This is a genomic window from Opitutus sp. (assembly GCA_024998815.1).
Classification (GTDB): Bacteria; Verrucomicrobiota; Verrucomicrobiia; order Opitutales; family Opitutaceae; genus Rariglobus.
Genome location: JACEUQ010000002.1, coordinates 918,530 through 976,200, shown reverse-complemented (window position 1 = coordinate 976,200; position 57,671 = coordinate 918,530). Strand labels below are relative to the sequence as shown.

Genomic DNA, 57,671 nt, shown 5'->3' with positions numbered 1-57,671 from the left:
TTGCAAGCAACTGGTGCCCCTGCTGATCCAGAATATCGCCAACACGGGCCTGGTGCCGGCGAGCGCGAACGTCGACGACGGCTACTCCAGCGCCGAAGGGCTGGCGCAGGCATACGAGCTGAAGGTGGCCAAGGTGAGCATCTCCGGCGCCAAGGGGCGCGCCTTGCTCGGCGAGGAACTGTGGAACCACCAGGATTATATCACGCTTCGCGCCGAGCGCAGCGCGATCGAGTCGCTGATGTTTACGCTCAAGTTCAACCACGGGTTCGGCCGGCCGGGTCGTCGCGGGTTGGCGGCGGTGCGCAGCGAACTGACCCTGAAGATCCTCGCGCACAACTTTGACCGGATGATTTTGGTGCGCGCCAGAAGGTCTCAGGAAAAGCCGCTGCCCTTGGCGGCCTGAGTCGCTTCGCTCGTCGCGGCTAACCCAAATCGGTTCAATTAGTTCGGTGTAAAAGCCCCGGAGCGAACCGCCGTGGACTTCGCCGTTGGAAAAGCGACCTTAGTGATGGGGCCGGGGCTGTTTTTAGGCCGCCGCCCCTTCGTGAACACGTAAATCGAGTCCGTTCAGGGCTGTTTGCGTCCCCAGTGGCCGGCCGGGGCGGGAATACGCCCGTTGCGAAAGGCTTTTCGAGGAGGCTCTAGTTCATATGGGAGCGTTGGATATTCAATGTTGGATGTTGAACGTTGTTCGAATCTCATTGCCTGAATGTTTCCCATAAATAGCCCGATCCGTTATTCCATCAGTCGATAATTAAGGTAAAGGGTAAAACATGACCCCTTCTGCCTCGCCTTTATCTTGCCCAATATTTAACAACTTGACGCATTAGGAACTGAGTCCAACCTTAATTTAACATGGCTACCCTCCTTCCTCTTGATAAGATGACCCGTATTCAAAAGGTTAGAGCAATGAATGAACTCTGGACGGATCTTACCTGCGATTCTGATAGCTTACCCAGTCCAGCATGGCATGCAGTTGAACTCAAAAAAAGAAAAGCCAAAGCAGCCGCAGGTCAGGTGGTGTGGACTGACTGGATTGTCGCTAAAGAGCGCCTGCGCCAAAAACTCAATGCGCATTAATTTAAGTGATGATGCCGAAAGGGATCTTGAACGCGGCTATCTTTTTTATGAAAAACAGAGCGATGGGCTCGGTGATTATTTTTTAGACACTCTTAATTCCGAGATCGATTCTCTGTTATTGTATGCTGGTGTTCATCGCCGGGTTCATGGACTCCATAGATTGTTAGTGAAAAGCTTTCCGTTTGCTGTTTATTATGAAGCAAGTGGTGAACTTGTCTCCGTTTCGGCTGTTTTAGATTGTCGAAGTAACCCACGTAAAATTCGCCCGATATTAAGGAAACGTAAGAAAAAAAATGATTTTTAAGTCTTATGGTTTTGCTGAAGTCGGAGTATCGCCTTCCCCATTCGTGTCATTCCGTGTCTTTCGTGGGCAATAATCAGTTGGGTGCTCTTAGCTCATATAGGAACGTTGGATGTTCAATGTTGGATGTTGAACGTTACGCCGAATGCCTTTGCCTCTAATGTATCCATGTAACGGCCCGACCCCTTTTTTAGGCGGGCCCGACCCCTTTTTCAGATTCGCCTGTCCCACTTTGTATGAACTCACCAACCATTAAGTCCAAGCGCGTTAAGTCCACTACGCCCGCCCGTAAAGCCGGCGCACCTCGATTGGTTAGTAAACAACCGGCATCATCCGGGTTTGCGCCTAAACTCCGTGGTATAATTAAAGCTGATCCCTTACTTTCAACCAAAGAAGGTTTCGGTGAGTAAACCACGTTACATTCTGGATACCGGCCCGTTGATTGCCTACGCGAATAGTCGGGATGTGCACCATGCCTGGGCGTGTGGAGTCTTAGATGCAATTGGAGAAGCTCCCATCGTCCCCGAAATAGTCATAGCGGAAGCCTGCTGGGTGCTGCGTTCATCCAAAGCAACCATCAACGAACTTATGACGTTAACCCAGAGTGGCGCAGTTCGGCTCGTTCCCGTTTTGGGTCCATCCAATCCAAAGATTTTAGAATGGATGATGAAATATTGGCCGCGAATGGATTTGGCCGATGCCTGCGTACTAAGTTTAGCAGAACGAAACCCCTATGCTCGAATTATCACTACCGACTTGAGGGACTTTGGAGTATATCGGATTAATGGTAAACCATTGACTCTTATAGCTCCTCCTTTACCCGTTTGAACCGTGCCGAGCCCTAAGTTCGATTAAACGAGAAGATTCTGCGATTAGTAATGCTCTACACGTTTGGGGCAATGTATCCATGTAACGGCCCAACCCCTTTTTCTGTCACCGCAACCGAAAACCGTGGGAAGTGACGGGGCGAAGCTGGGTCTGCACGTTTAAAATCAACAAACAACGCCCTCTTCCTTGTTCTGTTTCCGACTTCGCGATCCTTCGCGTACTTCGCGGTTAAACAGGCTCGGTTCCGGCTTTTCGTGTCATTTCGTACCTTTCGTGGGCAACAATCAGCTGGGAGCTAAGAGCTATTAGCTAAGAACTCATATGAGAACGTTGGATGTTCAATGTTGGATGTTGAGCGTTTGCTCGGGTGTCTTCCTCATTCATGTATCCATGTAACGTCCCGCCCCCTTTTTTAGTGTCCGATTACTTTATATATCATCCTATTCTTCCGTGTATTCCGTGTGTTCGGTGAGTTAACAGTAGCGAGTAGTGCGTAGTGAGTAGCGGGTAGTCGGATTTATTCCGTTATTAGTGATAATCAGTGCCCATTAGTGGTTAAAATGATCGAATCCGTCTTTCGTGTCATTTCGGGTCTTTCGTGGGCAAAATTCCCTGGTTTGTGACTTTCATGAAACGCCGGTTCATTTTTACTTGAACTACGTGGTTTACCCATCACAACCCACCTCCACACCACCTAAACCCGTGGGAAGTGACGGGGCGAAGCTGGGCCTGCACATTTAAAATCAATAAACAACGCTCGATCACTTATAAATCAGCTATTTGGGATAGCCCCCTTAATTACATGAATACTCTTTTTGATCGAATTACAACCGACCCTGAAATCTGTCATGGGAAACCCTGCATCCGCGGGTTGCGCTATCCCGTTGAAACCGTGCTCGAGTGGTTGGCATCAGGAATGAGCTCGGCCGAAATTCTCGCTGATTATAACGACTTGAATGAAGCTGATATTCATGCGGCATTGGCTTATGCGAGTGCACTCGCACGCACACGCTCAACGATTGCCCTTGCCTCGTGAGATTTTTGATTGATGCGCATCTGCCGCGCCGTTTGGCCTTTGCTTTACGCGCTGAGGCTCATGACGCGGTACACACGCTGGAACTCCCCCATGGCAATGCCACTACAGATGCATTCATTGCAACGTGGGCAGATACCCATGATGCAATTGTAATCTCTAAGGATAGTGATTTTTACCAGGCGCGAGCATTGACCGGAACACCTCGTAAGTTGTGTTTAATTCAAACCGGTAATTGCAGAAATGATGAACTGATTGTGCTCGTCATGTCGAATCTGGCAACGATTACAGATGCTTTTAATCGTTCTGCCTGTGTTGAACTCGGCCGTACCTTGTTGGTCATCCACCCATAAAACCTGCCCGTTTTAGATTTCGTGTTTTTGTGTAGGCAAAATTCAGCGTAGTACGACCTGAACGTTGCTCCAAGAAAAACTGACAAAACACGGCCAGGCCCCTTTGGGATTACCTCCGCTTCCGTGGAGTCCGTGTGTTCCGTGGGCACTAAACAGTAGTGGGTAAGAGCTGGGAGCTAGGAGCTAAGAGCTGGGAGCTAGTGCTTAATTGCGTAGATTAATGATAGTATTTCTGAGTTGGCTTCCCTTGACCTCGCGCTTGCGCCACTTGAACGGCTTGGCATTGGGCAGGTAGGCGGCGACGAAAGCGTCAATGGCCTGACTAAGTTCGGCGACGCTTCTGAAGTTCGCGCCCCGTAGCGCCTTCCTTGTTAGTATGCCGAACCAGATTTCAACTTGATTGAGCCAACTCGCCGAGGTTGGGGTAAAGTGGAAGTGGACATTGGGGTGCCGAGCGAGCCAAGCGTCGCACTTTTTGTGGGTGCAATAATTATCCAAAATCACGTGGAGTTCTCTCTCGGGCGGGTGATCCGCCACCACTTGGTCCATGAACAGCAGGAACTCCTCCCGGCGCTTAAGGGTGGTTTTCTGCGTCTTGATCAAGCCCGTGGCCACATCAAGGGCAGCGAACAAGTTGAGTGTACCGTGGCGCTTGTAGGTGCTTTTGAGTCCCTGGACGATTTTACCATTGTCGGTCTCCACGTAACCGGTGGCGCGCTCTAGGGCTTGGATGCCAGGCTTTTCATCCACACTTATCACCAATGCCTTTTCCGGTGGGCTCAGGTAGAGCCCGACGATATCGGCTGCCTTGGCTGCGAACTGCTTGTCAGTGCTCACGCACCACGAGCGCTGGCGCTGCAGGCAAATGCCCTCCTTGCGCAGCACTCGCCAGACCGCGTGCACCGAGCCGCCGAGCACACGGGCCACCGCTGGACCATCCCAGCGCGCCTGCCCCGGAGGGGGTGGCCCTTCCAATAAAGCCAGCACCCGATCTCGAAAGTCCTCACCGTAGGTGCGCTTCGCGCCCGGCCGTGCCGCATCATCCAGCCCCTTCATGCCAAGCAGCACAAAGCGATCCCTCCACTTTATTACGGTGTTCGGCCTGGTGTTGCAGCGGCGCGCCACCTCTTGCACCTGCTCGCCACTCACGCACCCAAGGATCATCCGGGCGCGCTCAACTCGCTGCCTCGACTCAATCCGGCTGGTTGCCCGTTTTTCTAGGGATTGCTGATCCCCCTCGCTACAAGTGATTCGCACGGCTTTTCGTCCCATCTACAAAGCGGATACAATATCACTTATTATTGCAAGTAAGCACTAGAAGCTGTCAGCTAAGACCGCGTAGCTCATATGAGAACGTTGTATGTTGAACGTTTTTCCGAATGCCATTGCCGTCATTGTATCCATGTAACGTCCCGACCCCTTTTTCTGAAGTCCAGCAAAAGGAGTCAGCGCTCCAGCAACAGAACGAAGCGCTCCAGCAAAAGGACTCAGCCCTGCAAAAGGCGCTGGCTTTGCTGATTAGTGCAGGGGTTTCAGAAACAGTAGCCCGCCAGCAACTCGGGCTCAGCTAAAATTTCAACCTGTAGTCTTTGCCGCCTTTGTATCCATGTAACGTCTCGACCCCTTTTTCTGTTTCCGCTTTTCGTGAGTAAAAAGTCAGGGGCTCCTCTTGAACGTTGGATGTTCAATGTTGGATGTTGAACGTTACGCCGAATGCCTTTCACTTCAATGTATCCATGTAACGTCCCGACCCCTTTTTTAGTGTCCGTAAAGCTCCTCATTATTGGGTTAGTCGCACTAAATAATAGAGTGGGTTAAAATAGTCTACCATCAACCCAGCCAACAAAACAACACCCTGATCCGAATGGCAATAAGTTAGGCCCGACCGCCCCAACGGGGCACTCTACCAAAGCCTAGGGCAACGCCCTAGGAATCATGGGTTAAAGTGAACAAGTCCTGAAGGGGCGATCTAACCAGGTCTGACGATAATACCCCTTAACTAAGTGCCATTCCGGACTGACCCTTTACGCCTGACCTCCGTTGAAATTCAATAAGTTGAGGCCTGACCCCTTAGGCCTGACTTTTTTCAGTGACCTCAGAGCTCATATGTTAGCGGTGGATGTTGAATGTTGGATGTTGAGCGTTTGATCGGGTGTCTTCCTCATTCATGTATCCATGTAACGTCCCGACCCCTTTTTTAGTGTGTTCCTGAAACGCCGGTTCATTTTTCCTTGAACTCAGCCGTTCATCCTCCACAACCCTCCTCCACGCCACCGAAATGAGTGGGACGTGACGGGGCGAAGCTGGGTCGATTCATTTAAAATCAACAAACAACGCCCCGACCCGAATGGCACTGAGTTAGGCCCGACCGCCCCAAAGGGGCACTCTACCACAACCTAGGGCAACGCCCTAGGAATCATGAGGTAAAGTGCACAAGCCCTGAAGGGGCGATCTAACCAGGTCTGACGATAATACCCCTTAACTAAGTGCCATTCCGGACTGACCCTTTACGCCTGACCTCCGTTGAAATTCAATAAGTTGAGGCCTGACCCCTTAGGCCTGACTTTTTTCAGTGACCTCAGAGCTCATATGTTAGCGGTGGATGTTGAATGTTGGATGTTGGATGTTGAGCGTTTGATCGGGTGTCTTCCTCATTCATGTATCCATGTAACGTCCCGACCCCTTTTTTAGTGTGTGTGGGAAGTGACGGGGCGAAGCTGGGTCTGCACGTTTAAGAGCTAAGAGCTAAGAGCTAGGAGCTAAGAGCTAGGAGCTAATAGCTGGGAGCTCATGGCACATCCGAAGTGGCCTGGGCGTCTCGCCCATCGTGTTTGAGCTAAATTGCTAACATCAATTCAAGGAGCGCCTTACCAGCATTCCGCTTAACGGAGTCGGATCAATATCGGATGTTAAGGGGTGGGCATTAAACTAACAAAAAACGGCCAGACCCCTTTGGAATAGACCTAAATAATAGAGTGGGTTAAAATAGTCTACCATCAACCCAGCCAACAAAACAACACCCTGATCCGAATGGCAATAAGTTAGGCCCGACCGCCCCAACGGGGCACTCTACCAAAGCCTAGGGCAACGCCCTAGGAATCATGGGTTAAAGTGAACAAGTCCTGAAGGGGCGATCTAACCAGGTCTGACGATAATACCCCTTAACTAAGTGCCATTCCGGACTGACCCTTTACGCCTGACCTCCGTTGAAATTCAATAAGTTGAGGCCTGACCCCTTAGGCCTGACTTTTTTCAGTGACCTCAGAGCTCATATGTTAGCGGTGGATGTTGAATGTTGGATGTTGGATGTTGAGCGTTTGATCGGGTGTCTTCCTCATTCATGTATCCATGTAACGTCCCGACCCCTTTTTTAGTGTGTTCCTGAAACGCCGGTTCATTTTTCCTTGAACTCAGCCGTTCATCCTCCACAACCCTCCTCCACGCCACCGAAATGAGTGGGACGTGACGGGGCGAAGCTGGGTCGATTCATTTAAAATCAACAAACAACGCCCCGACCCGAATGGCACTGAGTTAGGCCCGACCGCCCCAAAGGGGCACTCTACCACAACCTAGGGCAACGCCCTAGGAATCATGAGGTAAAGTGCACAAGCCCTGAAGGGGCGATCTAACCAAGTCTGACGATAATACCCCTTAACTAAGTGCCATTCCGGACTGACCCTTTACGCCTGACCTCCGTTGAAATTCAATAAGTTGAGGCCTGACCCCTTAGGCCTGACTTTTTTCAGTGACCTCAGAGCTCATATGTTAGCGGTGGATGTTGAATGTTGGATGTTGGATGTTGAGCGTTTGATCGGGTGTCTTCCTCATTCATGTATCCATGTAACGTCCCGACCCCTTTTTTAGTGTGTCATCGGTGGTCAGGTTGTGCGCCCTTCGCCCTCCTGACCACCCCATGTCATCTTAGGCCTGTCCTCCTTAGACCTGAACCCTTTAGCAGTCAGATCCGTTATTCCGTCAGTCGATAATTAAGGTAAAGGGTAAAACATGACCCCTTCTCAATCCCTTCTAAAAATGAAAGCAGTCATCCTCGCCGGCGGTCTCGGTACGCGTATCAGTGAAGAGACCCACCTCAAGCCCAAGCCCATGGTCGAGATCGGCGGGCGACCCATCCTTTGGCATGTTCTCAAATGTTACTCCGCCCATGGCATCAATGATTTCGTGATCTGCGCCGGCTACAAGGGCTATGTCATCAAGGAATACTTCGCTAATTACTTCCTGCACATGTCCGACGTCACCTTTGATATGAAGGATAATCGCATGGAGGTTCACCAGCGCCGCTCCGAGCCTTGGCGCGTCACCATCGTTGACACCGGTGACAGCACCATGACCGGCGGCCGCCTCAAGCGCGTGCGTGAATATCTCGGCAACGAACCCTTTTGTTTCACCTATGGTGACGGGGTGGGGGACGTAAACATCACTGAATCGATTGCCTTCCACCAACGTGAGGGCCGCAAGGCCACCCTCACCGGTGTGCAACCCCCCGGTCGTTTCGGTGCCTTGGATATTGTCGGCAACCAAGTTAAAAGCTTCCAAGAAAAACCCGACGGCGACGGGAGTTGGATCAATGGGGGCTTTTTTGTGCTCGAACCCTCAGTGATCGATCTGGTGATCGATGATAAAACCATCTGGGAACGCCAGCCCCTCGAATCCCTCGCCCAATCCGACCAACTCAGTATTTATAAACACCGCGGTTTCTGGCAGCCGATGGACACCCTGCGCGACAAGCAGCACCTCGAAGAGCTCTGGGCTTCCGGCAAGGCTCCGTGGAAAACCTGGAAGTAACCGGTCCCCATGTCCTTCGCTTCAATTTACCACGGTAAGCGCGTACTGGTCACCGGCCACACCGGGTTCAAAGGCGCCTGGCTAGCCGAGTGGTTACTCTCCCTCGGTGCTGAGGTTACCGGCTTTGCCCTGCCTCCACCCACCACTCCCTCGCTGTTCGACCAGCTCTCCTTAAAAAACCGCCTTCGCCACATCCAGGGCGACATCCGCGACTTGTCCGCCGTACGCACCGCCGTCGCGGCCTGCCAGCCCGACTTCGTGTTCCACCTCGCCGCGCAACCCCTGGTGCGCCTCTCCTATTCTACGCCGGTCGAAACCTACGCGACCAACGTCATGGGCACCGTTAACGTGCTCGAGGCCGTCCGCCTGGCCGCCGATCCCGCCCGTCCCTGTGTCGTCGTGTCCATCACCACCGACAAGTGCTACGAAAACAAAGAGTGGGTCCACAGCTACCGCGAAGAAGACCCCATGGGTGGCTATGACCCCTACAGCTCCTCCAAGGGTGCCGCCGAACTGGTGATCGCCTCCTACCGCCGCTCGTTTTTTTCGGCCCCCGATTCTCCGGTGAAACTCGCCTCGGCCCGCGCCGGCAACGTCATCGGCGGCGGCGATTGGGCCCTCGACCGCATCGTGCCGGATTGCATCCGCGCCCTTGCCAGCGGCGCCATCATTCCCGTCCGCAACAAGGTCGCCACCCGCCCCTGGCAGCACGTCTTGGAGCCGCTCTCCGGTTATCTCTGGCTGGGTGCCTGCCTCCATAGCTCGCAGCTCTCAGCATTCAGCGCCAAACTCCCCAGCGCCTTTAACTTCGGCCCATCCCTCGCCTCCAACCGCACCGTCGCCGAACTGGTGCAAGAAATCCTCAAACACTGGCCCGGACAGTGGTCTGACCAATCCGACCCGCACGCCCTCCACGAGGCCCAGCTGCTCAACCTCGCTACCGACAAGGCCCACCATTTCCTCGGCTGGTCACCCGCTTGGCCCTTTGCCGAAACCATTGCCCAAACCGTGAACTGGTACCGTGAGTCCTCCTCCGCCTCCCTTGATCTTCACGCCCTCACCACGGCCCAGATTGCCGACTACACCGCCACCGCCCACGCGGCCGGAATTCCCTGGGCACGCTGACCGCAATCCAAGCCCCACTCACCAGCCCATTTTATGAGCATCACCGTCATTAAAGAAGGTAACGTCCTACGCATCCTCTCCACCTCCGAGCCGATTCCCGATAACACCCCGCTGGAGTTGTTCACCTGCGGCATCGATCCTTGGCAAGCCGCCCAACTCGAATCGGTCTTCCGCGACGACGAAGACTGGGGGCATTCGCTCGATCACCTCATCGTAAAGGAGTCCAACTAATGGCTCGTGTCCTGCACCCCGGCGAACTGGTCACCCTGCGTTGGCCCTTTACCGACCTCAATCGCGCGAAAAACCGTCCCGCCTTGGTCTTAACCGAGCCGGATTCCCGGGGCGATATCGAGGTCGCCATGATCACCAGCCAACTGGCAGACCCCGCCTCGTTGCTCATTGAGGAAAGCGATTACCTGTCCAGCGACCGCTTGCCTCTGGCCTCAGGGGTGCGCATTGACCGCGTTCTGCTCGTCGCCGCCGATATCGTTCAACGCCTCAGCGTGTCGCTCCGCCCCCAAGTGGTCGCCGCCGTCCGCAAGCGCATCATCCTCAGCGACACCCGCCATTACTCCACCCTCGTCCACACCGGCCAACGACCCGGCGATGACGCCGCCCACGCCCCCTGGGCCCCCGGCCAGACCATCCCCTACGCCGGCCGCGTGTTTAACCAGGATGAAGTCGAGGCCGCCGTCGGCTCCACCCTCGATTTCTGGCTCACCCTCGGGCCCGAGGGCGAAGCCTTTGAACGCGAACTCGCCGCCCTTCTCGGCGTCAAATACAGCCTGTTGGTCAACTCCGGCTCCTCGGCCAACTTGGTCGCTCTGGCCGCCCTCACCACCCACAAGCTCCCCGCCCACAAGCGCATCCAGCCCGGCGACGAGGTCATCACCGTGGCGGCGGGCTTCCCCACCACGGTTTCGCCCATCCTCCAGCTCGGTGCCGTCCCGGTTTTTATCGATAACGACCCGGTCACCGGCAACATCCGCGCCGCACAACTCCAGTCGGCCTACGTCGCGGGCAAAACCAAGGCCGTCATGATCGCCCACGCCCTGGGCAACCCCTTCGACCTCGGAGCCGTGCTGGAATTCTGCAAACAGCACGACCTCTGGTTGATCGAGGACAACTGCGACGCCCTCGGCTGCACCTACTCGCTGCCCGTCGCCCGCGCCAAAGCCCTCGGCCTCGACCACCTGCTCAAACTGGCGGAAGCTAAGAGCTTGGAGCTTGGAGCTGAGAGCTCCCAGCTCAAAATTCCGTTCGTCGCGAACGGGATTTTGACCGCCTACACCGGCTCCTTCGGCGACATCTCCACCCAGTCCTTTTACCCTCCCCACCACCTGACGATGGGCGAGGGTGGGGCGGTGAATATTATCAGCAAACCCCCGCTCAAAACCTATGCGGAAAGTTTCCGCGACTGGGGCCGCGACTGCTGGTGCCCTTCCGGCAAAGACGACACGTGCTGTAAGCGCTTCGGCTGGCAGCTCGGCGAACTCCCCAAGGGCTACGACCACAAGTACATCTACAGCCACCTCGGCTATAACCTAAAACCCCTCGATCCCCAGGCCGCCATCGGTCGCCAGCAGCTCAAAAAGCTGCCCGCCTTCATCGAAGCGCGTAAGCAGAACTGGGAAACCCTGCGCGCCGGCCTGGCCGATCTGGAGGACGTGTTTGACTTCACCCTGCCCACCCACGCCACCCGCTGGCTCCCGCCGAGCGAACGCACGTTCGCAGGAAAGAACTCGGAGCTAATAGCTAATAGCTCCGAGCTCACAGCTCCAAGCTCCCAGCTCCAAGCTCCCGGCTCAGAGCTCCCAGCTCCCAGCTCATTCGCCTGGGATTCTTCCGGTTGCCGCACCGACACCTCTTGGTTCGGTTTCATGCTCCGGGTAAAACCCACCGCACCCTTCAGCCACACCGATTTCGCCCGCCACCTGGACGAGAAAAAAATCGGCAACCGAATGTTTTTTGGCGGCAACCTCCTGCGCCAGCCCGTCTTTGTCCAATTGCGCAAAGACCGCCCGGAAGCACTCCGCGTGGTGTCGGCCGACGGTCGCGCCCTGACGTCCGCCCAGCGTGAACTTGAACTTAAAGCGTCCACCCAACGCGAAGCGGCCTCACCGTTACCCGGTGCCGACGCCATCATGCATGAGGCGATTTTCCTCGGCACCTATCCGGGCCTCACCCCGGCGATGCTCGCCTACGAAATCCAGGTCATCAGCGACTTCGTGACATCCGAAAGATAGGAGCCTACTTATGGGCGATTGAGGGTACAGGCTTCCGGCTGATTTTCGCACATAAATGGTCTTCTGCCATCGGATTAAATCTTCCGACTTTCGGATTATTTCATGCTTATCGGGGCCAAAAAATCTTCGCTTTAGGCACCGCTCTAAATTTCAGTTTAAACAATAACGTAAAGTGAAAATACTACTTACAGGCTACACCGGTTTCATCGGAAGCAAATTGTTGGCTGAGTTATTAATCGCTCATCACCAAGTAGTCTGTCTTGGGCGGCGACCACCTCCGTTAGCCAGGTCATCTCTGTACGAGTACGTCAAATGTGATCTTGCTGACAACAATGGCATGGAGCAGGTGGACTGGGCTGGCCTCGATGTTGTTATTCATTTGGCCTCGGCGGGAGTAAAAGCTGCGCATCGGTTTTGGCCAGAGTGCTTGGCTACAAATATCGTCGGTCAGCAAAACCTTTTGTCTTGGGTTGCCCAATATAAAAACATTAAAAAAATCATTATCGCAGGCACTTTTTACGAAAAAATTGTCTACGAGAATCCGGTTCTCTGGGATAATCCGTATGTTGCAACCAAATGGACCGCATCGGAAAGCTTTAAAGCATGGGCTCAGCATGCCGGATGCATTTCAGTTCTTCTCCACTTTTTCCAAGTCTATGGCCCCGGAGATGAATCGGGTAACGTCTTGAGCTATACTAAAAATTCATTACGCTCTGGGTTGGTTGCCAAACTGGGAGGGGGGAAAAGTCGAAGGGATTGGATTTATTTAGATGATGCCGTGGGAGCCCTCATGGTCGCGCTTACTAACTTATCGGCTGACCCGGGCTTTTCAGCCTACGACGTGGGTTCGGGTGAACTGCATTCGATTCGTGAAACGGTCGAGTTTATGGCAACGCGCATAGGTGCTTCCCCTGATTTGCTTGAATTTGATGCTAAGCGGGATCGGCATGATGCCGGTGTCGAATTAGCCGCGCAACGGTTTTTACCAGGATGGAACCCAGTCTATAATTACAAAGCAGGTTTAACTCAATTTTCTACCACATGAAATTACTGATAACTGGCGGTTGTGGCTTCTTAGGTTCAAACCTAGCAGCATCATATTTGGAGGAAGGCGCAGAAGTCGTCATCATCGACGCCCTCTTGCGCTCGGGCGGCGAGCAGAATCGAGATTGGCTAAAAACTCTGACCAAATCAGAAAATCAGCTTAAGATTTATCACTTTGATTTGGCCGAAAAAGACGCCGTTGAAACGGTGTTTGCGACTCATGCCCCTTTTGACTTTATTTGTCATGTGGGCGGCCAAGTGGCGATGACGACCTCATTGTCGGATCCCCGGCGTGACATGCTCACCAACGTGGTTGGGACCTTTAATGTGTTGGAGGCGATGCGTAAATATTCACCCGATGCGCTTCTGGCTTATTCATCCACCAATAAGGTTTACGGCGACCTCGAACGTTTACGTTACCAAGAATTATCCACTCGGTTTACTTTGCCCGATTACCCGAATGGCCTAGATGAATCACTGACATTAGATTTTGCCAGCCCTTATGGCTGCTCAAAAGGCGCGGCAGACCAGTATGTGCGCGACTGGCATCGCAATTATGGACTAAAGACCGTGGTATTCCGCCATTCTTCAATTTATGGGGGGCGCCAATTCTCCACATTTGATCAAGGTTGGATTGGCTGGTTCTGCGCAAAAGCTTGGGAACAAAAGCTAAACACCCAAGCACCTGCATTTACTATTTCGGGGACGGGTAAACAGGTGCGTGACGTCCTCCATGCCGATGATTTAGTCAGCCTCTATCGCGCAGCATATGAACATAAGAATGAATCGGCCGGGGAAATATTCAATATCGGTGGAGGAATAAACAATAGTTTAAGCTTGCTGGAACTGTTTTCGGTTTTGGAGCAAAAGCTCGGCTTGCAGGTTCCGCTCAATTTCAACCGATTGAGCCGCCGTCAAAGTGACCAAGACTATTTTGTTGCCGATATTAGCAAGGCTGCACGCCTATTAAAATGGCAGCCTGGTGTGACCACAAGTGTGGGCCTTGACCGGATGCTCGCTTGGGTGGGCCGAAATTCTAAATAATGTCCATCGCCTCAAAAGGGACTCCTGCCTGGCAGGTTGCCGCCATGGGGTGGCTCGCACGTTTTGTTTCGCTCTGCACGGGTTTTGGCGTCCTTCGGCTTAATATAAAGGCCCTCGGGCCCGACCGTTTTGCGGCATTGGCCCTACTTTTGGGCATGGGCAGTTGGTTTGCTTTAGCAGATTTAGGTCTTGGAACATGGTTGCAGAATAATATTTCCAAAAGGCGAGCTCAAGGGATTCAAACAGGTGACATTGAACGTGAGACCTTCACGATTATCGCAACCGTGATGTGCCTAGTGGCTTCCGTGGGGTGGTTACTGGCCCCATGGGTTGCCGATTGGTTGTTGGGTGGGTTCGATTTTATTGCCCCTGCTGAGCGCGTCCGGCTATGGCGAATAGCCGTGGTGTTCCAGTTAGGCGGTGCATTGGGGCAAGTTTATACAAAGGTTTTATTTGCGCAAATGCGGGGCGTAGCGGCACATCTCATTGCCATTTCAATTAACTTGATAATGGCTGCGGTTGTGGTGGTCGTTCTTCGGTACCCTCCCGTAGCCCTTTCATCCCTTGTTTTGGCTGCTCTGGTTCCTGCAACCCTAATGGCACTGTTGAATTGGGGACTCTATTTAAATTTCAAATTATCTTGGCCCCGTTTTCATACTTTTCGGTCAAGTTTACATGCTGGATTTTATTTCTTCAGATTTTACTTATTGGGTACCGTGACATTAAACTGTGATTTAATCATTGCCGCACGTTATTTACCACACGCCGAGATGACGAGCTACTCCGTGGCCTTTAGGCTGTTTAATGTGGTGCTCTTACTTTATGGTTCAATTCTAACTGCCATATGGCCGCATTGTTCGGAGGCTTTTGCGTTGAATGACTATAAATCTATAAAAAAATTGCTCAATAAGATGGTCGGAGTCGGGTTGGTGGGAGTCATTTTTTTTACCTTGATTTTAATTTTAGCTAAACCTTATATCTCCCACTTTCTTTCACCTCGTGAGGAGCTTTTATTGCCTCTTTCACTTCTCCTTGCAATGGGAGGCGGGCAGTTGTTACGGGTATGGTGCGATGCCCACGCCGTTGTCTTACAAAGTTGTGATGCCGTGGGCCCCCTTTTTTATTTTAACCTGCTACAGGCCGCAGTAAGTGTTTCAGCACAATTGTTTTTAGTGGATAAGATTGGATTACTTGGCATACCAGTGGGTATTGCATTATCCTTTTTGCTGTCGGTCGGTTGGGGGCTTCCGTTATTGACTCAACGTTTATTGAGACAACCTGCGGTAATTAGCATTTAATTAAATAAACTCAAGAAACATGGAAAATCATCCACTGGTGAGTGTACTCATTCCGGTTTACAACCGCGTCAAACTAGTCGAGGAAGCGATTCGAAGCGCACTGAATCAAACGTACCCGAATATCGAAATAATTGTCAGTGACAATTGCAGTACGGATGGGACTTGGGAGCGACTTCAAGAATTGGCCCGGGAGGATAACCGTTTAATTGTTGTTCGCACCACTCACAACGTGGGCCCCGTGCCCAACTGGCAGCACTGCCTGAATTTCGCCAAAGGTGAATACATTAAGTTTCTCTTTTCGGATGATTGGATGCGCTCTGATTGCTTAGAACTAATGGTGAGTGCCATGAAAATAAATCCGGGAATTAAAATAGTATTTAGTTCCGTGTTGGAATTTAACGGCAAGACTACGTTTCCTTGCGTTGAATTGGCGAAAGGTTCGCAAGCACCTTTAGTGATTAGGCGGACTAAATCTTTGCTTGAAATAATACAATTCAAACTGCCTATTTCGCCCGGAGCCGCTCTGTTTAGGCGGGGTGGGTTATCTATAATATCGGGGTTTGAGGATGAGTACTTGGGTAATCTTGCTAAACGGGGCATTGGGCCTGATTATCTCATGATTTACCAAGCGATCCAAACTGAGGGCTGCATAATTATTCCTGACTTTGTAAATACATTCAGGCGGCATGATGGTTCTCTCAGCGAAGTACACTCCAGTGATTTGTGGTTTGGCTATGTCCGTTTTATTAAATACTCAATAGGTTTAATTAAATACCCTTTTCTTGACGCGGTTTTTATTAGGCTTGTACTTACTTTACGCATTTTATTGTTATGGGTTGCGGTTGTAGTCCGTGGTGTTAAGTCTAAAATTAAAAACTTCTTGAAATTGTGAAAATTGGCATCATCACGCCCAGCTACAACCAGGGCCGTTACCTCGAAGCAACCATCAAGTCGATCATCGAGCAGTCGCGCCCTGTGGATTATTACGCAATTTATGATTCGTGCTCAACAGATGAAACCGCTGAAGTCTTGGCGAAATACAAAAACCATCCCTTGGTGAGTAAAATCGTTATCGAGAAAGATAGAGGGCAGGCGGATGCGCTGAATAGGGGGTTTGCAGAAATGCCTGCCGATATCGACGTTATGGCTTATTTGAACTCGGATGACTTGTTATTGTCGGGTGCACTGAATCAGGTTTTCCAGGCATTTTGTAAAAACCCTGATGTATCAATAATCAGCGGGGAGCGCTACATTATTGGTCGTCGGGGCCGTTTAGTAATGCATCAGCGTATTATTCCAATGGTTGGTAGTGATGCATATTCCGGTATTTCACTTTTCCAGGAAGCGACTTTTTGGAAGTCTAATTTATACCGTAGTGCTGGAGGCTTCATTGATTTGTCGTACCGATTCGCGATGGATTATGATTTATTTCTTAGGATGATGCGAGTTGGGTGGTCTATGCATTATATCAATTCACCACTTGGCGCGTTTCGGGTTCATGAATTGTCTAAAACATCCAGTATGCTTAATAATTTGGGCCTCAAGGAGATTAATGAATTGCGACAAAGGTATGGGTATTCTAAATTGAGTTTTGGGGATTGGGTGGAGGGGGCACGTGGTATTAGGCTAAAGCACTATGGTATTTGGGGTTTGTTTAAGCATAGGCTCCAGGCGTTACTATTACGGTTTTTAGTTTTAAGAGTCTATGCTTAATGGATTGTTTGAATTGACTGTTAGCATAGAGCCTGTCCCGAAAGCATAAAAACCTAGCAGTGAACTATTAGCATAAGTTTAATGATGCCTAAAGAGGGGTAATTCCCTGGTTTTGGTCAAAAAAAAGCCGCTATAATCGGCCATGAAGTCAAAACCCGTATCCGCCACCTCGGCCATTGCCCTGCAACGCTGGTTGCGTCCGGCGCTAACGCCAGTCGGTGCCAATAAAGATTACGCCGAGTTTCGCCAGCAATTGGAAGGACTCGACGCGTTGTTGCGTGGCAGCCACTTGGAGACGATGGCGATGGACTTTGCCAAGGCGGGGGCAGGCCAAGCCAGTGTCGCACAACTACGCCAGCGTATGGAGTTTGCGCTCAAAGCGTTACGCTTTGAAGTGTTGCGGGTGCATTTGGGCAACATATCCTTTCGCGAGCTTTCCCGTAGCATTGCCTCAAGTGATTTACTGGCGGATTTTTGCGGTGTTCGCACGCTTGAGGGAATCAAGGGGGCGTCCAAAAGTGTGCTGGAGCGGGCCTCGAAGTTTTTCACCGCCGAACAGGTGCGCTGGATGGGGCAAGTGTTGGTGGAGATGTGCGGCGAGAAGGATCGCGCCACTGAACTCGGGTTGAGCGCGCCGCTGGACATGGATGTTTGCCTCATCGACGGCACGTGCTTGGAGACCAACATCCACTTCCCGGTGGACTGGGTGCTGTTGCGTGATGTGTCCAAGACTTTGCTCAAGGCCATGATTTTAATCCGCCGCGCTGGACTGCTCCACCGTATGCCTGAAGAGCCGGAGTGCTTTGCCAAGCAGATGAACAAGTTGTGCATGTCAATGACCCACGCAGGCCGCCGCAACGACGCCAAGCGCGCGCGTAAACAGATCCTGCGCAAGATGAAGACGCTGTTACGCACGATCGGAGAACATGCCCGCCGCCACCGCGACCTGTTGGCGCAGAAGTATAGCCAAACCCATTACAGCCAACGCCAAACCAAGCGGATAACCACCCGCATCGACGCTATGCTCGGCCAACTGCCCGCCGTCATCAAGCAGGCCCACGAGCGCATCATCGGCGGACGCCCGGTGCCCAACGACCAAAAGATCCTCAGCGTGCATGAACTTGATGTGAACGTACTGGTTCGCGGCAAAGCAGGGAGCCAAGTCGAGTTTGGCAACTCGTTGCTGTTGAGCGAGGCGCTCTCCGGTTTAATCACCGACTGGCAACTCTACCAGGGCGCGGCTCCGGCAGAATGGTGCCAACTCGAGGAAAGCCTGGCGCGGCAGAACCGCTTTGACCTGAGTGCGCCGATTAGCGCGGTCGGCACCGACCGCGGCTTCGCCACCAAAAAAACTTCCGCAATGCTCAAGCAACAAGACGTTTACGATGCGGTATGCCCGCGTGATCCGCACGCGCTCAAGGAGCGTTTGAGCGAAAAACGCTTCGCCCAATTGCAGCGGCGCCGTTCGGCGACCGAAGCGCGCATTGCGATCCTCAAACAACGCCTCGGCGGACGCTTGCGCTGTAAAGGGTTTGCCAACCGCTACCGTTCGGTGGGTTGGAGTGTACTCGGTCACAACCTCTGGCTGGTGTCACGAATCCTTGCCGAGGAAATAACACTTCCGCTGGCCGCTTAATTCAATTTTCCGGCAAAAATGTGAATAACCCTGGGGCTCGCCCCGGCTTTGCCGTACCTTACTACCGCGCTTGGGGGCGGGAAAAATCGATTCGGGCCGCCGTTTAACGTCGCTGGGGTGATTCGTGCCACCTCGTTCGCCCGCAATCCCAATGGACCTCTGCGCACTTTTTAAAAATCCGGAAATTTGGGGCAGGCTCTAGCATATACTAGACTCATGGATTACGTAATTCAATTACTTGCCGTCATTTCGATGTTCGGTTTGATCGTTTATTTAATGATTCTCGGCGATTGGAGAATTACTACGCCTTTTGGCATTGTTGGATTTGTTGTTTTTATTAACTACGCATACAAGTATGCATGGAATTGGTTTTTCAGTGTCGATCCGTTGTTTGGTCTAAATTGGGGAGATTTATCTATTCCGATAATTGTTTTGGTTTTTTCAATTGGGTTTGCTGCATTTTTTGCCTCATGTACTTATGGTCGTTCAGTGATGAGGCCTTATTGTGTTAAATTGAATTCAGTTCCACGTGAAGTTTACGCGCCAGTGAGTGTTGCTTTGGCACTTGTTTATCTTTATTTGGTGGCCCCTCCTGCATTAATTTTAATTTGTAGGTGGGTGTTGGGGATTTGGCCTTGGGAGGGCCCGGCTCAATTTCGAGGTTTTATTCAGTCGGGTGGTAATATGTATTTGTATATTATTGCTATTTTTTCAATTCAGGCTGGGTTTTTAATTGGTGGGCAATATGTGTTTATCTTAAAGAGGTTTCCGCCATTGTGGGTGTTGTTGGGTTTTCCGTGTGCGATAATATATGCGTTGAATACTGGGTTTAGCTCCACTATAATAACCGCGTGGATGCCACTTGGCTATTTTTTGATGATGAAGAAAAGATGGCGCTTAGAGGTTTTAATACCGATTCTAGTGCCACTGGCCTCCTACTACGCGATGGTGCACTTGATTTACAAGCGCTCTAATGCTGATGGGGCAACATTGAGCATGGTGGATTCAGCTCGCCAGTTGAGTGATATTGGTTTTGGTGACTATGATTTCCTTAATAGGTTAGACTATTTAGAGCAGTATGTCCGTGGTTTTGACCTCGCCACTTCTCTGCCGAGTTGGGATTATGGGTTGAATATGTTGTCAGTTTTTATTCAGTGGATTCCGCGTTATTTTTGGCCTGATAAAATGCTGAATTTTTCCAGTTTAATGACGCGTGAAATTGAGCCTGTGAATTTCTATCAAGGGATTACTGCTAATTTCGGCGGTCTGAATGAGTTCATCATGGCATTTGGTTTATTTGGTGTTGCGTTATTTATTTTTCTCCTGTATGGGGTTTTTTGTTTTGGATTAAAGTATGTGGCGAAGGCTGGTTTCAGTGATCGGTCTCTGATCTTTTATATTTTTTGCTATATACCATACTTAAGTTCGGGCCTAGTTGCTGGTTTCATAAATGACCTAAGTCTTCCTAGTCTAATTATTAGTCTTATTTTGGTTCGGTTTTGTTTTCCGTGTACTGAAGCGAAGCGTTGACTTCATTAAGCAATGTTACTAATTGTTATCCCAACATTGGGTAGGTCAAATTTTTTGGCTGATACATTGAGGTCCATATCGGTCAATTTGGATTCTTGCTATATCGCTATTGTTGGACCTGAATCAGCAAGGTTGCCGGTTTTGGCGACTATTAATCATTGCTCTGATTTGAACCGTTTGGGTTTTTGCATCGAGTTTATTTTAGAACGCGAGTGTGGGAAGGGACTCTATTCTGCTATTAATTTTGCGATCTCATCTGTTTCGGTGAATTGGGTTAATTTAACTTATATCAATGATGATGACTTGCTTGGATACTATTTCAAAACAGTATCCGTTTTGCGGAGGAAATGTAGTAGTGATTCATTTGCCTATGGTAAAGTTAGGATGATTAATGAGGTAGGTGCCAGTTTAGGGTATATTCCAACGATTTCTTCGGCCGTTACGTTCGAAGCTTTGTTGGCTCAAGGCATCAGCCCACTAAATCAACAAGGAATGATTATTCCCCGGGCTTTATGGGAGAAATTGGGCGGGTTTCGCACCGAGTATATGTTGTGTGCCGATTTGGACTTTTGGCTCCGTGCTCATCGACTGGGTTGGCCGTTTAAGTATTATCCGTTGGAGGTGGGCCAGTTTCGCATCCGCGAGGGCCAACTTTCCGGTGACACTCATAAACTGGAGGCCGAGATCGCCGCTGTGTTCGCGCGTGACGCTCCTCGTAAAATCGGTCGGCTGGAGAAGTTTTATGCCCGTTGGCAATTTCGGATCAAAAACCTCCCGATCTACATCAACCGCTTTATCTCGGGCCGGCGTTTACGGGGGATGAAGCTGCTCGCTGGTAAATGACGCTTCCCTACACAACCTTCGTCATCGTCAACGATCAGGCGCACATCTCGGGCGGGGCGCCATTAGTTGCGATCAGCGCCGCACGCGAATTGGCCGAACGCGGTTATCGGGTTGTTTTTTTTGCCGGGGTGGCCCCGATCGCGGAGGAGTTACATCATCCGCAGATCGAGGTTGTTTGCTTGAATCAGCATGAAATACTCTCCGATCCTAGCCGGATACGCGCCGCGGTAACCGGCATCTGGAATCAAGCGGCGCGCAACGCCTTGACTGCCGTGTTGAGGCGTGAGAATCCACAAACCACACTGGTGCATTTCCATGTATGGATGAAATGCCTTTCACCCTCCGTTCTGAGTGTACCGCAGGCAGAGGGTTTGCGTTCGGTGCTCACCCAGCACGATTTTTTTGCGCTTTGTCCGACCGGTGGTTTTTATGATTTCGGTTCCCAGCAAGTGTGTGAACGAAAGCCGCTGTCTCTGGGCTGCGTGTGCGCAAATTGCGATAGCCGCAGCTACCCGCAAAAACTCTGGCGGGTGGCCCGCACGGCGGTGCAAGCATACGGAGCTCAAATTAACCGAGCAATTGACGTTTTTATTAGCGTGTCGACCTTTGCCGACAAAATATTGGCGCGGCATCAGCCGCAACTAAAGCGTAGAGTGGTCGATAACCCCGCTCCGATGGTTCGGTACCCGCGCACCCCTCGCACCACGCCGCGCCCCTTTCTCTTCGTCGGCCGTTTAAGCGAAGAAAAAGGAATATGGCTGATGAAAAAAGCGGCCCAAAAAGCCGGTATACAAGTCCGGTTGGTGGGTGACGGTCCACTGCGCAAACAACTGGAAGCTGATTGGCCCGAGGCCGTGTTTCTCGGTTGGCAGCCCCGCGATGTGGTCCAGGCGGAAATGCGCGAAGCTCAAGCCCTCATTTTCCCCTCACTCTGGTATGAAACTGCGGGGTTAGTTGCTATCGAAGCCGCCGCCAACGGCCTTCCGGTCATCGTCGCCGACACGTGCGCTGCGACCAGCTATGTGCAGCCTGAAAAAACCGGACTTTGGTTCAAAGGTGGCTCGCAGGTGGAGTTGGTTGCCGCATTACTCCGGCTAAAGGACCCCACGTTGGCGGATTCCCTCAGTGCGCAAGGCTATGACTGGTATTGGTCGCAACCGTGGACCATCGCCCGCCATGTTGATGATTTAATCTCCGTATATGCTGACATCCCGCTCCCTACGAATTCTTGAGGTTTCCGAGCCGAATAAGAACGGCGTATTTATTCATGTTCGCGGGTTGCTGAATCACCTCCTTCGTTCCGGGCACTGCTTGACGTATGCGTATTCAAGCACCCGTTCCTCATCACAACTCGACGCCCTCCTGGTTGATTTGCATACAGCCCGGGGGGCGTCGGTTGATTTTGAAATAAGCAATGGACCCTCGCTGCGTGACAGCTTCGCTTGGGTTTGGATATTGTGGCATATTTATGCGGAGCGGCCCGATATCGTGCATGGGCATAGCTCAAAAGCGGGTGCCCTAGTGCGCTTCGCGGCGATGGTCATGCCCACCACGGCGTATATATACACCCCGCACGCTTATTATTCGATGTCGGCGCGACCGGATGGGTGGAGGATGGGTTACTGGTTGATCGAACGGGTGCTGGCCCCTTGGGCGACCACAATTAACATAAGCCGGGATGAACGCCGATTTGCGGTAAACGCGTTGAAGTTAGGGCGGGCCAAGGCGGTAATTGCCCCGAATCCAGTTGAGTTGAATCGGTTTCGACCGGTGAATGCCGAACGCAAGTGGCAGGTAAGGGCGCAATGGAGTATTCCAGCCTCGGCTAATGTTTTCGGGACACTGGCTCGTTTCGGAGAGCAAAAAGACTTGGGCACGTTTTATCGAGCTGCTATTCATTGTGCCAAAAGTGATCCACTTTGTCATTTTATTCATTTAGGTACCGGCAAGGACGCGGATTTTTATCAACAAGAAGTGTGTAAATTCGGAGTAGCAACTCAGTTTACTTTTATTGACTACCTCGCCGATCCGGAGCCGTTTTATGCCTGTTTGGATGCGTTTGTAATCACATCAAAATTTGAGGCCGGGTGGCCGATTGTAATGTTAGAGGCGTTGGCGTTGGGGTTGCCTTTGATTACGACGGATTTTGTTGGATTGGGGGCCAATGATCCACGCGAACTCAGTCATATTACTATCGTGCCGGTGGGTGACGACCATTCCTTAGCTAAAAGTATTTCAGCCGTTGCAGCGGATTTAAGATTGGCGCCTCCGCGAATCAACCACCGAGAGTATGTTGAAAGTCATTTCGCTCCAAACGTGTGTTATGGTCAGGTTGAGCAGTTGTACGATAACATGACGAAGCCAAGTGTCATCGTTTGAAAAACTGCCGTGGAGGCCCAGGCATCCGGCAAGCCGGTGATTGCATTCCGGGCGGGTGGGGCGCTGGAAACGGTGATCGAGGGGCAAACCGGTTTGTTTTTCGATGAGCAGACCCCGGAATCATTGGCTGAGGCGGTGCAACGTTTTGAACGGGAAGCTATGAGCTATGAGCTGGGAGCTGGGAGCTCGGAGCTTAAACCCTTTTCGGCGGCGAGGTGTCGGGCCAATGCGGAAAAGTACCGTCCGGAGCGGTTCCGGGCGGAGATCAAAGCCTTTTTGGAACTTCATTATCCGGATTTATTTTCCGGTTATGACTGGCCTGTTTAAATTATAGTTTAATAAAACCACTGCATTGTTAACCACGAAACACACGAACTACACGAAAATCAGGACGATCCTGTTTAACCACTGATGGACACTGATTATCACTCATACGGATCGATCCCCATTAACCGCGAAGGAGCGAGGTGCTACGCGCCCGTTTAAGAAGGAAAGTTTAAGCACGGAGGAGAGATCGAGTGGTTGCGGTTTATACTTCGTGAGTATTCGTGTACTTCGTGGTTGAAAATGGCTTGGTTTTGATTATGCGACTTATGCGTTTTTTTGCGGCTAAATAGGTTTACGGTATTTGCCCGAAGATGAATTTATTTTTGTGTCCTCTTGTGCTTTTTGTGGCCAAATCTGCCGAGGGGAAGTAAGAAGGGGTCATGTTTTACCCGGCGAAATGGTATAGGAGCTTAAAGCTGATAGCTCCCAGCTCATAATTGCCCACGAAAAGCACGAAATGACACGAAAACCACCTGCTGCAGGTGGCGTTGAAGTAGCAAGTTGAAGTTGAAGCCGACTACTCGCCTCTGATTGTATATTTTGTGACTTCTGCGCTTTTTTGCGGCTAAATCGTTTGACGGTATTTGCCCGCGGCTGATTTTTTCGTGTCCTCTTGTGCTTTTTGTGGCCAAATCTGCCGAGGGGAAGTAAGAAGGGGTCATGTTTTACCCGGCGAAATGGTATAGGAGCTTAAAGCTGATAGCTCCCAGCTCATAATTGCCCACGAAAAGAACGAAAGGACACGAAAACCACCTGCTGCAGGTGTCGTTGAAGTAGCAAGTTGAAGTGTAAGCCGACTACTCGCCTCTGATTGTATATTTTGTGACTTTTGCGCTTTTTTGCGGCTAAATGGTATCCGGTTCTGAATGTATTTTTTGTGTCCTCTTGTGTTTTTTGTGGCCAAAGATTGCTAGTTTTTGCCCACGAAAAGCACGAAATGACACGAACGGCTGATCGATCCGGGTTAACCACTTATGGGCACTGATCATCACTCATTACGGAACAACATTCAACATCCAACATTGAACATTCAACGCTCACGTATGAGCTTTTAGCTGTTAGCTCCTAGCTGATTATTGCCCACGGAACACACGGAATACACAGAAGAATTAGAGGATATGACCGATTGATTCAACCTGCGCTCCTTTGATTGTAAACTTTGCGACTTCTGCGCCTTTTTGCGGCTAAATGGGCTTACGGTTCTGAATGTATTTTTTGTGTCCTCTTGTGTTTTTTGTGGCCAAAGATTGCTAGTTTTTGCCCACGAAAAGCACGAAATGACACGAACGGCTGATCGATCCGGGTTAACCACTTATGGGCACTGATTCACTCTGATGGCGGAAGCAACGTTCACCATCCAACATTGAACACTCAACGCTCACGTATGAGCTTTTAGCTGTTAGCTCCTAGCTGATTATTGCCCACGGAACACACGGAATACACAGAAGAATTAGAGGATATGACCGATTGATTCAACCTGCGCTCCTTTGATTGTAAACTTTGCGACTTCTGCGCCTTTTTGCGGCTAAATGGGCTTACGGTATTTGCCCGGTGCGAATTTGTTTTTGTGTCGACTGGCGCTTTTGTGGGCGACACACAATTTTACCTTAAATCGTGCTGCTAGCGCTTGACCAGTGTGCGTCCACCGTTTCACTCGCCTCATGGCCACTGTCACCCTCCCGCTTAGCCGTATGTCTGTTGCGCAGAAACTGGGCACGATGGAACGTATCTGGGACAGTTTAGCAAAGGACGAGGAACAATTACCGGTACCGGCATGGCACCTTGAATTGTTGGAGGCTCGTCAACAGGCTGTGGCCCAAGGCAAAGCTCAATTTACCGATTGGGCTGAGGCGAAGGAATGCATTCGCCGCCGCGTGCGGTCATGAAGCTGACCATTTTAGGCCAGGCCAAACAAGACTTGGTTGACGGATTCCGTTTTTACGAAATCCAAGGTGTCGGGTTGGGTGATTATTTTTTGGATTCGGCTTACGCGGAAATTGACTCGCTGGTCATCCATGCAGGCATCCACCGCGTGGTGGCTGGATTTCATAGGCTTTTGGTGCGTCGATTTCCGTTTGCCATTTATTACTGCGTTGAGACCGATACCGTGTGGGTCTGGGGCGGTGGTCGATTGCCGACGCTAGCCCCGTTTTATTCAATCTAAGCTAACTCCTAAACATCCGCTTGGCACACAATTTATCTCGTAAACCGTATTGGATCTTCGGCGGCTTGCTCAGCCTGCTTGTGATCGGCATGGCCTCGCAGTTTTTATTTAGCCTAGGCCGCGCGCCCAGTGCCGATAAACTCGCCCCGGAGGTGATCCCTGCGTCGCTTGTCGGCGTCGCGATTAAAGACCTGGAAATCGCCGGCACCGAGTCGGTGAGTAAGGCAATTGCCGAGGGGTTGGGTTTTAGTGATTATCGCTACCGTGAATACCGGCGGGGTGCGGTGCAGTTCACGGTCTATCTGGCCTACTGGCAGGATCGTCAGCGCCATTTTATGGATCTTGGCACCCATGCCCCCGACAACTGTTGGGTCAGCAGCGGTTGGAAGATGGAGCCGAAGCTCCCCAAGCGAGCTTTTGAGCTGGGAGCAGGGAGCGATGAGCTAGGAGCTGGGAGCTTGGAGCTTGGAGCTGGGAGCTTGGAGCTTGGAGCTGGGAGCTTGGAGCTTGGAGCTGGGAGCTTGGAGCTTGGAGCTAAGAGCTTGGAGCTAGAAGCTAAGAGCTTGGAGCTAGAAGCTAAGAGCTCACAGCTAGTAGCTCACAGCTCAAAGCTCAAAGCTAGTAGCTCACAGCTCAAAGCTCATAGCTCGATCACCTGGCTGGGGGAATCGCGTGTGTTTCATGCGAATGGGGAGACGATTCATGTAGTCTATTGGCACTTGTTGAATGGTGAGCCGTTGGATTATTCCCGGTATGGTACCGGCAAGACGACGGGGTATTTGTTGGATAACATCCACCATTATTGGCGAGGGACAGGGGAGCAGTATTTTCTGCGTATTTCGTCCAATCGTCCGGTGGGGGAGTGGGAGGCTGATCAGACGTTTCAAGCTATATTAACCGCTTTAGTCGCGCATATGCCGCTGGGGGCCAGTCTAAGTCGATAGTTTAAGTTGGAGCCGAAACGATCTTTTTTTCCCACGAAAAACACGAAATGACACGGAAGAGTAAATCAGTAGCGAGTAGCGGGTAGTGAGTAGCGATTAGTCGAACATAATCAGCCAACCCGTTCTAACCACGATAAGCACGAACGACACGAAAGAATCAGCAGATGGGAAAGTTTGGATCGGCCTACTCGCTACCCGCTACTCATTACTCGCTACTGTTATCATTTCGTGTAATTCGTGTGTTTCGTGGTTAAACCGGATTGGGTTTAATTATGCGACTTATGCGCTTTTTTGCGGCTATATAGAGCCTGTCCCAAATTTCCGGATTTTTAAAAAGTGCGCAGAGGTCCATTGGGATTGCGGGCGAACGAGGTGGCACGAATCACCCCAGCGACGTTAAACGGCGGCCCGAATCGATTTTTCCCGCCCCCAAGCGCGGTAGTAAGGTACGGCAAAGCCGGGGCGAGCCCCAGGGTTATTCACATTTTTGCCGGAAAATTGAATTAAGCGGCCAGCGGAAGTGTTATTTCCTCGGCAAGGATTCGTGACACCAGCCAGAGGTTGTGACCGAGTACACTCCAACCCACCGAACGGTAGCGGTTGGCAAACCCTTTACAGCGCAAGCGTCCGCCGAGGCGTTGTTTGAGGATCGCAATGCGCGCTTCGGTCGCCGAACGGCGCCGCTGCAATTGGGCGAAGCGTTTTTCGCTCAAACGCTCCTTGAGCGCGTGCGGATCACGCGGGCATACCGCATCGTAAACGTCTTGTTGCTTGAGCATTGCGGAAGTTTTTTTGGTGGCGAAGCCGCGGTCGGTGCCGACCGCGCTAATCGGCGCACTCAGGTCAAAGCGGTTCTGCCGCGCCAGGCTTTCCTCGAGTTGGCACCATTCTGCCGGAGCCGCGCCCTGGTAGAGTTGCCAGTCGGTGATTAAACCGGAGAGCGCCTCGCTCAACAGCAACGAGTTGCCAAACTCGACTTGGCTCCCTGCTTTGCCGCGAACCAGTACGTTCACATCAAGTTCATGCACGCTGAGGATCTTTTGGTCGTTGGGCACCGGGCGTCCGCCGATGATGCGCTCGTGGGCCTGCTTGATGACGGCGGGCAGTTGGCCGAGCATAGCGTCGATGCGGGTGGTTATCCGCTTGGTTTGGCGTTGGCTGTAATGGGTTTGGCTATACTTCTGCGCCAACAGGTCGCGGTGGCGGCGGGCATGTTCTCCGATCGTGCGTAACAGCGTCTTCATCTTGCGCAGGATCTGTTTACGCGCGCGCTTGGCGTCGTTGCGGCGGCCTGCGTGGGTCATTGACATGCACAACTTGTTCATCTGCTTGGCAAAGCACTCCGGCTCTTCAGGCATACGGTGGAGCAGTCCAGCGCGGCGGATTAAAATCATGGCCTTGAGCAAAGTCTTGGACACATCACGCAACAGCACCCAGTCCACCGGGAAGTGGATGTTGGTCTCCAAGCACGTGCCGTCGATGAGGCAAACATCCATGTCCAGCGGCGCGCTCAACCCGAGTTCAGTGGCGCGATCCTTCTCGCCGCACATCTCCACCAACACTTGCCCCATCCAGCGCACCTGTTCGGCGGTGAAAAACTTCGAGGCCCGCTCCAGCACACTTTTGGACGCCCCCTTGATTCCCTCAAGCGTGCGAACACCGCAAAAATCCGCCAGTAAATCACTTGAGGCAATGCTACGGGAAAGCTCGCGAAAGGATATGTTGCCCAAATGCACCCGCAACACTTCAAAGCGTAACGCTTTGAGCGCAAACTCCATACGCTGGCGTAGTTGTGCGACACTGGCTTGGCCTGCCCCCGCCTTGGCAAAGTCCATCGCCATCGTCTCCAAGTGGCTGCCACGCAACAACGCGTCGAGTCCTTCCAATTGCTGGCGAAACTCGGCGTAATCTTTATTGGCACCGACTGGCGTTAGCGCCGGACGCAACCAGCGTTGCAGGGCAATGGCCGAGGTGGCGGATACGGGTTTTGACTTCATGGCCGATTATAGCGGCTTTTTTTTGACCAAAACCAGGGAATTACCCCTCTTTAGGCATCATTAAACTTATGCTAATAGTTCACTGCTAGGTTTTTATGCTTTCGGGACAGGCTCTATATAGTTAGGGTATTAGCCAGCCGGGCGCTACAATGGTCAAATAGGGGGCATGATGCAGGGCACGGCTGTGCCATCCTTGCGGCGATAAACTGTGAAATCCCTGCGATCAATAGTCAGTAATCGAGCGCGGGGGTAGTGCTCCGATAATACAACCAGGGTGGCGTCACCCATATCCATGTGTGGGTATTTTTTTAGCAGTTGCCCCACCCGTTGACTCTCTTGGGCGAGGGTTGGAATAGGAATCATCACCCCGGCACTCACCATTTCGATGATCGCCTGGACGGCAGATCGCCTGAAGCTCAGCAGGTGACAGGCTTCCGCCAGTGCGGTTTCGGTTGTGGCTAACCGGGGTTCATCCAGCGCAGTGAGGGTTGAGGAACTCCAGCGGTGCCAGTGATCAGAGCCGTCGAGCAAGGCCACCAAGGGGCCCGCGTCTATCAAGTAATTAAAGGCTAAAGCCTTCACGGGAAGAAAGATCGCCTTTGCCACTGCGAACCATCCCAGAAACGGTTTTAGCCAAAGCCCCAAAGTTCAATTTGGGGTTCTTCTTTATTGCGCGGGGGGCCCGTTTACTTGATTTTTTGGTCAATTTGGTGGTGGGTCGCATAGAACTTAAATTGAGCAGTTGACAAACAGAGTCAATCCGCGGCTAAGAAAAGCACGAAATTTTTGACCACGAAGCATACGAGATAACTCGGAAAAATGGATCGATCCGGTTTAACCACGAAGTGGTTCGAAGACAGATTTACGGCAGCGTTGCCCACGAAACACACGAAATGACTCGAAAAGTCGGATCGATCCGTTTTTAACCACTAATGGGCACTGATTGACACTGATAACGGAGACAACATTCAACATCCAATATGAGCTGATAGCTGAAAGCTCCCAGCTCATAATTGCCCACAGAACACACGGAAGAATCGGGTAACTGAAAAGATCCAAGCCGGCTACTCTTTATTGATGGTTTGTTTTGCGACTTCTGCGCTTTTTTGCGGCTAAATCGTTTGACGGTATTTGCCTGCGGCTGATTTTTTCGTGTCCTATTGTGCTTTTTGTGGCCAAATCTGCCGAGGACGGACAACGCTACTGGGTGTAAGGTTGGCCGTCCCTGGCCAATTCGGTTGAGCTTAAAAACGGTTTAATAAAGTTTTTTCTTCCGTGTATTCCGTGTGTTCCGTGGGCCAATATGCCGCGGATTGATGGTTTTTTTTCGTGCCATTTCGTGTGTTTCGTGGGCAATTTAAAAACACTTGCAGACGCATTTTTTGTACTTAGTCGTTCTAATCTGAGTTATGCCCACGGTATTGAGAATCGGAGCCTATCGTTTTCACTTTTACTCTGCCGAGGGCGTAGCCGCCGCACATTCACGTGGAGCGGGACGATTTAGAGGCTAAGTTCTGGCTAGATCCACTTCAACTTGCTCGGAATTATGGGTTCGCTCCACACGAAATTAATCAGATCACCCTTTTGGTTTTTGAGAACCAGGCATTATTGCTAAATAAATACAATGAATACCACCGCTTCAAATAAATCGGAGTTGATTGCCACCGAGGTTACGGTTCGTGATGGGCATGTCTTTCTGCGTTTGCTAGATGGCTCAACGCACAGTTTTCCGATTCATTATTACCCTCGTTTAGTCAATGCCGCAGCGGAAGATTTAGTTCAAGTGCGTTTACGTGTGGGGGGGCGTGCGTTACGTTGGGACGCATTGGACGAAGATATTTGGATCTATGATGCAGTGGTGGGGCGTTATCCGGTTGCGTGTGCGTCGTAGCCAATGATTTTTTGCCCACGGAACACACGGAATACACGGAAGAATGGGATTGATCCGGGTTAACCGCGAAGAGCCCGAAGCTGGGAGCTAATAGCTTATAGCTCATGATTTACTTCGTGTAGCTTCGCGTACTTCGTGGTTAAATCGGTTTTTTATTATTTCGTGTAATTCGTGTGTTTCGTGGATTGACTTCAAGGTATTAGAAACTTAACCGTTACTTATGGTTGCCTATCCATCCATTACCCAGGTCGAGCTGGTGAAAGTGGCCCAACTCATCGCGGAGGCCACTCCCGTGGATCGGATCATTTTGTTTGGTTCGCGTGCCAAGGGGGCATCGCAAGTCGATAGTGATGTGGACTTGGCGGTGGTATTGCCGGAGGGGGCAGACCTGCGCGCCGGAGTAAAAACGATCCACCGGGCGTTATGGCCACGGCCTTTTCCGGTCGATGTCGTCCCCATCAGCGCGAGTGATTGGAGGACTCGCCAGAGTCAGTTAATCCGGGAGATAGCCGATACAGGGATTACGCTTTATCCCCATGCCGGATAATACAAGGGAGCCTACGCTTTGGTTGGCGTATGCCATTGAGGATTTGGAGTATGGCCGCTTAGGTGTTGAGCGTTTCCCTCGGTCGGCAGCTTGGAATTTTCAACAAGCGGCTGAAAAAGCGCTTAAGGCAATGCTCTTTGCCCAGAACGGATCAGCGCCTCGAACTCACGATTTAGCCTATTTATTACAACTGGTGATTGGCGGCCAACCGGGTGCCGTTTTTTTGGTAAATGAGGTGATGGAGCTTGCAGAATTATCAACCGGGTCGCGTTACCCGGCGGATTTGCCCGAGATTACTCTGGCGGATTGTCGGCGCTATGAGAGTGCCGCAGCTGTGATTGTGTCGTGGGCGGTAAGTCAAATCGGTAGCTAATAGCTTTCGGCTCATGGCTCTCGCTTCTGATTTTTTAACCGCGAAGTGCGCGAAGGGGCACGAAGTCGGCAGGCGGAATACGGATTGATATCAATTATGAGCTAAGAGCTTTTAACTGATAGCTCACACCTCATTGTTTACCCACTAAAAACACAAAATAACACGAAAAGCGGAGGGGGATTTTATCGGCCAATGCAGGTTACTATCAGGGTATTGATTCGTAGGTTTGTATTATTAGTGTCTGTTAGTGTTAATTAGTGGTGAAAAATGCGGGTTGGGTTCTTCCGTGTGTTCCGTGTGCAATAAATTCGCCTGCCGTTGTTAACTTCGTGGGCCTTCGCGTACTTCGCGGTTAAAAATTTTTACGGCGATGCCACGTCGTTCAAACAATGCCGTTAATAGGCGTTTTTGTTACGGATGAAGGTGCGGGCCATAATCAGGAAATCGAACGAGACCGTCCAGTTTTCGATATAATAAAGGTCGTAGTTGATCCGGTCCACTAGGCTGGTGTTGCCCCGTAGGCCGTTGACTTGTGCCCAACCGGTCACCCCGGGGCGCACCATGTGGCGGGGGTTGTAGTGGGGAATTTCGTGTTCGAATTTCTCGATCAGCTCCGGGCGCTCGGGGCGGGGCCCTACCAGGCTCATGTCGCCGATCAGGACATTCCAAAACTGGGGCAGCTCGTCGAGATTCCATGCGCGCATGAATTCGCCGATCTTGAGTCGGCGATCATCGTTGGCCACCGCCCACTGGGCACCGTTTTTCTCCGCATCAAGCCGCATCGAACGGAGTTTATAAATGGTGAATGGCTTGCCGTTGCGGCCGGTGCGCACTTGCCGGTAGATGACCGATCCAGGACTCTCGCGCACAATGAGCATGCTCAAAATGAACATGATGGGCAGTCCACCAATGAGCCCCACCACCGCCCCGACGAGGTCCACGCTGCGTTTAACCATCGAGTTGCCCCACCGCGCCAGACGGAGTTGATCGAGGCCAAGGACGGGGACGCCTGAAATGGTTTGCAGGTGGAGGTTGGAGAGGAAGATGCGGAAAAAAGAGGGGACTATTTTGAATTGCACGTAAAGCCGTTCAGTGAGGGTGACGGTGGCGGCGAGTTGTTCGGGGGTGAGTTTGAGGTCCGCCACGATGACGATGTCGATAAGCTCGGTGGTGAGGATTTTTTCCATGTCCTCGAAATTTCCCAGAACGGGGCAGGGGTGGCGGATAAACTCCGGTTCATGGTGGGTGTTGATAATGCCGCAAACGTTATAGGGGTGACGAGGGTCGCCATTGATGGAGTTAACCAAGCGGTCGGCATCGTGGCTCCAGCCGAGGATAACCACTTGCTGGATCAGGCGATCACGGTAATCGCTGCGGTTGAGCATGGTGCTAAAAATTAAGCGCCAAAGGGTTATAAGGCCAAAGGTGGTCAGGCAGGCAGCCGCGACAAAAATGCGTGAAATGGCGGGCTCAAATTTAAGGGCAAGGGAGGTGCCGAGGAAGAGGGCAAACCAGAACGCCATAGCCTTGGCGAAGAGGATGTAGGCGCGGTAGGGGCGCAGCAGCAGGCGTCCGTCGTAGATTTTCAGGTAGGCGAAGCTGGCAAGGAAGAAAATCGTGCCGATGGTAATGAGCGGCAGATAGGAGTAAAGCGAGGCGGGCGGACTGACGTTGCCGAAGCTTGCGAGTGGACCGTGGAAGCGCAGCCAGTAGGCGCTGAGCAGGCCTCCGAGTGCCATGGCCGCGTCACCCGTAAACTGAATTAACAGCAGGGCGTTTTGGGTTCGCGGATACGTGCGCTTGATGGGCATAAAATCGTGAAACTAGGCGTGGTTTGCAGAAAAACCAGCGGAATCGGTTTAATTGGTTCTAAGTGGTGGAGCGTGAACGTGTTTTGAGTAAGGGCCGGACTCGGCCCGTTTTTAACGGAGCGCTGAGCTCCAGCTCGGCTCGGTGCAGTGAGCGAGACCCTGCAAAGGCCGAGCTGGAGCTCAGCGCTCCCTGAGAGCCAATCCGGCACTTTGAAGGTTAAGCTCAAGTTTTTTGTGTTATTGGTGATGTTTTTTTGTGGCTAATGGGTTAGGGGTTAGCAGATCCACTACGGCGGGAATTTTTTTAACTTAATCATGTATATATTGATCCTGATTTTGGCCTTGGGTTGGTGCGCAAGGGCTTCGGCGGCGGGGTATGGGTTTGACGTGGGCACGCCGCCGGCGGTTTATGCGAAGGACCTGGCGCAGGCGGGGGTAACGGGGCGGGCGGGGACGTGGATGCGGGTGCGTGGGTTGGTGGAGGAGAAAGCGGTGAAAGCAGACGCTGACCGCACGGTCGAGGGGGAGCGGGCGGGGCTGCGGTCTTTGCGCGCGCGCGGTGTAAAAACCATGGTGATCTTGCGCTGGGATCGGTCGTCGTGGGCGGGCGGCGTGCGGGCGGGCTGGGGGCACCGGTTGCCCCTGGATTTGCGCGAGGCCTTTGAGCGCGGCCGTTGGCTGGGCGCTACTTACGGCGATCTCGTCGATGGCTGGGAAATTGATAACGAGCCGGATATCGATTTCTGCCCGGATAACCCCGAAACCTACGCCGCGTTTCTGAAGGCGGTTTATCTCGGGCTGAAGGCGGGAGCTAAGAGCTTGGAGCTGGGAGCTAAGAGCTCGGAGCTAGGAGCTAGCAGCTCAAACTGGCTGGCTCGTAAACGGGGGCTCGGTACGGCCGAGGTTCGTAGCTCGCAGCTCCAAGCTCATAGCTCTCAGCTCGTGGAACCTCTCGTGATCCTGGCACCGATGGCTTTGCCGCCGGGGCCTTATTTTGAGCGGTTTTGCGCCAATGGCGTGTTGAATTATTCCGATGGTTTTAATTTTCATTATTACGGTTATGCCGAGGATTTCACCGGAGTTTATCGGCAGTTCGAAGCGGCGGTGCCTGAGCTTGGAGCTAAGAGCTGTGAGCTGGGAGTTAGGAGCTGTGAGCTAGCAGCTAAGAGCTCAAAGCTACGGGCGATGCCCGTATTTATCACTGAATATGGTTATGGGTTAATGGGGGCCGATGCGCGTAATACAGTCGAGGGTCGGGTGCGGCAATGGCAGTGGTTTCGTAATGTTATTCAGCAGTTACATAACTTGAGGCCCGAGGGACCAATGGCGTTTTTGGTCAACCCTTACTATGAGGCCGGGATTAATGAGTTCGGGCTTACGATGGTCGAAAAACCGAAGTTTGTGGCGGTGGAGGATCGGGGAACGAAGAATACCATGGGCGGGACGCCCATGCCACTTAAAGGGAAACAACTTAGTTTTAAGCCGACTGACTTTGGCTCTCAGGGTGCAGAGCCGTGGATGAAGCGGATCGGGCATCGTTTGGGCGATCACTTTGCATCTCCGGCGTTGGCTTATATGTGGGATTTTGCGGAGCGGAATCCGTATCGTCCGCGGTCTTGGCAGGTTCGCTCGGCTGCTCCTTCTCCCGTGGTGGTGGATTTTATCGCCGATACCGATATGTCCCAGTGGAAGAGCGGCGGGGGTTATCTCCTGGGCGGTGCAGAGCGGTTAACGGGTGCAGGAAAACAACTCGGTGGTGGTGGGCGTGTGGTTTTATATAATTTTTCAAAAGAAGCCATCGCTGGTCGCTTGATAATCACGGGCGTCAACACAGGGCAGGCAGTGGTGCTGGCGGCGGGGGAGCGGCGGGAAATCCCCGTGGAGTTTAAGGTCCAGGCGCAGCAGTTTGTGGGTGAGGAGCGTCGGGTGTCTTTTATCCCGGATAATACGCGCTGGACTCGCGCGGAGTGGGTAACGCGGTTGTTTCCCGATACCGCGGGAATGGTGACGACCCCGGTGCGGGGCTTTGACTTTAGCGAGGCGAGCAATCGGTCTCGGGCTGCGGCGCTGGTAAAGCGGCCGTTGGCGGTGGGTGAGCCGGCATTGCAGGCGCATGGGCGCTGGTTGGTGACGGATGGGGTGCGGGTGGTGGAATCGGCTGGGCAGTGGAGTTTTCATATCGATCACTTGCCGGCCGAGGCGTTGCGTCCGGCCATGGTGGAGTTGCCCTTGCCGGTGGATTTCAAAATTGAACCTGAGACGATGCTTTTATTGGATCGGCGTACGGTTGCAGCAAGCGCTCAGAAGGGTGGGGCGCGAACTTTGGTGGAGGCGGCACGGTTAAATCCGGCTGCTGGTATCACGGGTATAATGATGGATGTGTATTTCCGCATGGAAAACGGCAATTTGTATCAAACTTGGCCGCGATTGAAGGTGACTGGGGAATGGACGAGTTATGCGGAAAATATGGAGAATTTCACGATGGGGTTTTTCGGACGGGCGGCGTTGCCGTGGCGGTTTTCGGAAAACCGGCCGGTCTCGTTGGTGTTTTTCTTGCGTGCGGGGGAAGTGCCTTCGGTGTTTGAGGTAAAGGGGGCGAAGATAGTGCGGTTGGGTCGCCAGGATAAGGGGCCGTGATTAGCTGCCGCTGAGGGGCAGTCGGGTTGCACATGAACTAAACGATATGAAATAAATGGGGGTGGTTGCCCACGAAACACACGAAATGACACGAAAAACAGAGGTCGATCAGTTTTAACCACTAATGGGCACTGATTGACACTGATAACGGAGACAACATTCAGCATCCAACATTGAACATCCAACGTTCACTTATGAGCTTTTAGAGAGAGCGCGTAAGGGGCCTGGCCGGAATGGCACTTAGTTAAGGGGGGTTATCGTCAGTCTTGGTTAGATCGCCTCTTCAGGGCTTGTGCACTTTACCTCATGATTCCTAGGGCGTTGCCCTAGGCTGTGGTAGAGAGCCCCGTTGGGGCGGTCGTGCCTAACTAGAGCCTCCTCGAAAAGGTTTTTGGTTTTTTTATTAAAAACAACTTATGTGATTTAAGTTTTCCGTAAAAGTGCCGTATTGTACTGCATGAAAACAGGAAACAAAATAAGTAGCAGCGTTAAATTATCAAGTAACGAATCGATCGTTTATCCCTCCGGCGACTTCTTTTCAACCCCGGCGCGCAGTGATTTTGGTGATTTCTTACTGCAATTACAGCGCTTTTGGCGGTCCCACCCCGAAATCGAAGTGGCCATGACCGCCGATCTCGACGCCCACGCCATGGCGGAAAAGCTCGAACGGCGGAAAAACCGTGAGTTCGATCTGGCGCAGACCGAGGCGTTGTTCGCCGTGCCGGCGTCAGGCACGGCGGAAAAAACGCAAGCCGAGTTCCTCGCCGCAGGGCGTCCGCGCACCCCCGCTGTTGTGGTTTTTATCACGGCCATGGCCACCGGTTACCTGGGGTCGCAATACGGTGCCTGCCCCCGGATGGTGCTGCTTGAATCGGCATCGTTGCGCACCTTGCTCGATGATTTGGGGTACACGCTGCCTGCACCTAATACCGTTGGCCCCCTGATAAATCGCCTGAGTGAAAGTACTCTCGCCCTGATCCACCGGGCCCAATTGGCCGGTATTTTGTCCGAAGGGCTCGATTCGTTTACCGATATCACCCTGGACAGCACGGCGATCAAGGCATCCAGTTGCTGGCCAACAGACTCCGGTATCATTTATCGACTCTTTGAGCGAGCCTACCGCTTGGGCGGCAAGCTCGACCAGGTCGGGCTTACCTCGCTGCAGGCTGGCTGCAAAGACCACTGGCTGGAGGAGTTGCGAAAGAGCGCCCGCGCCATCGCCCTGCTGGGCAGTGGTCCCCGCCGAGCCCAAAAACTCCGGCTGCTCTACGACCAGTTTTACCAAATAGCCTGCAAGTTGGGCGGCAGGTTGCTCACCGAAGTAGAAGTCGCAGAGGCCGAAGCAAATGTTAAACTGGCCAAGCTGCGGCCCTCCAAGCGCCGGATCGCGGAAGACCTACTGGACTGCATCCACGGGGACGTGGTCGCGGTGGTTACGACGATCCAGCAAAGCCTTGAGCGGGTGCACGATGGGGTGAAGACCAAGTCGAGGGAAAGGGTCCTCAGCCTGGCTGATCGCAGTGCTGCTTTTATTGAAAAAGGCGGGCGGGAACCGGTGATTGGCTACAAGCCGCAATTGGCCCGTAGCCGCGCCGGTTTTGTCACCGCGCTGATTCTCGACGCGGGCAACGTGGCTGATTGCAAGCAACTGGTGCCCATGCTGATTCAGAATATCGCCAACACGGGCCTGGTGCCGGCGAGCGCGAACGTCGACGACGGCTACTCCAGCGCCGAAGGGCTGGCGCAGGCATACGAGCTGAAGGTGGCCAAGGTGAGCATCTCCGGAGCCAAGGGGCGCGCCTTGCTCGGCGAGGAACTATGGAACCATCAAGACTATATCACGCTTCGCGCCGAGCGCAGCGCGATCGAGTCGCTGATGTTTACGCTCAAGTTCAACCACGGGTTCGGCCGGCCGGGTCGTCGCGGGTTGGCGGCGGTGCGCAGCGAACTGACCCTGAAGATCCTCGCGCACAACTTTGACCGGATGATTTTGGTGCGCGCGAGGAAGTCTCAGGAAAAGCCGCTGCCCTTGGCGGCCTGAGTAGTTTCGGTCGTCGCGGCTAACCCAAATCGGCTCAATTAGTTCGGTGTAAAAGCCCCGGAGCGAACCGCCGTGGACTTCGCCGTTGGAAAAGCGACCTTAGTGATGGGGCCGGGGCTGTTTTTAGGCCGCCGCCCCTTCGTGAACACGTAAATCGAGTCCGTTCAGGGCTGTTTGCGTCCCCAGTGGCCGGCCGGGGCGGGAATACGCCCGTTGCGAAAGGCTTTTCGAGGAGGCTCGGGCTAGACAGTCAGGCCGCTAAATTGGCTGAGTAGAACCCTTTATTGCCACCTGCATTACTACCCAGAGTTTCTCTGGGCATGGGTCTCACCGTTGCGGTATTTTATTGCAAGTCAAACAACGCGTGGATGCTCACTGTATTATTTTTGCGTACCGCTTCGGAATTAATAAGCTCAGCTGTATTACGGCGAATTCAGCCAAGCTAAAAAGCTCAGCGACGGAGTGGCTCTACGCGGAGCATGCTGCTCGGAGTACAATCCGTGACAAGCCATGCCGTTCGCTGTAGCGCCTCGTTCGGCTCGGTGGTTGTTATTCGTAGTGAGTCCAAAGTCTTAAAACTTTAACTAGAGCCTGTCCCAAATTTCCGGATTTTTAAAAAGTGCGCAGAGGTCCATTGGGATTGCGGGCGAACGAGGTGGCACGAATCACCCCAGCGACGTTAAACGGCGGCCCGAATCGATTTTTCCCGCCCCCAAGCGCGGTAGTAAGGTACGGCAAAGCCGGGGCGAGCCCCAGGGTTATTCACATTTTTGCCGGAAAATTGAATTAAGCGGCCAGCGGAAGTGTTATTTCCTCGGCAAGGATTCGTGACACCAGCCAGAGGTTGTGACCGAGTACACTCCAACCCACCGAACGGTAGCGGTTGGCAAACCCTTTACAGCGCAAGCGTCCGCCGAGGCGTTGTTTGAGGATCGCAATGCGCGCTTCGGTCGCCGAACGGCGCCGCTGCAATTGGGCGAAGCGTTTTTCGCTCAAACGCTCCTTGAGCGCGTGCGGATCACGCGGGCATACCGCATCGTAAACGTCTTGTTGCTTGAGCATTGCGGAAGTTTTTTTGGTGGCGAAGCCGCGGTCGGTGCCGACCGCGCTAATCGGCGCACTCAGGTCAAAGCGGTTCTGCCGCGCCAGGCTTTCCTCGAGTTGGCACCATTCTGCCGGAGCCGCGCCCTGGTAGAGTTGCCAGTCGGTGATTAAACCGGAGAGCGCCTCGCTCAACAGCAACGAGTTGCCAAACTCGACTTGGCTCCCTGCTTTGCCGCGAACCAGTACGTTCACATCAAGTTCATGCACGCTGAGGATCTTTTGGTCGTTGGGCACCGGGCGTCCGCCGATGATGCGCTCGTGGGCCTGCTTGATGACGGCGGGCAGTTGGCCGAGCATAGCGTCGATGCGGGTGGTTATCCGCTTGGTTTGGCGTTGGCTGTAATGGGTTTGGCTATACTTCTGCGCCAACAGGTCGCGGTGGCGGCGGGCATGTTCTCCGATCGTGCGTAACAGCGTCTTCATCTTGCGCAGGATCTGTTTACGCGCGCGCTTGGCGTCGTTGCGGCGGCCTGCGTGGGTCATTGACATGCACAACTTGTTCATCTGCTTGGCAAAGCACTCCGGCTCTTCAGGCATACGGTGGAGCAGTCCAGCGCGGCGGATTAAAATCATGGCCTTGAGCAAAGTCTTGGACACATCACGCAACAGCACCCAGTCCACCGGGAAGTGGATGTTGGTCTCCAAGCACGTGCCGTCGATGAGGCAAACATCCATGTCCAGCGGCGCGCTCAACCCGAGTTCAGTGGCGCGATCCTTCTCGCCGCACATCTCCACCAACACTTGCCCCATCCAGCGCACCTGTTCGGCGGTGAAAAACTTCGAGGCCCGCTCCAGCACACTTTTGGACGCCCCCTTGATTCCCTCAAGCGTGCGAACACCGCAAAAATCCGCCAGTAAATCACTTGAGGCAATGCTACGGGAAAGCTCGCGAAAGGATATGTTGCCCAAATGCACCCGCAACACTTCAAAGCGTAACGCTTTGAGCGCAAACTCCATACGCTGGCGTAGTTGTGCGACACTGGCTTGGCCTGCCCCCGCCTTGGCAAAGTCCATCGCCATCGTCTCCAAGTGGCTGCCACGCAACAACGCGTCGAGTCCTTCCAATTGCTGGCGAAACTCGGCGTAATCTTTATTGGCACCGACTGGCGTTAGCGCCGGACGCAACCAGCGTTGCAGGGCAATGGCCGAGGTGGCGGATACGGGTTTTGACTTCATGGCCGATTATAGCGGCTTTTTTTTGACCAAAACCAGGGAATTACCCCTCTTTAGGCATCATTAAACTTATGCTAATAGTTCACTGCTAGGTTTTTATGCTTTCGGGACAGGCTCTAACTATACGAACATCGGCAAATACTTCGTAAACCACTCGATGCTGAATATTAATTCTTCGCGAATATGCCCCACTCAAATCCCCGACTAACTTTTCAAATGGCGGCGGATTTCCGAATGGATCTTCACTAATGATCTCCAATAGTTTTTCGGCCTTAGCCTTAAGCCCACTAGATGATAATTTCTTGGCGTCTTTCAGCGCCTGTTTGGCGTAAACCAATTGCCACTTTACCATTTTAGTGAGGTGGCGCAATCTTTGATCGGGGCGGCCATTCCTTCTTTAATCGAATCGCGCATACCCGGAATTGATAAAAGATACAGTGTCTCCTGAATAGCGCTCCAATCTTCTTCAGAAACAAGAACCGCATTCGAGCGCTTGCCTGTAATCTGAATCGGTTGATGGGAAATAGCGGCCTGATCCATAAGCGAATAAAGCGTCGCGCGAGCTTTGGTTGCAGGTAAAGTGAACATAAGCAAAAGCGTGCGCTAAAGCGTGCGCATGTCAAGTTTCCTTTTTGTCGAACGTTAAAAGCTCAGCGATGAACGTGCTTGGCGCGGAGCGTACTGCTCGGTGCATGATCCATGACTTTTGGGGTAAGGACAAGCTATCCCCAGCAAGCCGTCTTTTAATCTAAGCCCTAGGTTCTGCTCGGAGGGTTCATGTCCAGAGTGACGAAATCGGCAGAGCCCACAGGTTTTTGTCGTAGGCAATAACATCGGTGCCGGTGTACAGCAGAAAACCACGGTGGAAGCGTTCGCCGGCAGTTTCCGCCAAAGACCGCAGGCCATTGAAGTCCGAAGGTTTTATATCCATCGACGCTTTGACCTCCACTCCGACGATGCGTTTGTCAGCCGCTTCCAAGACCGCGTCCACTTCGTCTCCCTGGTGATTGCGGTAGTGAAGGAGATTACAGCGGGAGGCAGCCCAGCCGAGTTGTTTGGTTAACTCCATGGCGACAAAATTCTCCATTACACTGCCGATTAGTCCTCGCTCGCGGTGCAAGGCCTCTTGGCTCAAGCCCCTTAAGTAGCATAAGAGTCCGGTGTCATTGATAAATACCTTGGGACTCTTCACGAGTCGCTTTTCGAAGTTAGTGCCCCAGGCGGGAACTTCGACTACGAGGAACACCATTTCAAGGAGTGTATAATAACGCTTGAGAGTGACCGCGTTAAGTTTGGTCATGCGCGAGATGTCAGCGAAGTTGATCAGGTTGCCGGCACGCGATGCGATGATATCAAGCAGGTTGGGCAATTCGGCCAGGCCGTCGATACGTGAGATATCTTGAATGTCCCGCTGTAAAATGGTGGCGAGGTAAGACTTGAACCACTCCGGACCTCGACCGGCTTGCATCTGGGCCAGGGCCTCGGGGTAGCCACCGCGAACGAGGGTTTCGATGTAATCAGTTTGTGAAAAGGGCGAGGGGGTTTCCGGGGGCTCGTCTGAAAAAGCCCAATCAATAAAGCGCTCTTTTCGCCCGTGGATTTCTCCTTGGGAAAGCGGCCAAAGAGTATAAATCTCCATGCGCCCGGCCAGCGACTCGGAGAGCTTGGGCAGGGTCAGAATGTTGGCCGAGCCAGAAAGCAAAAACCGGCGAGTGGCGCGGTCTTCGTCGATTAGTTTTTTCAGGGGAAGCAGAAGCTCGGGCGTGCGCTGGATTTCGTCGATGGCGGCCCGCGATGGAAGTTGGGATAAAAAGGTGATCGGGTCGCTTTTGGCAAGTCGCAGGAGGTTTAAGTCATCCAAATTGGTGTAACTAAACCCTTCAGCACCAACGAAGGAGTTTTGAAGAAAAGTGCTTTTACCTGTCTGCCGCGCTCCATTGATTAGGGTCGCGGGGCTAAATTGGATGCTCTCGATGATTTTATTGAGAAGATTTCGCTGGTACATTGTGAAAATCAAACACTTGGTATTATAATTTACAATATTGTTTTTATGCATTGTTTTGTAGTAGCTTACGTTATCACCGCTTGTGCTTTGGCGCCGAATTAACGGCACGTAGCCTAAAAATGAGTGCGCCATCTTGATGACGCTAGCGGACTAGGCGCAGCCCCTCGGTTGGGGTATTCGTCTTTGACGCGGCATTCATTATGAACGCATTACCGTTTAAACGCAGTTACTGGGTCGTGCCAGGAAAGCTCCTCGCCGGGTGTTATCCTGGGGCTCAAACCCTCGAATCCGCCCAGGCCAAAGCCAAAGGGCTCCTCGCGGTCGGCGTCACCGACATCGTAAACCTGATGGAAGTGACCGAATCTAATCGGGATGGGCAGGGGTTTGCGGATGACCTGTTTAAACCTAATGCCTGCAAGGCATGGCCCGGATAAATCTAGGGATAAGCAAGTTGCGCTATAATATTGATATACGAACGAAGGAATCGAGTACACCGAACCGAAACGCCCCCGAGTCCCTGACGAAAGAGAACGAGTAAGAGAACGAGAACGATTCAATCCCCGTCCACCGATCGGCACGTCAGCGGCACCGCTGAATTCCGTATCGTTCTCGTTCTCTTAATCTTACTCGTTCTCGATCCGACGCCGATTGCTCGAGGTAGAGCATGCCTTAACGGCATTGTGTTTAAACCATGAAGGCCGAGCCCGCCTTGTCCGTACCCAATTCAGCCGCCACAGCCCGTGCGGCCTATCAGGCGAGGAATGCCGGAGCCTGAAGCTTTTTGGCCAGGTCCGGCACGGCGGTGATCGGCAGGGCGGTTAAGCGTTCCCCCAACGGGTAGGTTTCAGCACCCGGATAGACGACCCACAGATGATCCAACCCTAGGTCGCTTAATGCCGTGTGCATCGACTTGGTGGCGGCCGGCGCGTCGCTGTGCTTAAACTCAAAGCCAAAGCGTTTGCCGCGGATGATCAGCATCAAATCCAGCTCCGCGCCGCCGTGGGTGGCCCAGTAATAGGCCGAGCGCGACCCGGTCGCCGACACCAGTTGCTCAATCACAAATCCCTCCCACGAGGCGCCCGCCTTGGGGTGGCCGCTCACCTCCTCGGGCGACTCAAGTTCGAAGAGGGAGTGCAGGAGTCCGGAGTCACGCACATACAGCTTAGGGGCTTTGAGCTGACGCTTTTTGAGATTCTCATGCCACGGTGGCAAAACCCGCACCATAAACGCCCCAGCCAAAATGTCTAAATAACGGCGGGCGGTCGGCTCACTGGAACCTAGGGAGCGGGCAAACTCCGCGCCGTTCCACACTTGCCCGTGGTAATGCGCAATCATGGTCCAAAACCGGCGCAAGGTCTCCGCCGGGACCGTGATACCGAATTGCGGGATGTCGCGTTCCAAAAAGGTGCGAATAAAGCTCTCGCGCCAAACACTGGAGGCGGCGTCGCTCGTAGCGAGATAAGAGCGTGGAAACCCCCCCCGATACCAAAGAGTTTTCCACGAATCGGCCCCCGTCTCTTGTAATTGCAAGGGGCCCAAATCAACCAGCCCCATGCGTCCGGCCAACGACTCGGAAATGCCCTTGATCAGCGTCGGGGAGGCGCTACCTAACAGTAAAAAGCGCGTTTTTTTATCCGGGCGATCCAGCAACACGCGGAGCGTCTCGAACAGCGCCGGCTGGCGCTGAACCTCATCAATGATGACCAATCCCTCAAGGGATCCCAGCGCTTGTTCAGGGGTTTCCAACCGGCGGCGATCCACGGCCTTTTCCAGATCGAAAAACGTGCAGTCCTTTTCTTCGGCGGCGAGAATCCTCGCCAAGGTTGTTTTACCGCACTGTCGGGGTCCGGCCAGCCCCACCGCCGGATGGGCGGCAAAGGAACTTCGAATGGCTGCGAGGGCTTCCGGGCGATCAATCATACGAGAGTATCTTCCTTGAAAAGCTAAAGTTCAATATTCTATTTTCGTGGTTATTTTTCTTGCTGCGCGTCATTCCGGGTGCGGGGTTTTCGGACAATGTGGCCCCCCCCCCCGGTACGATAAAGCTCCGGATGCGCGCATGACTGCCCCCTTCAATGGTTGAGGGGTTAATGGGTGGTTGATCTGCGGAGGAGGGAGTCGGAGGAAGCGAGCGGGGCCGAGCGGACGGGGCTTTTTTATAGCTAAAATTTTTGTTGGGCTGAGTGAGGGGAAATAGGCGGAATAAATAGAGCCTGTCCCGAAAGCATAAAAACCTAGCAGTGAACTATTAGCATAAGTTTAATGATGCCTAAAGAGGGGTAATTCCCTGGTTTTGGTCAAAAAAAAGCCGCTATAATCGGCCATGAAGTCAAAACCCGTATCCGCCACCTCGGCCATTGCCCTGCAACGCTGGTTGCGTCCGGCGCTAACGCCAGTCGGTGCCAATAAAGATTACGCCGAGTTTCGCCAGCAATTGGAAGGACTCGACGCGTTGTTGCGTGGCAGCCACTTGGAGACGATGGCGATGGACTTTGCCAAGGCGGGGGCAGGCCAAGCCAGTGTCGCACAACTACGCCAGCGTATGGAGTTTGCGCTCAAAGCGTTACGCTTTGAAGTGTTGCGGGTGCATTTGGGCAACATATCCTTTCGCGAGCTTTCCCGTAGCATTGCCTCAAGTGATTTACTGGCGGATTTTTGCGGTGTTCGCACGCTTGAGGGAATCAAGGGGGCGTCCAAAAGTGTGCTGGAGCGGGCCTCGAAGTTTTTCACCGCCGAACAGGTGCGCTGGATGGGGCAAGTGTTGGTGGAGATGTGCGGCGAGAAGGATCGCGCCACTGAACTCGGGTTGAGCGCGCCGCTGGACATGGATGTTTGCCTCATCGACGGCACGTGCTTGGAGACCAACATCCACTTCCCGGTGGACTGGGTGCTGTTGCGTGATGTGTCCAAGACTTTGCTCAAGGCCATGATTTTAATCCGCCGCGCTGGACTGCTCCACCGTATGCCTGAAGAGCCGGAGTGCTTTGCCAAGCAGATGAACAAGTTGTGCATGTCAATGACCCACGCAGGCCGCCGCAACGACGCCAAGCGCGCGCGTAAACAGATCCTGCGCAAGATGAAGACGCTGTTACGCACGATCGGAGAACATGCCCGCCGCCACCGCGACCTGTTGGCGCAGAAGTATAGCCAAACCCATTACAGCCAACGCCAAACCAAGCGGATAACCACCCGCATCGACGCTATGCTCGGCCAACTGCCCGCCGTCATCAAGCAGGCCCACGAGCGCATCATCGGCGGACGCCCGGTGCCCAACGACCAAAAGATCCTCAGCGTGCATGAACTTGATGTGAACGTACTGGTTCGCGGCAAAGCAGGGAGCCAAGTCGAGTTTGGCAACTCGTTGCTGTTGAGCGAGGCGCTCTCCGGTTTAATCACCGACTGGCAACTCTACCAGGGCGCGGCTCCGGCAGAATGGTGCCAACTCGAGGAAAGCCTGGCGCGGCAGAACCGCTTTGACCTGAGTGCGCCGATTAGCGCGGTCGGCACCGACCGCGGCTTCGCCACCAAAAAAACTTCCGCAATGCTCAAGCAACAAGACGTTTACGATGCGGTATGCCCGCGTGATCCGCACGCGCTCAAGGAGCGTTTGAGCGAAAAACGCTTCGCCCAATTGCAGCGGCGCCGTTCGGCGACCGAAGCGCGCATTGCGATCCTCAAACAACGCCTCGGCGGACGCTTGCGCTGTAAAGGGTTTGCCAACCGCTACCGTTCGGTGGGTTGGAGTGTACTCGGTCACAACCTCTGGCTGGTGTCACGAATCCTTGCCGAGGAAATAACACTTCCGCTGGCCGCTTAATTCAATTTTCCGGCAAAAATGTGAATAACCCTGGGGCTCGCCCCGGCTTTGCCGTACCTTACTACCGCGCTTGGGGGCGGGAAAAATCGATTCGGGCCGCCGTTTAACGTCGCTGGGGTGATTCGTGCCACCTCGTTCGCCCGCAATCCCAATGGACCTCTGCGCACTTTTTAAAAATCCGGAAATTTGGGACAGGCTCTAACTCAATGAGTTCATCGTCAACGCGCGCACCCAGATAGCCGCTGGTGTCCACCGCCGTGTGCAAACCCAGCGCTTTGGCGCCACGCAGCAGGGCTTTGGTGAACGCGGTCTGCACCAGCGGCTCGCCGCCACTGAGGGTCAGCCCGCCTTTGCGCAGAAACGCCCGGCGTCGGGCCAGGTCGGTCAGCAGATCCTCGGCGCTGCACGGTTTTCCACCGCTCAAATCGACCGTGTCGGGGTTATGGCAATACCGGCAACGCAGCGGGCAGCCGCTAAGGAAAATCACCTGGCGGATCCCCGGGCCATCCAGCAAGCCGGCCGTCTCGACGGAATGGACACGTCCCAGGGCCGCAGGCTGACCAGCCAGGGTAGGCGCACCCAAAGCGGGGGCGCCCGCCAGCGAAATCCGGCCGCGGGTGTCAGACACCTCAACCGGTAAAACAGGTGCGCACGGGGTGGCGTTCACGATTAATGCGAGCCGTGGAAGGTGCGGCTGATGACGTCGAGTTGCTGTTCGCGGGTGAGTTTAACGAAGTTAACCGCATAGCCGGACACGCGCACGGTGAGCTGCGGGTATTTTTCCGGCTGCGCCATGGCCGCCTCCAGCGTGGCGCGGTCGAACACGTTGACGTTGATGTGATGCCCGCCCGAGGCGAAATAGCCGTCGAGCAGACCGGCCAGATTATCCACCTGGTCGAGGGCATCGCGGCCGAGCGCACCGGGCACGATGCTGAAGGTGTAACTGATCCCGTCCTGCGCGTCCTGGAAGGGGAGCGAGGCCACCGAGGCCATCGAGGCGACCGCGCCGCGACTGTCGCGGCCGTGCATGGGATTTGCGCCCGGGGCAAAGGGTTCGCCGGCGCGGCGGCCATCGGGCGTGTGGCCGGTCTTTTTCCCGTAAACCACGTTGGAGGTGATCGTGAGCACCGACTGCGTGACAACACTTTCGCGGTAGGTCGGTTGCTGGCGGAGCTTGGCCATAAAGGTCTCCACGCACCAGCGCGCCAGGCTGTCCACGCGCTCGTCGTCGTTGCCGAACTTGGGGAAGTCGCCCTCGACGCGATAATCGACCGCAAGCCCCGAGGCGTCGCGGATGACGTGCACGCGCGCGTATTTCATGGCGGAAAGCGCGTCGGCTGCGACCGACAGGCCGGCGATTCCGCAGGCGAGCGTGCGCAGGACCTCGCGGTCGTGGAGCGCCATTTGGATGCGCTCGTAGCAGTACTTGTCGTGCATGTAGTGAATGACGTTGAGCGCCCCCACGTACTGCCCGGCGAGCCACCCCATCATGCGTTCGAAGGCTGCTTTAACCTCCGTGTAGTCGAGGATGTCGCCGCGAATGGGCGCCGAGGGCGGGGCGACCTGGATCTTTTGCACCTCATCGATTCCGCCGTTGATGGCGTAAAGCAGGGTTTTGCCCAGGTTGGCGCGGGCACCGAAAAACTGCATCTGTTTGCCGATGCGCATGGCGGAAACGCAGCAGGCAATCGCGTAGTCGTCGCCCAGATACCCGCGCATCAGGTCGTCGTTCTCATACTGCAGCGAACTGGTTTCAATCGAGGTGCGTGCGCAGAATTGTTTGAACCCGGGGGACAGGCGTTCGGACCAGAGGATCGTCAGGTTGGGCTCGGGGGCGGCGCCAAGGTTGTGCAGCGTCTGCAGGAAGCGAAAACAGTTCTTGGTCACCAGCGTGCGCCCATCGACGCCCATGCCGCCGAGCGACTCGGTAACCCAGGTGGGATCGCCGCTGAAAAGCTCATTGTACTCCTGTGTGCGGGCGAAACGCACCAGACGGAGTTTGAGCACGAGCTGGTCGATGAGCTCCTGAGCGGCCGACTCGGTTAGGACGCCCTCGGCGAGGTCGCGCTCGATGTAAATGTCTAGGAAGGTGGCGATGCGGCCGATGGACATGGCGGCGCCGTTTTGCTCCTTGATGGCGGCCAGGTAGGCGAAATACGTCCATTGCACGGCCTCGGTCGCATTGGCTGCGGGCCGGGCCAGGTCAAAACCGTAGGCGTTCCCCATCGTCCGAAGTTCTCCCAAGGCGCGGATCTGCTCGGACAGTTCTTCGCGTTCACGAATCAAATCGGCGGTCATGCCCGCACCGACAGCGTGGTCGAGCTGTTCCTTTTTGTCGGCGATCAGGCGGGTGATTCCGTACAGGGCAACGCGGCGGTAATCGCCGATAATGCGTCCGCGCCCGTAGGCATCGGGCAGTCCTGTGATGATGCCGACCGAGCGGCACAGGCGCATCTCGGGCGTATAGGCGTCAAACACGCCCTCGTTGTGGGTTTTACGATGCTTGAAAATGGCGGAGGTTTTGGCGTCCACGGTGCGCCCGGCGGACTCGACGGCAGCGACGGCCATGCGGAACCCACCGAAGGGCATGAATGCGCGCTTGAGCGGGGCGTCCGTCTGCAACCCCACGACGACCTCATTGCCACGGTCGATGTAGCCGGGCGGGTGCGAACAGATGCCGGAGATCACCGCGGTATCCAAGTCGAGCATGCCGCCGGGGGCCGTGTGCTCGCGGGCCAGCAAGCCGCGGATTTCATCCCAGAGTTTAAGCGTCCGCGGGGTGGGTTCGTTGAGGAAACCCTCGTCGCCGTCGTAGGGGCGGTAGTTGCGCTGGATGAAATCGCGCACCTTGACGCGGTCATTCCACAGACCGGGTGCAAAGGTGCGCCAAGGTGACTTGGCGGCAGGAGTTGCTGAGGATGTGGGAGCGGGCTGCGGATCGAGCGTTGGCATGGTGTCGGAAAAGAAAGGCAGAGCTTATCGCATGCAGGTGGGGTTTGAGACTTATCCATTGGGTTTCGGTGCGCATATTTTGCCTGCTGGTATCGGGTCGCCCATTACTGCTGAAACAAGCACTTGCCGGGCAACAGGCCGCGTGCAGAACTTGCCGAGGTGATCGGCCGTGCAGGAAAACCACGCCGCCGTGCGCCCCGTGTTCAACACCATGACCTCTCCCTCTGTCACTCAACGCACGCGCTGGTTCGTCGCCGCAGCCGCCGTCGGCATGCACGGCTCAATCGGTGCCGTCTACGCCTACAGTGTTTATACCAAGCCTTTAATGGCGGCGCTGGGTTGGCGTTATGAGCAGGTGACCCTCGCCTTCAGCCTGGCGATCGTGTGCCTCGGTCTTTCGGCGGCCTTTCTCGGCCGGGTGATTGAGCAGCGCGGCCCGCGCCAGGCCGGCATGTTTGCCGCACTGTGTTATGGCGGCGGCTTAATGCTCGCCGGGCTGGCGGTTTCGCTGCGCTCTCCGGTTCTGTTTTACCTGGGCTATGGCGTGGTGGGCGGACTCGGCCTAGGCGTGGGTTATCTCACGCCGGTGGCCACCCTGATCAAGTGGTTTCCCGACCGGCGTGGTTTGGCCACGGGCCTGGCCATAATGGGTTTCGGCTTTGGCGCCCTGCTCGCCGGACCGCTCATGGTGCGTCTGATTGAAGCGGTCGGGCTGGCCAGCACGTTTGGCCTGTTGGGCGGCGGTTATTTGTTGGTGATGCTCGGGTGTGCCCAGCTGCTGCGCCGCCCACCCGAGGGGTGGTTCCCCGCAGGCTGGACGGGAGCCGCGCATGATCCGCTGCACAGTGCGCCGTCCGCCGCTGCTGCGGTCAATTCGAGTCCGTGGCAGCTCATCGCCACGCGCCGCTTCGCCCTGTTGTGGCTGTTGTTTTTTATCCAGGTGACCTGCGGCATCGCGGTCATTTCGGCCGCCTCACCCATGGCGCAGGAAATCGCCGGGTTAAGCACGGCGCAGGCCGCCACCATGGTCGGGCTCATGGGCTTGTTTAACGGCCTCGGGCGCCTCGGCTGGTCCTCGTTTTCGGATGTGATCGGCCGCCCGGCGACCTTCATGACGTTTTGCGTGGTGCAGGGGGTGATGTTCCTGGTGCTGCCGCTGTTGACGCAACCCGTGGCATTCCAACTGGCCGTGTTTCTGATCATCAGCTGTTATGGCGGCGGGTTCGCCACGATGCCGGCGTATTTGGGCGATCTCTTCGGAACCCGCCAACTCGCCGTCATCTACGGCTACATTCTTACCGCGTGGTCGGCAGCGGGAGTCGCAGGGCCGATGTTGGCGGCCGCAGTGAGATCGCATACCGGCGGGTTCCTGGGCACGCTTCACTACGGCGCGGCGGGCTTCGCCGTTGCGCTGGTTTTGGCCGTGCTGCTCCGCCTCGAACAGCGCAAACCCCAGGTGGTTTCAGTCGGCAGTTAACCCGCCGTTCGGTCGCGGTAAATGGCTTACGCGGCCAGCGGCACACGGTGTCTGGTCTTTCTTTGAAACGGGTTTGCGCTCGGGTCGGGCTTGTCAGGGTGGCTGGCGCGCTTCCTTGTGGAGCCCATGTCGTCTCCTTCCGCCGCTGCTGTCGCCGTCGCTCCGCTTGCGCCTCTCACCGGGTTTCCCGATGCGGATGCGGTGCTGGACCGCTTCCTGACCGCGACCAAGGAGCGCGGGCTGGAACTCTACGCGGAGCAAGAAGAGGCCATCCTGGAACTGTTCGCCGGGCGTAACGTCATTCTCAATACCCCCACCGGTTCGGGTAAATCCCTGGTCGCCGCCGCCTTCAGTTTCAAGGCGCTGTGCGCGGGCGAACGCTCCGTTTACACCTGCCCGATCAAGGCGCTGGTGAACGAAAAGTTTTTGTCCCTCTGCCGCGAGTTCGGCCCCGACCACGTCGGCATGATGACCGGCGACGCCAGCGTGAACCCCCACGCGCCGATCCTGTGCTGCACGGCCGAAATTCTGGCCAACCTCGCTCTCGCCGGCGGCCCCCGCGCCCAGTCAATCAAGGCGGTCATCATGGACGAGTTTCACTACTACTCCGACTCCGACCGCGGCTACGCCTGGCAAACCCCGCTGCTGCTCATGCCGTGGACGCGTTTCCTGCTCATGTCGGCGACGCTGGGCTCGACCGAGTTTTTTGAAAAGGAACTCACGCGCATCACCTTTGCGCCGACCGTCACGGTGCGCAGCGACCGCCGCCCGGTGCCGCTGGAATTCGAGTATTCGGAAACCCCGCTCACCGAGCGGCTGGCGGCGCTTTTGGAGGACAAACGCGCGCCGATTTACCTGGTGCATTTCACCCAACGCGCCGCCTCGGAGGCCGCGCAAAGCCTGATGAGCCTGAGCGTCTGCACGAAGGACAAAAAGGCCGCGATCGCCCAGGCGTTGGAGGGTGTGCGGTTCACCAGCCCCTACGGCAAGGAAGTGAAACGCTGGCTGCGGCACGGCATCGGCGTGCACCATGCCGGCCTGTTGCCCAAGTACCGGATTTTGGTGGAGCAACTCGCACAGAAGGGGCTGTTAAAACTCATCTGCGGCACCGACACGCTCGGCGTGGGCATCAACGTCCCCATTCGCACCGTGGTGTTCACCCAGCTTTGGAAATACGACGGCAAGAAGGCCGCGATTTTGAGCGTGCGCGATTTCCGCCAGGTCGCCGGACGGGCCGGTCGGCGCGGGTTTGATACCGTCGGTTACGTGGTGGTGCAGGCCCCCGAGCACATGATCGAAAACAAGCGCGCCGAGGAAAAAGCCGCGCGTGACCCGGAGAAGAAAAAGGCCGCCAAGCGCAGCGCGCCCGAGGGCGAAGTGGGTTGGGACGCGAAGACGTTTGAGAAACTCATGGTCGCCCCCTCCGAGCCGCTGGTGTCGCGCTTCGACGTGTCGCACGGCATGCTGCTGCTGGTGCTGGGGCGCGCGGAAGACGGCTGCCGCGTGATGCGCCAGATCATCGCCGACTGCCACGAGACGCCGTTCAAGAAACGGGCGCTGCGCAAACGCGCTTTTCAACTGTTTCGCGCGCTGCTCGACCGCAAGATTGTCGAGTGGATCACGCCCGAGCCGTCGGGGCGCAAGCTGCGCGTCAACGTTGCGCTACAGGACGATTTTTCGCTGCACCAGGCGTTGTCGCTCTACCTGCTCGACACGGTGAAACTGATGGACCGAGAGTCGCCTGATTATCCCTACGACGTGCTGACGTTGTGCGAGGCGATCGTGGAAGACCCCGACCAGATTCTGCGCCAGCAGGTGAGCAAGTTAAAGGGCGAAGAAGTCGAGCGCTTGAAGGCCGAAGGCGTGCCCTACGAAGAGCGCATGGAGAAACTCGACGCGATCGAGCACCCCAAGCCGTTGCGCGAGTTTTTGTACGACACGTTCAACGCCTTTGCCGCCGTGCACCCGTGGATCGGCCAAGAAAACGTGCGCCCCAAGTCCATCGCCCGCGAAATGTACGAGCGCTACATGTCGTTTGCCGACTACGTGCGCGAATACGGTTTGCAGCGTGGCGAGGGCATTTTGCTGCGGCATCTTTCCCAGGTGTGGAAGGTGCTCGCGCAGACCGTGCCCGATGCCGCCAAAACCGAGGAGGTTGTGGAAATGGAGACGTATTTCCGTGAGTTGATCCGTGGTATCGATTCCAGCCTGCTGGAGGAGTGGGAGCGGCTGCGGAATCCCGATTACGTGGCGGAAGAGTTGGCGAGCGATAAACCGGCGCGTCCGCAGGCCTTCGACATCACCCGCGATGCGGTGGGTTTCCGCAGACTGGTGCGCACCGCGATTTTCGGTTTTTTACAGGAGGTCATGGCGCGCGATTGGGAAAGCGCCGTGTCGCGGTTGGCAACGGGCGAAGCGACGGTGGCTGGCGACAACGACTTGATGTCGCCCGAAGCCAAGCGGCTCGAAAAGGTGTTTGCGGTGTACTTTGAGGCGCGCGGGCGCTTCCGGCTGGACCCCGAAGGGCGGGCGGCCAAGCACACCTATTTCGCGGACGCCGAGGGTGGCGATTTGGGTGAAGGGGGTGATGTGGGCTTCACAGGCGGAGCGGGCAACACCAGCGCTGGGGCCGGGGTGGCGGCGGGCGCGGGTTGGGTGGTGGCGCAGGTGTTGGTGGATGGTGAGGCGCTCAACGACTGGGAGGCGCGCTTCACGGTGTCGCGAGCCGAGTCGCGGGCGCAAGGTCGTGCGGTGGTGCGGTTTATCGACTCCGGAGCGGTGGGCGCCGCGTGATTTGGGCGGTTTAAATCTGAATTCCGAAGTTAAAACCAACCACAGATTACACAGATTGCACAGATACAATCCCTTAGGAGGTAAACGGACTCAGCTTGATCCCCTTTTTTTCATCCTGTCTTCAAATTCAGTAACACTCTGTTATCTGTGCTCATCTGTGAATTCCGTGGTTAAAACTTCGGCGTTCGGGCTAATTGGCACTGATAAATCCGCGGAATGGTCGATCGTTCAAGTGCGTCAGAGCCGGTCTACGATTTCTCGTATCAGGCTGAATTCTTTGCATCTATGTCATTTATGAAGGAGGCAAACCTTAGGAGGCGGGGCAAGGCGAGGGCAGCTGCTTTGCGCTTGGAGTGGTTTATTTTTTATTAGTGGCGATTAGTGCTCTGAAGGGGTTAACCGGTTCGTTGCCTTGTTCGACTCAGACGGACCCACTGAAACCGTCGAAGGTGCCAGCGGACTGGACGTCCGCTCTGCTTTCCGCGCCCAAGATCACTCGGGCAACAGCGGAAACGAATTTGTTTGCAGGGGATAAGGCGCTGCGTTTGCCTCCGCCACTCGGCTCCTTGGGAGCGGATAAAATGTGTCTTCGGGACGTAGCTTAGCCTGGTAGAGCGCTACATTCGGGTTGTAGAGGTCGAGAGTTCGAATCTCTCCGTCCCGACCATTTTATTAGCCAAAAATTTGGCTTCTTTTTACCTTACTACCTGGAGTCGTTGAGCTTCAGTACGCTGATTTGGTTCCTCGACGGTTCCAGTGGGTAACAGAGCACCATTGAGGTCGACCACGGGTTCCTGATCGGTCTCGGACTCAAACCGTTAACCACTAATGAGCACTCATGGACACTGATCAATCCGCGGAATGGACGATCGTTCAAGTACAACAGCGCCGGGCTAGGATTACTCGTTAAAATTTTGAATTAGAAGTATCTATGTAATCCATGAAAGTTGTAATCCCTATGGCGCGTCGATCCTTTTAGCCGCGAAAGAACGCAAAGAGCGCATAGAAATACCGGGCTTGTTCTTTGCGCTCCTTGCGTTCTTTCGCGGCTAAACTGCCTTGGTTTTGGGCTCCGCTTGGTGTGTTTTCATGCTCCGCACACGCGAAGACTGAGGCCGACTGGCCAATTTAGGAACCACTTGACGCGATTCTGTCACAATTGTAACACGACTGTCATGAGATCGTAACAATCGGCTGATAACTTCTGCCCCGATTCGCACTGACCGTGCCGACTCAGTCAAAACCACAAACACCCACGAACATGGCTCAAACTTCACTCAAAACGCTCGCGCTGCTCGGCAGCCTTGCCATCGGCTCCGCCTCTGTGGCGCTCGCCCAAGACAGCGGCCCGATCATCGACAAACTCGTCGCCAAGGGCCTCCTCACCGACCAGGAAGGCGAAGACCTCCGCGCTGAAATGCTCCGCGACTTCGGCACCACCTCCCCCGGCAAACTCGCCATCTCCTCCTCCGTCACCAAGCTGAAGATCTCCGGCGACGCCCGCGTGCGTTACCAGTTTGATAACGAGCAGGCTTACCCAGAGGGCGCCGCTGGTGATAAGGACCGCAACCGTTACCGTTACCGCGTGCGTCTCGGCCTAGAGGCCGAACTCGGCCCCAAGTGGACCGCCGCCACCCGTCTCGAGACCGCTTCCAGCGCCACCTCGACCAACGCCGATCTCGGCGGTAACTCTACGGTTGCCAATTCGGGCGCTGCCACCACTTCAAATGCAGACAATTTTGATAAAAACGGGGACACCGTTTTCTTCGGCCAGGCTTACCTGAACTACAAAGACACAGGCGTCCTGGATTCCGATTCCATCGACGTTCGCGTGGGTAAACTGCCCCACAAGTTCTTCAATCCCGGTGTGAACGGCTTCTGGATCGATTCCGACATCAACTTTGAAGGTGCCGCCGAAGAGATCGTTTACAGCGAGATCGGCCTGAAGGATTCCAAACTCTCGACCCGCGCCGGTCAGTTCATTCTGAATAACAACGCCGCCAATGCGGGTGTAACGAGTGGTGCCACCACCAACACCACCGTTAAGCCATCGTTGCTTCTCATGGGACAGGTGGAGTACGCCACCAAGAAGTGGAAGGTCGCCCCGACCATCGTCGCTTTCGCCGCTCCTGCTGAGCATGACAAGTCGACGGCTGGCGCCGCGGCGCAAGTCAGCGACACCGGTGTCTACAACGACCTCGCCACCGTTTTGGTTCCGTTTGAATATAAGCTGAATCTCGGTGCCAAACCGCTGGCGCTCTATGCCACCTACGGCTACAACTTCTCTGGCGAGCAGCGCGCCAAGCGTTTGGCCAACAGCTCTACGGTTGAAAAGGATGCGATGATCTACAATGCCGGTGTTCGTTACGGTGAAAACAAGCTCGCCGGTGACTACCAACTGGTTGCTGAATACCGTCATATCGGTAATGGTTCCTACTCTTCGCTCCTCTTGGATTCCGACTTCAATGGCGGTTTTCTTAACGGCGAAGGTGTTATCCTTTCGGGGTCCTATAGCTTCACCTCGGCGGTTTGGGCTACCGTTACCTATTTCAACTCGTTTAACATCGAGAGCAATCGCGCCGCCGGTGGTAGCACCAACCGCGGCAACGGCTTCGGTGCCGCCCAGGTCCTCCAAGTTGACCTGTCGGCCAAGTTCTAATCGGCCCTCGTAACACTCCCCCCCAAGGCGCGGGTCTCACCGCCCGCGCCTATTTTCCTTTTTTCTCAATTCCGTCTTAAAATCTCTTAAGTCATGAACAAGTCACTCGTCATTCTCGCCGCGTTGCTCGCCTCCGTTGGCAGCGCTTCTGCTCAAAAGCTGGTCATCAAGGGTTCCGACACCCTCGGCGCCAAGCTCGTGCCCACCCTCGCCGAAGAGTACAAGGCTGCTCACCCCGGCGTTTCCTTTGAAATCGCCGCCGAAGGCTCCACCACCGGCATCACCGCTATCACCGACGGCACCGCCGCCATCGGCATGTCCTCGCGCCGCGCCAAGGCCACCGAAATGTCCGGTGCCGCCGCCAAGGGCGTCGCCCTCAAGCCCACCATCGTTTGCTACGACTGTATGGCGGTTATCGTGAACGAGAAAAACCCCCTCACCACCCTCACCAAAAAGCAGGTCGAGCAGGTGTTCACCGGTGACGTCTCCGATTGGTCCGCCATTGGCGGCACCGCCGGCGCGTTCTCCATCTACACCCGCAACACCTCCTCGGGCACCTACTCCGACTGGAAGGACCTCGCCATGAAGAAGCGCGACTACGCCCCGTCCTCCCAGAAGATGGCCGGCAACGAGCAGATCGCCGCTGAAGTCGGCAAGAATGTGAACGGCATCGGCTACGTCGGTGTCGCCTACATCCATGCCCCCGGTATCAAGGTCGTTTCCATCGAAGGCTCCCTGCCCACCAAGGACGAAGTCCTGAAAAAGACCTACCCCTACGCCCGTCCGACTTTCTACTACACCAACGGCGAACCCACCGGCGAAGCCGCCAAGTTCATCGCCTTCACCCACAGTGACGCAGGCCAGAAGATCGTCGAAAAGGTCGGTTTCATCCCGGTTAAGTAACCGCAATTCACATTCAGGCTGAGTAGAGGCAATCGCTTCAATGTGAATCGGTTGCCGGGGTTGGTGTAGGGCGGTCCCACCCTGCGCTAATGCGCAAGGCCACGAGGAGTGTGATCTCGTGGGGTGTGGCCTTGAGCGTGAGCTCAAGGATGTGCTGCCAACCCCAGCTGGAACGCCAATGAGGGGCATCTCCCCCTGCCTGAAAATCCGTTTTGTTACCTAACTGTCACAGAGGCCCGCTTGACCACAAGTTAAGCGGGCTTCTCGGTTTAGGTTTGGCGCATTTGTGCCGTTACTAGCCTACTTTTTCACCGCTCCCGCCCAGCCCATGTCGCCCGACGTCCTCCCACCGCCTCCGCAGAAGCCCTTTGTTATCCAAAAGGCCCGCACGCGCTTTTTCGGGCTGACTCTCGACGAGACCATCCGCGTGTTTTTCGGCGGTAACGCCCTCACGGCCGTTGTGGTCCTCGCCCTGATCACCTTTTTCCTCTTCCGCGAAGGCTCCGAGTTCTTCGGCCAAAACCGTGAAAGCATCACGCTCTACCGCAAGGCCGGCCTCGAATACGTCGATTACATGCGCGCCCAGCAGGAGAGCCACACCGCGCTCACCCGCTACCTGTTCGACGTCCGCCTGCGCGCTTTTAAGCAATTAACTCAGGATCAGGCCCTTCCGCCCGCACAAGCCAATGCGCAACTGGCCGATTTGGACGCCTTTGCCGGCCGCTACAGCGACACCATCGAACCGGTGCGCGGCTTTGTTTCCGAGCTCACCGACGTCGCCGTTGCCATCAAGGAGAAGT

The 57,671-nt window shown here is 54.4% G+C and carries 46 protein-coding genes, 1 tRNA gene and 2 pseudogenes (2 of these 49 running past the window's edge); 38 read left to right on the top strand and 11 right to left on the bottom strand.

Annotated features, from left to right (window positions below):
* The 6 genes from H2170_12020 to H2170_11995 form a co-directional block, all read left to right on the top strand.
* Positions 1–403, top strand: partial view of a transposase gene (locus H2170_12020; GenBank protein ID MCS6300803.1) — the end only. Its footprint begins 1,181 nt before the window's first position; 403 of the gene's 1,584 nt are visible here — the last part of the coding sequence; its start codon lies off the left edge, out of view; its stop codon occupies positions 401–403.
* A 452-nt stretch (positions 404–855) separates the two neighbouring features.
* The gene (locus H2170_12015; protein MCS6300802.1) at positions 856–1,080 is read left to right on the top strand and encodes an addiction module protein; all 225 of its coding nucleotides are present in this window, start codon (positions 856–858) and stop codon (positions 1,078–1,080) included.
* Positions 1,070–1,384, top strand: coding sequence for a type II toxin-antitoxin system RelE/ParE family toxin (locus H2170_12010; GenBank protein ID MCS6300801.1), 315 nt, complete (start codon positions 1,070–1,072; stop codon positions 1,382–1,384). The genes H2170_12015 and H2170_12010 overlap by 11 nt, the downstream gene beginning before the upstream one ends.
* A 399-nt stretch (positions 1,385–1,783) precedes the next feature.
* A complete protein-coding gene (locus H2170_12005; protein ID MCS6300800.1) occupies positions 1,784–2,209 on the top strand; it encodes a PIN domain-containing protein in 426 nt (141 codons plus the stop codon).
* 802 nt (positions 2,210–3,011) lie between these two features.
* On the top strand, positions 3,012–3,245 hold the full coding sequence (locus H2170_12000) for a DUF433 domain-containing protein (protein ID MCS6300799.1): 234 nt from the start codon (positions 3,012–3,014) through the stop codon (positions 3,243–3,245).
* Positions 3,242–3,595, top strand: coding sequence for a DUF5615 family PIN-like protein (locus H2170_11995; protein MCS6300798.1), 354 nt, complete (start codon positions 3,242–3,244; stop codon positions 3,593–3,595). The genes H2170_12000 and H2170_11995 overlap by 4 nt, the downstream gene beginning before the upstream one ends.
* A 204-nt stretch (positions 3,596–3,799) precedes the next feature.
* On the opposite strand, the gene H2170_11990 is transcribed toward H2170_11995, so the two are convergent.
* Positions 3,800–4,867, bottom strand: a complete 1,068-nt coding sequence (locus H2170_11990) for an IS630 family transposase (protein ID MCS6300797.1) — start codon at positions 4,865–4,867, stop codon at positions 3,800–3,802.
* Between the two features lie 2,760 nt (positions 4,868–7,627).
* On the opposite strand from H2170_11990, the gene rfbF reads away from it, so the two are divergent.
* The 18 genes and pseudogenes from rfbF (at position 7,628) to H2170_11900 (ending at position 26,691) form a co-directional block, all read left to right on the top strand.
* Positions 7,628–8,398: a glucose-1-phosphate cytidylyltransferase gene (rfbF, locus tag H2170_11985; GenBank protein ID MCS6300796.1), complete on the top strand. Its 771-nt coding sequence runs from the start codon at positions 7,628–7,630 to the stop codon at positions 8,396–8,398.
* Between the two features lie 9 nt (positions 8,399–8,407).
* On the top strand, positions 8,408–9,523 hold the full coding sequence (rfbG, locus tag H2170_11980) for a CDP-glucose 4,6-dehydratase (GenBank protein ID MCS6300795.1): 1,116 nt from the start codon (positions 8,408–8,410) through the stop codon (positions 9,521–9,523).
* 33 nt (positions 9,524–9,556) lie between these two features.
* Positions 9,557–9,754 carry a hypothetical protein gene (locus tag H2170_11975; GenBank protein MCS6300794.1) on the top strand — a complete coding sequence of 66 codons (198 nt, stop codon included), beginning with the start codon at positions 9,557–9,559 and terminating at the stop codon, positions 9,752–9,754.
* A 128-nt stretch (positions 9,755–9,882) separates the two neighbouring features.
* Complete coding sequence (gene rfbH / locus H2170_11970) at positions 9,883–11,769, top strand: lipopolysaccharide biosynthesis protein RfbH (GenBank protein MCS6300793.1); 1,887 nt, start codon at positions 9,883–9,885, stop codon at positions 11,767–11,769.
* A gap of 172 nt (positions 11,770–11,941) precedes the next feature.
* Positions 11,942–12,814 (top strand): NAD(P)-dependent oxidoreductase, encoded by an 873-nt coding sequence (locus H2170_11965; GenBank protein ID MCS6300792.1) that lies wholly within the window; start codon positions 11,942–11,944, stop codon positions 12,812–12,814.
* Positions 12,811–13,857: an SDR family NAD(P)-dependent oxidoreductase gene (locus H2170_11960; protein ID MCS6300791.1), complete on the top strand. Its 1,047-nt coding sequence runs from the start codon at positions 12,811–12,813 to the stop codon at positions 13,855–13,857. Before H2170_11965 ends, H2170_11960 begins: the two co-directional genes overlap by 4 nt.
* The gene (locus H2170_11955; protein MCS6300790.1) at positions 13,857–15,155 is read left to right on the top strand and encodes an MATE family efflux transporter; all 1,299 of its coding nucleotides are present in this window, start codon (positions 13,857–13,859) and stop codon (positions 15,153–15,155) included. Before H2170_11960 ends, H2170_11955 begins: the two co-directional genes overlap by 1 nt.
* A 19-nt stretch (positions 15,156–15,174) precedes the next feature.
* The gene (locus H2170_11950; protein ID MCS6300789.1) at positions 15,175–16,047 is read left to right on the top strand and encodes a glycosyltransferase family 2 protein; all 873 of its coding nucleotides are present in this window, start codon (positions 15,175–15,177) and stop codon (positions 16,045–16,047) included.
* Entirely contained in the window at positions 16,044–16,868 is an 825-nt protein-coding gene (locus H2170_11945; GenBank protein MCS6300788.1) for a glycosyltransferase, read from the top strand. Before H2170_11950 ends, H2170_11945 begins: the two co-directional genes overlap by 4 nt.
* Positions 16,869–17,010: 142 nt before the next feature.
* Entirely contained in the window at positions 17,011–18,504 is a 1,494-nt protein-coding gene (locus H2170_11940) for a hypothetical protein (protein MCS6300787.1), read from the top strand.
* A 216-nt stretch (positions 18,505–18,720) separates the two neighbouring features.
* The gene (locus tag H2170_11935; protein MCS6300786.1) at positions 18,721–20,034 is read left to right on the top strand and encodes a hypothetical protein; all 1,314 of its coding nucleotides are present in this window, start codon (positions 18,721–18,723) and stop codon (positions 20,032–20,034) included.
* Between the two features lie 54 nt (positions 20,035–20,088).
* Positions 20,089–20,877, top strand: coding sequence for a hypothetical protein (locus H2170_11930; protein ID MCS6300785.1), 789 nt, complete (start codon positions 20,089–20,091; stop codon positions 20,875–20,877).
* A complete protein-coding gene (locus H2170_11925; protein ID MCS6300784.1) occupies positions 20,874–22,109 on the top strand; it encodes a glycosyltransferase family 4 protein in 1,236 nt (411 codons plus the stop codon). Before H2170_11930 ends, H2170_11925 begins: the two co-directional genes overlap by 4 nt.
* The gene (locus H2170_11920) at positions 22,078–23,256 is read left to right on the top strand and encodes a glycosyltransferase (protein ID MCS6300783.1); all 1,179 of its coding nucleotides are present in this window, start codon (positions 22,078–22,080) and stop codon (positions 23,254–23,256) included. The genes H2170_11925 and H2170_11920 overlap by 32 nt, the downstream gene beginning before the upstream one ends.
* 9 nt (positions 23,257–23,265) lie before the next feature.
* On the top strand, positions 23,266–23,583 hold the full coding sequence (locus tag H2170_11915; GenBank protein ID MCS6300782.1) for a glycosyltransferase: 318 nt from the start codon (positions 23,266–23,268) through the stop codon (positions 23,581–23,583).
* 1,661 nt (positions 23,584–25,244) lie between these two features.
* The gene (locus H2170_11910; GenBank protein ID MCS6300781.1) at positions 25,245–25,469 is read left to right on the top strand and encodes an addiction module protein; all 225 of its coding nucleotides are present in this window, start codon (positions 25,245–25,247) and stop codon (positions 25,467–25,469) included.
* A pseudogene (locus H2170_11905) lies at positions 25,466–25,727 on the top strand (type II toxin-antitoxin system RelE/ParE family toxin). Before H2170_11910 ends, H2170_11905 begins: the two are co-directional and overlap by 4 nt.
* A gap of 40 nt (positions 25,728–25,767) precedes the next feature.
* The gene (locus tag H2170_11900) at positions 25,768–26,691 is read left to right on the top strand and encodes a hypothetical protein (protein ID MCS6300780.1); all 924 of its coding nucleotides are present in this window, start codon (positions 25,768–25,770) and stop codon (positions 26,689–26,691) included.
* A gap of 503 nt (positions 26,692–27,194) precedes the next feature.
* Here H2170_11900 and H2170_11895 read toward each other — a convergent pair.
* On the bottom strand, positions 27,195–28,688 hold the full coding sequence (locus H2170_11895) for a hypothetical protein (protein ID MCS6300779.1): 1,494 nt from the start codon (positions 28,686–28,688) through the stop codon (positions 27,195–27,197).
* A 153-nt stretch (positions 28,689–28,841) separates the two neighbouring features.
* Entirely contained in the window at positions 28,842–29,270 is a 429-nt protein-coding gene (locus H2170_11890) for a DNA-binding protein (protein MCS6300778.1), read from the bottom strand.
* Between the two features lie 827 nt (positions 29,271–30,097).
* Between H2170_11890 and H2170_11885 the strand changes: the two are divergent.
* The 4 genes and pseudogenes from H2170_11885 to H2170_11870 all read left to right on the top strand — a co-directional run bounded on the left by H2170_11885 (position 30,098) and on the right by H2170_11870 (position 31,499).
* Positions 30,098–30,335 (top strand): annotated as a pseudogene (locus H2170_11885) (DUF4160 domain-containing protein).
* Entirely contained in the window at positions 30,313–30,579 is a 267-nt protein-coding gene (locus H2170_11880) for a DUF2442 domain-containing protein (GenBank protein MCS6300777.1), read from the top strand. The pseudogene H2170_11885 and the gene H2170_11880 overlap by 23 nt, the downstream one beginning before the upstream one ends.
* Positions 30,580–30,799: 220 nt before the next feature.
* A complete protein-coding gene (locus H2170_11875; GenBank protein MCS6300776.1) occupies positions 30,800–31,126 on the top strand; it encodes a nucleotidyltransferase domain-containing protein in 327 nt (108 codons plus the stop codon).
* Complete coding sequence (locus tag H2170_11870) at positions 31,116–31,499, top strand: HEPN domain-containing protein (protein MCS6300775.1); 384 nt, start codon at positions 31,116–31,118, stop codon at positions 31,497–31,499. The genes H2170_11875 and H2170_11870 overlap by 11 nt, the downstream gene beginning before the upstream one ends.
* A gap of 395 nt (positions 31,500–31,894) precedes the next feature.
* Here H2170_11870 and H2170_11865 read toward each other — a convergent pair whose 3' ends face one another.
* On the bottom strand, positions 31,895–33,310 hold the full coding sequence (locus tag H2170_11865; protein ID MCS6300774.1) for a sugar transferase: 1,416 nt from the start codon (positions 33,308–33,310) through the stop codon (positions 31,895–31,897).
* 315 nt (positions 33,311–33,625) lie between these two features.
* On the opposite strand from H2170_11865, the gene H2170_11860 reads away from it, so the two are divergent.
* Both H2170_11860 and H2170_11855 read left to right on the top strand, forming a co-directional pair.
* Positions 33,626–35,947 carry a hypothetical protein gene (locus H2170_11860; protein MCS6300773.1) on the top strand — a complete coding sequence of 774 codons (2,322 nt, stop codon included), beginning with the start codon at positions 33,626–33,628 and terminating at the stop codon, positions 35,945–35,947.
* Between the two features lie 457 nt (positions 35,948–36,404).
* Positions 36,405–37,988, top strand: coding sequence for a hypothetical protein (locus H2170_11855; GenBank protein MCS6300772.1), 1,584 nt, complete (start codon positions 36,405–36,407; stop codon positions 37,986–37,988).
* A gap of 786 nt (positions 37,989–38,774) precedes the next feature.
* Here H2170_11855 and H2170_11850 read toward each other — a convergent pair.
* The 4 genes from H2170_11850 to H2170_11835 form a co-directional block, all read right to left on the bottom strand.
* Entirely contained in the window at positions 38,775–40,268 is a 1,494-nt protein-coding gene (locus H2170_11850) for a hypothetical protein (protein ID MCS6300771.1), read from the bottom strand.
* Positions 40,269–40,353: 85 nt separating this feature from the next.
* Positions 40,354–40,617, bottom strand: coding sequence for a Txe/YoeB family addiction module toxin (locus tag H2170_11845; protein ID MCS6300770.1), 264 nt, complete (start codon positions 40,615–40,617; stop codon positions 40,354–40,356).
* Positions 40,611–40,853: a type II toxin-antitoxin system Phd/YefM family antitoxin gene (locus H2170_11840; protein ID MCS6300769.1), complete on the bottom strand. Its 243-nt coding sequence runs from the start codon at positions 40,851–40,853 to the stop codon at positions 40,611–40,613. The genes H2170_11845 and H2170_11840 overlap by 7 nt, the downstream gene beginning before the upstream one ends.
* 187 nt (positions 40,854–41,040) lie before the next feature.
* Entirely contained in the window at positions 41,041–42,270 is a 1,230-nt protein-coding gene (locus H2170_11835) for an ATP-binding protein (protein MCS6300768.1), read from the bottom strand.
* A 200-nt stretch (positions 42,271–42,470) separates the two neighbouring features.
* Between H2170_11835 and H2170_11830 the strand changes: the two genes are divergently transcribed.
* Positions 42,471–42,704, top strand: a complete 234-nt coding sequence (locus tag H2170_11830) for a hypothetical protein (protein MCS6300767.1) — start codon at positions 42,471–42,473, stop codon at positions 42,702–42,704.
* 316 nt (positions 42,705–43,020) lie between these two features.
* Here the strand turns inward: H2170_11830 and H2170_11825 are convergent, their stop codons facing one another.
* Positions 43,021–44,190 (bottom strand): ATP-binding protein, encoded by a 1,170-nt coding sequence (locus H2170_11825; GenBank protein ID MCS6300766.1) that lies wholly within the window; start codon positions 44,188–44,190, stop codon positions 43,021–43,023.
* A gap of 403 nt (positions 44,191–44,593) precedes the next feature.
* On the opposite strand from H2170_11825, the gene H2170_11820 reads away from it, so the two are divergent.
* Complete coding sequence (locus H2170_11820; protein MCS6300765.1) at positions 44,594–46,087, top strand: hypothetical protein; 1,494 nt, start codon at positions 44,594–44,596, stop codon at positions 46,085–46,087.
* Between the two features lie 103 nt (positions 46,088–46,190).
* On the opposite strand, the gene H2170_11815 is transcribed toward H2170_11820, so the two are convergent.
* Both H2170_11815 and pflB read right to left on the bottom strand, forming a co-directional pair.
* Positions 46,191–46,694 (bottom strand): 4Fe-4S cluster-binding domain-containing protein, encoded by a 504-nt coding sequence (locus H2170_11815; protein ID MCS6300764.1) that lies wholly within the window; start codon positions 46,692–46,694, stop codon positions 46,191–46,193.
* 62 nt (positions 46,695–46,756) lie between these two features.
* Complete coding sequence (gene pflB / locus H2170_11810; GenBank protein ID MCS6300763.1) at positions 46,757–49,039, bottom strand: formate C-acetyltransferase; 2,283 nt, start codon at positions 49,037–49,039, stop codon at positions 46,757–46,759.
* A 211-nt stretch (positions 49,040–49,250) separates the two neighbouring features.
* On the opposite strand from pflB, the gene H2170_11805 reads away from it, so the two are divergent.
* The 6 genes from H2170_11805 to pstC all read left to right on the top strand — a co-directional run.
* Positions 49,251–50,516, top strand: coding sequence for an OFA family MFS transporter (locus tag H2170_11805; GenBank protein ID MCS6300762.1), 1,266 nt, complete (start codon positions 49,251–49,253; stop codon positions 50,514–50,516).
* 126 nt (positions 50,517–50,642) lie between these two features.
* Complete coding sequence (locus H2170_11800; protein ID MCS6300761.1) at positions 50,643–53,309, top strand: DUF3516 domain-containing protein; 2,667 nt, start codon at positions 50,643–50,645, stop codon at positions 53,307–53,309.
* A 590-nt stretch (positions 53,310–53,899) separates the two neighbouring features.
* Positions 53,900–53,976: transfer RNA gene (locus tag H2170_11795), tRNA-Pro, on the top strand.
* A gap of 594 nt (positions 53,977–54,570) precedes the next feature.
* Complete coding sequence (locus H2170_11790) at positions 54,571–55,968, top strand: putative porin (GenBank protein MCS6300760.1); 1,398 nt, start codon at positions 54,571–54,573, stop codon at positions 55,966–55,968.
* A gap of 93 nt (positions 55,969–56,061) precedes the next feature.
* Entirely contained in the window at positions 56,062–56,871 is an 810-nt protein-coding gene (locus H2170_11785) for a phosphate ABC transporter substrate-binding protein (GenBank protein ID MCS6300759.1), read from the top strand.
* Positions 56,872–57,199: 328 nt separating this feature from the next.
* Positions 57,200–57,671, top strand: the 5' portion of a protein-coding gene (gene pstC / locus H2170_11780; protein MCS6300758.1) for a phosphate ABC transporter permease subunit PstC. It continues 1,142 nt past the right edge of the window; only the first 472 of its 1,614 coding nucleotides appear in the window; its start codon is at positions 57,200–57,202; its stop codon lies off the right edge, out of view.

Bases quoted from the DNA above. Each gene is read 5' to 3' on its own strand.
- H2170_11910 (MCS6300781.1), top strand. From the start codon at position 25,245: ATGGCCACTGTCACCCTCCCGCTTAGCCGTATGTCTGTTGCGCAGAAA.
- H2170_11835 (MCS6300768.1), bottom strand. From the start codon at position 42,270: ATGTACCAGCGAAATCTTCTCAATAAAATCATCGAGAGCATCCAATTT.
- rfbG (MCS6300795.1), top strand. From the start codon at position 8,408: ATGTCCTTCGCTTCAATTTACCACGGTAAGCGCGTACTGGTCACCGGC.
- H2170_11850 (MCS6300771.1), bottom strand. From the start codon at position 40,268: ATGAAGTCAAAACCCGTATCCGCCACCTCGGCCATTGCCCTGCAACGC.
- rfbF (MCS6300796.1), top strand. From the start codon at position 7,628: ATGAAAGCAGTCATCCTCGCCGGCGGTCTCGGTACGCGTATCAGTGAA.
- H2170_11865 (MCS6300774.1), bottom strand. From the start codon at position 33,310: ATGCCCATCAAGCGCACGTATCCGCGAACCCAAAACGCCCTGCTGTTA.
- rfbH (MCS6300793.1), top strand. From the start codon at position 9,883: ATGATCACCAGCCAACTGGCAGACCCCGCCTCGTTGCTCATTGAGGAA.
- H2170_11875 (MCS6300776.1), top strand. From the start codon at position 30,800: ATGGTTGCCTATCCATCCATTACCCAGGTCGAGCTGGTGAAAGTGGCC.
- H2170_11830 (MCS6300767.1), top strand. From the start codon at position 42,471: ATGAACGCATTACCGTTTAAACGCAGTTACTGGGTCGTGCCAGGAAAG.
- H2170_11960 (MCS6300791.1), top strand. From the start codon at position 12,811: ATGAAATTACTGATAACTGGCGGTTGTGGCTTCTTAGGTTCAAACCTA.
- H2170_11785 (MCS6300759.1), top strand. From the start codon at position 56,062: ATGAACAAGTCACTCGTCATTCTCGCCGCGTTGCTCGCCTCCGTTGGC.
- H2170_11975 (MCS6300794.1), top strand. From the start codon at position 9,557: ATGAGCATCACCGTCATTAAAGAAGGTAACGTCCTACGCATCCTCTCC.
- H2170_11805 (MCS6300762.1), top strand. From the start codon at position 49,251: ATGACCTCTCCCTCTGTCACTCAACGCACGCGCTGGTTCGTCGCCGCA.
- H2170_11840 (MCS6300769.1), bottom strand. From the start codon at position 40,853: ATGTTCACTTTACCTGCAACCAAAGCTCGCGCGACGCTTTATTCGCTT.
- H2170_11825 (MCS6300766.1), bottom strand. From the start codon at position 44,190: ATGATTGATCGCCCGGAAGCCCTCGCAGCCATTCGAAGTTCCTTTGCC.
- H2170_11920 (MCS6300783.1), top strand. From the start codon at position 22,078: ATGCTGACATCCCGCTCCCTACGAATTCTTGAGGTTTCCGAGCCGAAT.
- H2170_12015 (MCS6300802.1), top strand. From the start codon at position 856: ATGGCTACCCTCCTTCCTCTTGATAAGATGACCCGTATTCAAAAGGTT.
- H2170_11870 (MCS6300775.1), top strand. From the start codon at position 31,116: ATGCCGGATAATACAAGGGAGCCTACGCTTTGGTTGGCGTATGCCATT.
- H2170_11800 (MCS6300761.1), top strand. From the start codon at position 50,643: ATGTCGTCTCCTTCCGCCGCTGCTGTCGCCGTCGCTCCGCTTGCGCCT.
- H2170_11950 (MCS6300789.1), top strand. From the start codon at position 15,175: ATGGAAAATCATCCACTGGTGAGTGTACTCATTCCGGTTTACAACCGC.
- H2170_11990 (MCS6300797.1), bottom strand. From the start codon at position 4,867: ATGGGACGAAAAGCCGTGCGAATCACTTGTAGCGAGGGGGATCAGCAA.
- H2170_11845 (MCS6300770.1), bottom strand. From the start codon at position 40,617: ATGGTAAAGTGGCAATTGGTTTACGCCAAACAGGCGCTGAAAGACGCC.
- H2170_11880 (MCS6300777.1), top strand. From the start codon at position 30,313: ATGAATACCACCGCTTCAAATAAATCGGAGTTGATTGCCACCGAGGTT.
- H2170_11925 (MCS6300784.1), top strand. From the start codon at position 20,874: ATGACGCTTCCCTACACAACCTTCGTCATCGTCAACGATCAGGCGCAC.
- H2170_11895 (MCS6300779.1), bottom strand. From the start codon at position 28,688: ATGAAGTCAAAACCCGTATCCGCCACCTCGGCCATTGCCCTGCAACGC.
- H2170_11790 (MCS6300760.1), top strand. From the start codon at position 54,571: ATGGCTCAAACTTCACTCAAAACGCTCGCGCTGCTCGGCAGCCTTGCC.
- H2170_11935 (MCS6300786.1), top strand. From the start codon at position 18,721: ATGGATTACGTAATTCAATTACTTGCCGTCATTTCGATGTTCGGTTTG.
- H2170_11940 (MCS6300787.1), top strand. From the start codon at position 17,011: ATGAAGTCAAAACCCGTATCCGCCACCTCGGCCATTGCCCTGCAACGC.
- H2170_11955 (MCS6300790.1), top strand. From the start codon at position 13,857: ATGTCCATCGCCTCAAAAGGGACTCCTGCCTGGCAGGTTGCCGCCATG.
- H2170_11820 (MCS6300765.1), top strand. From the start codon at position 44,594: ATGAAGTCAAAACCCGTATCCGCCACCTCGGCCATTGCCCTGCAACGC.
- H2170_12010 (MCS6300801.1), top strand. From the start codon at position 1,070: ATGCGCATTAATTTAAGTGATGATGCCGAAAGGGATCTTGAACGCGGC.
- H2170_11860 (MCS6300773.1), top strand. From the start codon at position 33,626: ATGTATATATTGATCCTGATTTTGGCCTTGGGTTGGTGCGCAAGGGCT.
- H2170_11855 (MCS6300772.1), top strand. From the start codon at position 36,405: ATGAAAACAGGAAACAAAATAAGTAGCAGCGTTAAATTATCAAGTAAC.
- pflB (MCS6300763.1), bottom strand. From the start codon at position 49,039: ATGCCAACGCTCGATCCGCAGCCCGCTCCCACATCCTCAGCAACTCCT.
- H2170_12000 (MCS6300799.1), top strand. From the start codon at position 3,012: ATGAATACTCTTTTTGATCGAATTACAACCGACCCTGAAATCTGTCAT.